A 57671-nucleotide genomic window follows, 5' to 3' on the forward strand; every position below is an offset into this window, starting at 1 on the left:
CCTTGTAACTATACCCCTGTGGCATATCATATTCTGCTAGCTTTGCATTTGCATCCTTTACGATACTGCCAACATCTCTACCATATATTTCTCCTGTAATTGATATTTGATTCATTTGATCTTCTCTTTTTAAACTTACAGGTCCCTTTTGCATATTAATCTTAGCCACATTACTTAGTGGAATACGAGTCCCATTATTCACTGGAATCATTACTTGTTTTAGATTGGCTATGCTTTGTTTGTAAGTCTCATCGCCTTTTATCACAACATCCACTTTTTTTCCATTTATTTTATATGTGGTAGCTATGGTACCGTCAATATTATTTCTAACACCGTTTGCTATTGTTGATAAGCTCAAACCATATCTAGAAGCTCTATCTCTATCTATGTCAAGTCGCACCTGTGGAACTCCTTCACTCAAGTCTCCTCTTACATCCTTTGTTCCTTCTACAGATCCTATGATCTCCACGAAGTCATTATTGATTTTTTTAAGTACTTCTAAATCTTTTCCTCTAATTTTAAAATCTAAAGGCTTCCCTCCTCCAGAAAAACTAGTGGTAGAGGTTACCTTGACTGTTATTTCTGCTCCTGCAATATTCTTAACTTCTTCTCTTACATCGTTGGCGATTTCATTAACACTACGTTTCCTTTCACCAAGCTTTTTAGAAGTAACTGATATGGTAGCCTTATTACCTTCTCCACCTTCTTCAAATTCGCCACCACCCATTGTAGATTGTATGGTTTTTATTTCGTCCATCTTCCCAATCTTTGATTCTATTCTACTAACTACTTCTCCTGTATCTTCAATGGTAGATCCAACTGGTAGAGTTACATTTACATTGAAGGTTCCATCATCGGTTTTTGGAAAAAATTCGTATCCCACTGTAGTTAAGGATGCTATACTAACTAAAAATATTAATATACCCATTAATATCGTTGTTTTTCTATGACCTAAACTCCATTTTAACAAGGATCTATAATTTTTCTCCAATTTATCAAATAGATAATCAAACTTTTCATATATCTTTGATAATATTTTAGACCTGCTGTAATTTCCTTTTTGCTTAACTTGTTCTATCTTCAGAAATTTTGAACACAGCATAGGCACAAGAGTTAATGAAACTGCTAAAGAAGATAATAGTGAGAAAGTTACAGTTAATGCTAAAGAGTGAAACAGCTGCATAATCATACCTTTTAGGAATGCTAAAGGTAAAAATACGGCTACTGTTGTCAATGTTGATGCTATAACTGATAAACCAATCTCCTTTGTTCCTTCAATTGCTGCCTCTTTTCGTGAATACCCATTTTGCATATACCTAAAAATGTTTTCAAGCACAACGATAGAGTTATCCACAAGCATTCCTATACCTAGCGCTAATCCACCTAAGGTCATCATATTCAAGCTTATTCCTTTAAAATAAATTAAGGAAAGTGTCGCTATAATTGATACTGGAATAGCTATCCCTATGATCATTGTTGTTCGTATGTTTCTTAAAAAAACATATAATACCATTACAGCAAATACAGCCCCTAAAGCAGCGGATTTTATAACATTTGAAATTGTCGATTGTATAAGTGTCGATTGATCCAAAACCTTTACAAATTTTATATTTGGATATTCCTTCTTTATCTTTTCTAATTCACTATTAATTAACCTTCCTACATTTACAACGTTTGATCCCGATTGCTTTTTAATACTTATCTTAATAGCTTCATTTCCATTCAGTTTAACAATGGAAGATACATCTTTATGGCTTAATTCAACTTTAGCAATATCACTTAAGTAGGCCATTCCTCCACCTGTAAGAGGGATAGGTATCTTTTCCATTTCTTCTATTGACTTTAGCTCTCCATTTGTTCTAATATTAAGTTTTCTATTCCCCTTTTGTATCTTTCCACCGGGAATATTTTGATTATTGGCTTGAATAATCTGTGCAATGTAATCTATAGTTAACCCATATCCCTCAGCTTTTTTCCTATTTAAGGTAATTTCTACTTCCCTATCACGTCCACCTGTGACACTTACCGATGCCGCACCCTTAATTCTTTCTAGTCTCGGCTTTAATTTATCCTTAGCAAATATTTTCACAGCATCTAAGTCCTCATCAGAACTCAGCGATATTTCAACTATTGGCTGATCACTCAAATCAAATTTATATACCAATGGTGATTTGGACCCTTTTGGCAGCGCTGCTTTAACCAAGTCTATTTTTTCTCTAAGTTCTAAAGCAGCAAAGTTTATGTCTGTTCCATAGTTAAACTCTATTTCAATTGTTGATTGACCCTCCGATGAGGTAGATGATATCTTTTTTAGATTATTCATTGAAGATATTGTCTCTTCTAAGGGCTTTGTAACTAACTCCTCTACTTCTTCTGGTCCCACTCCCTCATAGGTTGTCATCACTAACAAAAATGGAATCTCAACCTTTGGAAATAAAGCCAATGGTAGCTTAAACGTAGAAACTAATCCTAACAACACCACTATTAATGTCATCATAATTGTTGTTATTGGCCGTTTAATGCAGATCTTCGTAAAGTTCATTATTCATCACCTCTTACCACTTTGACTTTAGATCCATTTTTCAAATAGCTTTGGCCTTTTACAACAATGTCTTCATTTATTTTTAGCCCCTTAACAATTTCTGTATATGCACCTGTATCAAGTCCCGTAACTACCTCTCTTTCTGTTACTGTCTCTCCATCTAAGACATATACAACCAATTTTTCTTTCTTGTTAACAATCGTTTCACTTCTGATAGCAACTACATCTTCCTTAACATCAGTATTTAACTTAATAATTGCAAACATATCAGGTTTAATTTTTAGATCATTATTATCTATATGTATTTTAACTGGATACATTTTCGTCATATCATTTACTACAGGGCTTACTTCATCAATTTTACTAGACACATCTTTTAAAGATGCAGCTTCTATATCCACCATAACTTCTTTGCCCTTATGTATCTCATTAACAATATCTTCTGTTACTTCAATCTTTGCCAGTACAACATCCATATCTACTATAGTCATTGCTTCCTGGCCTGCTGATACATATGCACCTACATCTATACCTATGTTTGCAACGATTCCACCTATCGATGCCTTCACCTCGGTTTTGCTCAATTCATCTACCGCCTGATTGTACTGAATCTGAGCTTGATTTAAAGAAGCTTTAGCAAGCTCAAGTTGATTGTCCGATGCAGCTTTTTCGGATTGTTCATAATCGACCTTAGAAATACTTCCTTGCTCATATAATAGTTTATTTCTCTCAAAATTGCTTTTTGCTAAGGCTATTTGCTCCATAGTTATATCGTAATTTGCCTTAGCACTGTCTAGGGCTGTTTTGGTCTGATCAATTCTCTTCTTGATTTCCTCTTTATCAATCACATAAAGAACATCACCTTTTTTAACCCTGTTTCCTACTTTTGTATTTATAGCTTGCACCTTTCCGGAAGCCCTTGATATAACAGAGACTTTTCTGTTGGCTTCAATATTTCCATTAAAGACCACCTCCTGGTACATTGTTTTACTAGATACCTTTTCAACCTCAACTGGTATGGTCTTCTCTTCCTGTGTAACTTCCTCTGCATTTGATTTATTTGCTTCTTTCGAAGAACACCCTGAAGCAAAGACTGTCATAATAATTGCCAACACTAATACACTTAACACTTTTCTCATATAATTTCCTCCTCAAATTTTGCTGTCAACCTTAATACATATTTTCAGGCTAAATGCATTGGCTCCAATGCACTTATTAAGTGAATGGGATTTAAACTGCCCTTTTGCTATTTTCTATGATAAAGTCCAATAATGAAAATAAAATTATGTAAATATAAAAAAAATATTAAATTATTCTCTATCTATTGACTGGGAATACATTTTTATTTAACCTTAACTTATAAAATTGTAGGCTATTTCTAATAGCTCTGCTCTGTAGAAAGCGAAGTGATAGTTTTGTCAAATGAGAGGATTTTAGTAATAGATGATGAGAAGGATATAGCCGAACTTATAAAGGATTATCTAGAAGATGAAGCTTTTCAAGTAAAGATTGCACTGGATGGGGAAAAGGCCTTCACAAAGTTCGAAGAGTTCGATCCACAACTACTTTTGCTTGATATTATGCTTCCAAAGGTCGATGGCATGGAGGTTTGCAGAATTATTCGCTCTAAATCTGATGTTCCAATACTTATGTTAAGTGCAAAAAAAAGTGACATGAATAAGGTTTTAGGACTGGGGCTTGGAGCAGATGATTATATTACTAAACCCTTTAGCCCTAGTGAATTAGTAGCACGGGTAAAGGCTCACCTTAGGCGTTATACGAAGCTTCAATCACCTTCTATTGAAAAAGAATTTCTCGTCTTTGACAATCTTAAGATTGACCTTAAAAACTATGTACTTTTTATGGATGATCAAGAAATTTCACTTTCAAAAAAAGAGTTTGATGTTCTTAAGTTTCTTGCTTTAAATGCAAATCAAACAGTAACCCGCGAACAGATCTTTAATCATGTTTGGGGATATGATTATTATGGTGACATGAATACGGTAACTGTTCATATTCGAAATCTAAGAAAGAAAATTGAAAAGGATACAGCTAACCCCAAATTTATCAAAACTATCTGGAGTATCGGATATAGGTTTCTAGGAGATAATTATGAAGCACGTATTTAGAAAAAAAATTATTTTATCTATCCTACTGACTACAGTAATAACAATACTCTCTATTATAGGAACTGGCTACTTACTTTTTGACTCAAGAAGTCCATTGTCCTATCGTATTTATTCTGGTTTAGATGAAGATACTCTCTTAAAATTGGAACATGACTTTACAAATTTATACCATTCTATTAACATTAACTACAGATACGTTGACGACTATGATGCTTTCTATAGAAGCACTACACCATTTTTAAATAAGCATATTAAACGTCTACAAGTTGTGAATAATTCCGATATAATTATATTTGACTCTATGGACAGAGAATCATCTCTGCAAAAAAAATCCTTAGATACAAGTACAATTCAAGATGAAGATCATTATTTTATGGGATTTACCGGCGATAAGTATACATTTAGTATTCCTATTCAAGTTGATGCTGAAAGAGTTGCTACAGGAATCATTACTACCACTGGTTCTGTCAAAACTTCTTTTGAGCAATTTCGAATAGCTCTTCTGGGTTTGTTTATATTTGGATTAATAGTGTTTATTTTATTAATCTTGTTCTTTTCATGGTGGGTGTCACGGGATATGATAGAGCCCCTTAAAAGACTTAATGTATCAGCCGCAAATATCTCTCAAGGAAACCTGGATTTTGAAGTTAATTATAAAAAAGACAACGAACTTGGTCATTTCTGTAGAATTTTTGATACCATGAGAATAGAGTTAAAATCTTTATTAGAACGACAGTCAGCCTATGAGAGATCCCGTAAGGAATTAATTGCCAGTATGTCCCATGACCTAAGAACACCTCTAACTTCTATTAAAGGATATGTAGAAGGATTAGAAGATGGTAAGGGAAAGAATGAAGAAAGGTTTAAGAGATATTTAAATGTTATTCGTAACAATGTAAACAGACTAGATACACTAATTGAAGACCTATTTCAATTCTCTCAACTAGAATTAGGCGATTTACCAATGGATTTTAAAACTCAGAATTGCAGCGTAATGCTAGAGAGTATTTTTAGAAATTTTGAAGCAGAATTTAAGGATACTGATATCACTTTTACAGTACAGAGGCCCCTGCCATCTGCTATTATTCATGCTGATGAGAAAAGAATTACCCAGGTACTAGAAAATTTAATCAGCAACGCTAAAAGATATATACCAAGCAGTGGTCATATAACTGTTGGAGCTATGCTGAAAGATCAATTCATTAAAATATATGTTGAGGATAACGGAGTAGGAATCTCTTCCGATGCACTCCCCTATATATTTGATCTATGCTATCGTGAAGAAGAATCTCGATCAACGGATTATGGAGGCGTTGGTCTTGGACTTACTATCTGCAAAAAAATCATAGAGATGCATGATGGAGAAATATATGCTGAAAGTGTTCAGAATGCAGGAACTACCTTTTACTTTACAATTCCACTTAATGTATTGTAATCTTTTTAAGACTATCGTGTAAATGTAAAATAAGGTATCAGAAATGACAAAGTGAGAATCCTATTACTAGTTTATCATTTTGTCATTCCTGATACCTTTATGTTTCATAGTCAACTTCATCATCAAACGCTTCAATCTTTTCTTCAATTTCAGATAGTGTTATCATTAATTCTATCATAGTTTCCATGGCCCTTCTGCTCAATTGATTTCCCCCTAAATAGGTAAGTCGCCTTTATATATAATTATCTCTACAATTAAAAAAATCCTATAATTAACCAAAACCTTAGGTCTGACCTAACGTCAATGATTAAAATAGGATTTAATATTATAATGCTATAAGCCTCTTAATTATTTTATCTTCATTTGAATTCTAATATAAAGTGTCTTTGCATTAAAAATTGATAGATTATCATCCTCAATAGTAATAAGTTTTCCAACAAGCTTAATTTTGTTTTTAGCTGCGTAATCAAAAAATTCTGTTACCTTGTCCTCCCCATCTTCAACGTTATCAAGAATAACATCGTAACAAAGGTACCTTCCCTTTTCTAATACATGATTAACTTGGTTTTCTGTTTCTTTGCAGGTATAACAATAGTAATCATCATAGATCTCATAAAGCCTATCATTATATATATCTACTTTTCCTATAAAATTATAATACTCTAGAGCAGTAGGTACATGATCAATAGGATATTTCGCTATTTCCAGTAAATTTCTTGTTTCTATTTCTACAATGCTAAATTTTAAATTTTCAATCTCTGAGGTTTCTGATAATTTTATAATCGAATTAGTTTTCTTTTTTAAAGCTTCCAAAGTCTTAATTTTTGATTCAATATCCTCAACTGATTTTTTCATTGCGGCTACATAGTCCTCTTTATTTCCTTCATCGAATAGCTCCTTTATTTTACCAACTGGAATGTCTAACTCTCTGAGTAATAGGATATGACATAATCTATAAATTTGCTTGAATCCATACATTCTATAACCATTTTCATCTATTAATTCAGGAAACAACACTCCTTTTTCTTCAAAATATCTAACTTGATGGGTAGATATACTCAATAACTTAGCCAATTGTCCTATTGTTATTTTATCTTTCATGGCAGTACCTCCTATTTGACGGCAATAACATACGGGGCTCTTTGTTTATATACTACTGGATGTTTAAGCATATCTGACTTTATTCTTTCTATTCCTGCCTCTATTGCACCTTCAGATATCATGCCGAACATAGAGTAGCCCTTCTTAGAAGCTATTTCAATTAATCTAGAGCCATAATCTAAGTCCTCTCCTATTTCAAGTATACCATTATCTATTTCATTATAATAATTTCTAAGAAGTGCATCTTTTATCTCCGGAGTATCTTGATACCTTCTCAACTCCCCCTCTAAGGTTTCTGGAAAATACTTCGTTGTAAGTCTATTTCTTATATGTTCATGATCATCAGAGAAAACTACCAATTTCCCATTTTCTTTGAGTACTCTTTTTATATTTTTAAACATTTTCTCTATGTCCTTGATATGATGAATAACATCCACCATATAAACTAAATCAAATGCAGAGTCCGGTATTTCTAAAAGCTCTATAGCATCGCCTTCAACTAATACAGCATCTTTGCACTTCTCTCTAGCCCTACTAAGCATACCCTTAGAACGATCTAGTCCCCAAACCTCTGGCTTTGTTATGTCATAAATAATCTTAAGATAATTTGCTGTTCCGCAGCCTATTTCAAGAACACGGCTTTCCTTGCTAAGCTGTGCCTTTTCTATCATGAATTTTACGGCCTTTAAGTCAGCTTCCCTAACAGCATCATATATCTTAGATATTTCATTATAATTATAGTTCACAACGATATCCCCCTTAGAAATTTAATTTATCTAGCTTTTAAACTCTTTATTCTATACCAATAACTATATTGTTTTTTGTATCCTAACTTCTCATAAAGAATTTTTGCCCCCTCATTTGCGTCTACAACCTGAAGATATGAGTATTTACAACCATTCTTCACAGCCTTATATATGAGATTTTTCATTATCCTTGTACCAAGACCCTTTCTTCTTTCATCCTCATGTACACATATATCATACATCCCTATATAGCCTCTCTCGGCCACTCCTAGCCCCACGGCTACAATTTTCCCGTTATCCCTTATAGATGCATAGTATGTATCTGGAACTATGCTTTCAAGCATTTTTCTCAAGGTTAAAGTATTTTTGCTACTAACCTTATTCATAGATACAAATGCATCAAACCATTCACTTCTAAGTTCTCTATGTATTGTGACTGTTTTCTCTTCATCTTCCTTTATCTGGGCTTTAGATATATCCTTAAGCATTATATTAGTCTTTGCTTCATAGGAATATCCCTTCTGATTTAATATCTCATCAACCCTATAACCCGTTTCCATTTCTGTAAGCTTAAAAACAGTATCCAAATTATTTTTCTGAAATATTCCATCGCATATTCCTATGTTCTTATTTATGTCTACACTACAAGCATATATGGGATTTACAGAGTTTGCTCTTTTTGAATAACCATTTGAAAATCTAACTACCCATCCGTTTACAAGGTTTGTATATAGTGCAGGAATTGCATTCATTGATAATTCCTCTATTTTTTGTATCATTCCTCATCCCCCTTAAATATATAGTTGTATATATTTTTCATAGCCTTCTTTATTTCGTTTTCATTTATACCGTAATATATTGAATTCCCCTCCTGGCTTTGAATATCAACAAAGCCTACATCCTTAAACACCTTAAAATGCCTAGAAACAGTTGAGGCATTTACATTCATCTTTTCAGCCATTTCATTTACGCTAAAGGCCGATAGGGTAAGGTTTTTTAACATCTTGAGCCTGGTCTTATCATTAAAGGCCAAGGTCCTTAAAAGTAACATATCCGATGGTTCTTCAAATTCCATTGATTTGCTCTCTAAAGCAATGTAAAACAAGAAAGTATTTTCACTGTACCAGAAGACTACATTTCTACTTGAAAACACGGAAGGCATTACAATAATATTCTCTATATCATCCATATGAACACTTAGCTCTGGCTTTATATTGAATTTTATTGTATTATTTTCTTCCCTTTCAATTCTATCTGATAATCCAAGAATATAATTAATTAACTCCTCTTTAGATGATGCACTAGAGATTTCCATAGCCTTTTCACTTATCTGCTTAGAATATTTCGACATCTCTAAAAAGCAATAGTTATACCATATATCAGATAACAGTTTTACCATATGGGGTTCAGCTTTAGGACCAAATAAACTTTCTGGGTTCTTTAACGCATTTACGAACATCTCCTCGGGCGAAGTTGTACCTTCCATCGTCATGTCTATTATATTTTTTATTACATTAAGCCAATCTCCAGTTAGCGGAGCAATTAAATCAATGGCTTCTTTTTCTTCCTTTGAAAGCTTTGAATCTACAGCTTCCAAGGAAGTACAAAATGGCTTAAATCTCTCCCTACTAAAAACCTGCCTTATTAAAAGGGCTGTATCGAGTATTGGATAATATCCTATTTTTATTTGCATTTTATCACCTCTTCTTTCTTTTAATTTTCGTATTTGTGCATATATGCAAATTATAATTTATAACTTATATGTTGTCAATATTTTCCTCATATTTCTTCCACAATTAAATTATTTTGTATTACATATTGTAGGTTGAATGACCAAAAAAATAAAACCATGAACAGATTATCATCCTATTGTAAGTATTAATAATCCTTCTGGTTTTATTTCAAGTTTTCATCTTTCTATTTCTCCTAATATTTCTCTCTCCACCCTATTAATATCCGGGACATAACTTTTCAAAACCTTAAGCTTTCCTTTAAAAATATAATGTCCTAGAGATGCAGGTATCAAAATACTTTCTCCTCTTTGTATAACATCTTTTCCATCCTTATAGATAAGTTCACCTTGTCCATCAACACAAGTAAATATATAAAATCTTTCAATATCACTGTTTTCCTCAAACTTATCTTCAATATCATAGAGCTCCAACGAAAAATCTTTTCCCAAGCAAAGGTAGGTTTTCGTATACCCATCTCCATATATTCTAATCCCCTTACTTTTTTCGCCCTTTAGATTTAAATCTACTACATCTAATGCTTTATTTATATGAATATCTCGTCCTCTATTATAGTCATAAACCCTATATGTTGTATCACTATTTTGCTGGATTTCGGCAATTAGTACCCCTTCACCAATTGCATGGATAAGTCCACTTTTAATAAAAATAACATCGCCTTTTTTAACTGGCACTTTATTAAGATACTGGTCTAATCCACCATTTTCTATTGCATCTTGAAACTCTTCCTTTTGTGATATATTTTTAGTGCCTACAATCAGATTAGCACCTTCCTTAGCTTCCATCACATACCATACTTCAGTCTTACCCATTTCCCCTTCTGTTTTTTTTCCGTATTCATCATTTGGATGTACTTGTACCGATAACTTATCCTTAGCATTTATTAATTTGATGAGAAGTGGAAAACTATCTTTTTGAATATGAGTACCTATTAGCTCTTCGCCCTTAAGTTTTATAAGCTGGTCTAGCCCCATTCCTCTAAATTCTCCATTTGAAATAATACTTGTTCCCTTTGGATGGCAAGCAACCTCCCAGCTTTCTCCAATCCTTCCTTCCGGTAGGTTTTCTTTAATTAACCCTAAATCCCTTCCGCCCCATATTTTCTTATGATATATTTCCTTAAACTTAAGTGGGTACATAGTATCCTCCTTCAAATTTCCTCTTCTACTATTGTATTTACTTCTTTTATAAAATATGTCCTATATATCATTGCAGGAAAGCTATCTTTGGTCATCTTTCTAATGCTCTATTAGGAAAAGGACTGAAAGTAAGTTATATAATCTATCCCTAAAAAAGTCCTACAACTCTGCTTTACAGCCTAAGTTATAGGACAATTTTAGTCGAGGACTATATACTATTAATTAAAGCCTAATAAAGCTAGGGTTTTCTCTATACCTAGCGTCTTTATAAGTAAGGACAACCTTGGGCCACTGTTGCTATTTAGTATAAGTCTATAGACAATAGCGAACAAAACCTTTTGATTGTTTCTCTTTACCTTCTTATCATCATCATAACAAACATCATATATCCTCTTCATTAGCTCATCATTACCTAAATTTTGACTATTTTCAATAACGATACAAAGGTCTGCTAACCACTTTCTCTGAAGATCATCTAGGGTTTCGTAATACTCTGTATCCTTACTGGTGTTTAGACTAATCATCTTTTCAGTATACCAATTTTTAGTCCAGTATTCTACTCTATCACTTATTTTTTTGATATTACTTAGCTCATATTCTTCACCAATCTTATTCAATATATCCTTTAATATCTGAGTATCAAAGTTTATCAGTGGCAAAACTCCTGCTACCTGATTAAATTTAGGTACCGTACTAATTTCATCATCAATTTCCGATAACTCCATCGAATATGACAAGTCTTCATCACCTAGAGCTCCCTTTAGATACTTAGTCTTAAATCGTTCATATTCAGAGTAGTTCCTAATTACATCTTCATCTAATCCAATATTGAAGGCTGATCCTGGCTTATACTTTGAAAAAATGAAAAGTATAATTTCAGGTAGATATATTTTAAGTAACTCATCTGGAGTTATAATATTTCCCAATGAACTCGACATCTTTGTGTTACTGCCCTTAATCCCTATAAACTCATAGGCCACATAATCGGGTTCACTATAATTAAATATTCTTCTTGCTATTTCCTTCGAAACGTTATAGCTTCCCGTTGCCGATGAATGGTCCCTGCCACCGGGTTCAAAAATCACATCCTCAACCATCCACCTCATGGGCCAGTCAATTTTCCAGTTTAATTTAATATTCTTTGCATCCATTACATTCACAATGCTATCATTTCCACACTTACAAGTATATTGAATGCTTTCTTTTTCTTCTTCAAAGCTTATGGTATTTATATTATCTTTGCCACAGTCATCACAGTATAAGGTAATAGGATAAAAGGCATTTCTATCTTCCTCAGAGGACTCCTGGGTTTTGAATTCCATTAATATATCATATATTTCTTTCCTTTTCTTTAGAGCATGGAGTATATGTCTATTGTATCTGCCGCTTCTATACTCTTTACTCTGATAAATAAACTCCGCTTCGATGCCAAATACATCTAAGGATTTTTCGAACTCTTTTTCAAAATGCTCTGCATAGGATCCATGACATCCGTAGGGGTCTGGAATCTCTGAGTAGGGCTTCCCTATATATTGTTCAAAGGACTGATCTATATTTTTAGGTACCTTCCTAAATCTATCGTAGTCATCCCATGAAAAAATAAACCTCGCTCTCTTTCCTAGTTTTCTTAATGCCTTAACTACAAAATACGTCGTTATTACTTCTCTAAAATTGCCTATATGAATAGATCCAGATGGACTAATTCCCGATGCACATACAAAGTTCTCCTTGTCTGGATACTTATTAATAAGTTCCTCAGCTATTTTATATGCCCAATGCATATTATCACTCCTTAAAATTTCTTTTTACTACTTTATTTCACTCTGTTTCCACTTAATATTCGCTTCTGATTTGGCTTTAAAAACAATAAAAAACTCCCACCCCCAAGATTATTCATCTTGAGGACGAGAGTTATTAACTCCGTGGTACCACCTCAGTTTATTGATATGTCACCATATCAACCTCTTCAAGTACGGCAAAACGCTTATACCCTATCTCTATAACGGGAGAACCCGTCGTACCATCCCTAAGTATCTTAGTTCAATACGAAGCTCAGAGGCTTTTTTCATTAAGACAATCATTCCTCCTTCTCAGCTACCGGAGTTCTCTGTAGAATTATCCTTCTTAACTACTCTTCTCATCATCGCTTTTAATTATAATAATTTATTAGATCTAATTGTATTAAAATTATTTTATGTTGTCAATTATTTTTTTATTCTATACTTTAAATAAAGTGCCAAATTCTTTTAAGTACTTTGGATTCCCTTTAATCCTTATTTTTCTAGTCAGAATTCCCTTTAATAGAATCTTTTCATTTTCTAGAAACTTCAGCCACAATTCACTATCAGCCTTTACTAAAACATCTCTATCCTGTGCAATTCCATCATATACAGATAATTTTCCTTCCTCAACCTTCACTGTAAAGGCTTCATTTTCACTTCCTGTAAAAATGAACTGATAGGTTCTTTTTATATCTTTAGCTTTTTCTTTATTGAAAACCATAGTGAGCCCACGTTTAAAAAAATTGATAGTATCTATTGACATGAGTTTTCCGACATATTTTTTTGTTTTAGCAGGATTTTTATCTACAAACGCTTCACTTTTACTACCTTTTTGCACAAATATGGTTTCTTCTTTATCTATAAAGGGTTTTACATATGTGTTGTAAAAGGCTTTTCTATCGGCTTTAAAAGGATCTACCTCTCTTTCAGCAGCTGGACATACTGCTACGCAACGATTACATCTAAATCCATAACCTTCTTGTATACTCGCCCACAGGGTATTTTTCTCATCATCGGTGATTTTCTCGAGACCACCATTTCCTTTTTCTAGTCTATTCAAAATATCCTTAAAACTATTTCCTCTATCACGATAATTGTGATTATAGCAGCCGAAAAAATCGAAATCATCTTTCTCTATAGCTCCAGTTGGACAAACTGCCTTACATAGATTGCAATTAATACAAGGATCATATGTAGATTCCCTATCGTATTCATCTAGTTTCATATCTATTAGTATAGATCCCAGAACAATACTTGCTCCATACTTTTTGTGAAGTACAATCCTATTCAATCCTTTAGCTCCAATTCCCGCCTTCACAGCAATATCTTTATGGGATATTAACCATGGAGTATTCATTGTTAGATCTATCGGAAAGGTCTCAGTTATTGCAACGGTTCCAATATCTTTCTCCATCAGTTTTCTTTCTATATCTCTACAAATGTTATCACGGCTTTTATAAGCACTTCTAAATTCCATATTTCCTACCGGTTGAAATTGACTTCTTATAGCGTTTTGATTATAGTTTACAGCTATTGATATTATTGATTCAGCAGTTGGAAATATTTTTTTTACATTATCTTGTTGATCCTCCGGTAACTCTGCAATACTAATAATTCCTGCATCTGCTGCTCCACAAGCCTTAGCAATTTCCTTTATTTCCTTATTTGTTAGTTGATTCATATTCATTCCATATCTCCCCTTTTGAATCATGATGACCGATCGTCATATTTTATTTTAAAAATTAAAGACTACGTTGATAGTAAGTCTTTTAAATGCTCCATAAAATTATCAAAATGTTTCATATCATCTGAAGTAATATACCTCATTAAAGCCCCCTGCCAAGTATACATTATAATGTTCGATATATACTCAGTTTTATCAAGGTCTCTATTGGTATTTTCTAATAAACAGTGATGTACTTTCTCTCTCATCCTTTCGTGTAAAGTATCCATTACAGGAACTATAGATTCTTCTGTTCTACTAAGCTCTAGAGATAATTTGCCAATAAAACATCCGTACTCTAACTTTTTATCAGCAATATCCTTTATTTTACGTTCAAATACTTTAACAACCCTTTCTTCTGGAGCCAAATCCGTCTCTCTTAAGATCACATAATAGTTCATTTCCATATACTCGTAAAATAACTCTAAAGCTTTTATGGTATAATCCACTTTGTTTTCATAGTAGTTATAGAAAGAGCCTTTAGGTATACCTAGTACATCAGTTATATCTTTAATACTAGTACCATGAAATCCTTTCTTATGCATGACCTTTATTGATTTAATTAAGTATTCTCTGGCTTTTACATCTCTCTTATTCATAGGTCAATTATATGACCGATCGTCATATCTGTCAAGTAGTCAGATATTAAAGTTAAGGCTTAATATTTTCAACCCTATATCCAATTTCTTTATTACTCTCCCTATAGCATCTCTTTATCAAATCTTCCTTTGATGGTCCTTTTCCCATATAATTATCAATAGTTATCTGATTTCTACTATCAAAATATTTTTCCAAAAGTTTTTCTTCCAACTCTTCTTGTGATACCAGTGTATAGTCATGTAATATATGTTTTAAAATAAATCCTGCATTTATCAGTGCCCTTCCTAAAAGAATACACCTATGACATCTAATTGGGTCTTGCATGGCTCCCATTAGTACAATCCTATATCCCATTTTATACCCTACTTTTAAACGTTCTATCCCATTTAAGAAGTCTTTATCGTATATTACTTTTTCGAAGTCTGCATATCCTTCTTCTGTGTACATGCTTTTATTTGACCTTTGAACTGCAAATTCTTTACCCATATAAATATATACATAACCTTTATTGATTAGTGTCTTTGCAATGGTTTCTTTATTGAATTGGACATTATATTTAGAATATGGTGTTCCTCTAATATCTACTATACAGTTTATGCTATAGTGTTCTAGCATATCTATTAACCTATCTATAGAATAATTTGAATGTCCTATAGTAAATATATCCATATCTTACTTTCACCTTCTTTTATCCTTGCAAATAGTAGGGAAACAGGAATAATTAATAGCGTTGCTATCATAAGAATCATTCCCATTGCCTGTAGAGAATATCCAAGTTTTTTTAGTTAAGTACACGGTAAAAAATAGAATAACAAAATCAGCAAATCTATTTAAATAAAACAGACTCAGTGCCATAGAAGCTGGAGTCAAATAGTAGATGAGCTATCAATTATTTATTCATGATAGCTCGAAATGTACAAATAATATAATTTTATATTGTTAAATATGAAGAGTAGCAAGGTTCTTTTCATGTTTCAATAGCCATCGTTTTCTTTCAATTCCTCCGCCGTAACCGCCAAGGGTTCCGTCACTCTTTATGACTCTATGGCAGGGAATTATTATTGCAAGTTGGTTTGCACCATTTGCGTTTCCAACTGCTCTTACAGCATTTTTACGACCTAAATTCATTGCTATATCACTGTAAGTACAAGTTTTGCCCATGGGAATTTTGCATAGTTCAGACCAAACATTTTTTTGAAAGTCTGAACCAATTAGTTTTAGAGGTGTTCTAAATACCTTAGCTTCTTTATTGAAGTAATTCGTCAACTCTGTCTCTATTTGCATTAAAATATCAGTTTTTCCCGGTAGTATAGATGCATTTAGTCTATACCTAAGCCTTTCAATTTCTAATTCAAGTCCGCGTCTATCAACAAATTCTAAAAGATATAAGTGCTTTTCATCTGCAATGCTAATCATTGTTCCTAACATTGTATCAATTAATTTAGTATATAAAATTATTCTTTTTTTTGATTTTTTAGGCGCGTCTCCTATTATTTTTGAAAACGCGTCATTAAAGCCACTTGCAGATTCATATCCGGTATCAACTTGTGCGGTAATCACTTTTTCACCCATTCGTATTTCTTTAAAGGCAATACCCATCCTTCTCGCTCTAGCATATTGTACAAAAGTCATTCCAAACTTTTTCTTAAACTGTCTCCTGGCAGTAACTGAATTAAGGCCTAATGATTCAAAGTCTTTGTCTTTCCATCTCTTTTCAGGATTTTCCTCGACGAGCTGTATAAGCTGTCTGATAGCGCTTGGAAATTCCTGTGGGTAGGACAAGGGATGGCACCGTTTACAAGGTCGATACCCTGCAAGCAACGCAGCTTCTGCTGTTTCATAAAACTCACAGTTTTCAAATTTAGGTTTTCTCGCCGGGCAAGTTGCGTGACAAAACACGCCCGTTGTTGTGATTGCAGCGAAAAAAATTCCATCAAATTGTGAATCTCTTTCAAGTAAAGCTCTATAATAAATTTCTTTAGTCTTTTTATCTTTAATCATCGCTTTCTCCTTAGCCGAATAATTGAATTCTGTCACCATAATTCTTTAACTTTTTTAAGATACGATTTACTAATAAATCAACATTTTTCTTTTGGCTTTTACAGTGTAATCTGTAGATAGATGGTCCGAAGCTTATTCTTGAAACACCTATATCAAGATAATCCCCAATATTGTCATCTTCTATATCAAGCATTATGTTTATCGGCATACCTTCTTCTGAAAGTGATTCTATGTGTTTTTTATTTTTTAGCCCAGGAATAAAAATTCCATTTGCTCCAGAATTTTTATAAGCCATGATTCTGTTTCTAGTCTCCTCTAAACATAAATCGCTCATATTGTTTTTCTCAATATTACTATTGAAATAGACATCTGTCCTAACATTAACAAATATATCTTTATTCATAAGCGAACATATTTTTTTTATTGCAGCTATTCTGCGACTTTGCTCTTCAATAGTGTATAAATTATCTAATTTGGATATCTTATCTTCAATGTTTATGCCAACTACGTCGAGCCTTAATAATTTTTTCATATTTTCTTCTAAACCATTGACATCGTCTGCATATCCTGATTCTATGTCAATGGTTAGCAGCCCATCTTTTAACGGTAAGTTGTTGCAATGACGCAAAAGTTCTGAAAATGGCATATTTTCACCATCATCGTATGAATAGTTATTTGACATAGCATATGAGCTTGTTGCCAGAAGTTTTATTCCATTTTTCAGTAAGGATTCTGCACTGTTTCTGTCCCAAATATTCAGTAAAATAATCGGCTTGCTTTTTTTATGCATTCCTTCAAATGTGTCTAATTTATTCACTTTATACCTCCTCGTAAATGTTATAAATTTATTATAGAAGATTAAAACATTCACTACATACGAAAAATGAACATCAATTTTTATTGGCAAATATTTGACAAGATAATTTGGTGTACAATTTACTCCTAAATTCCGCGTCAAATTAATTTTGTAAGTAGCTTTTTGAATACTTTAAATATAATTTCCTATGTATTATAAAAAAGAAAAAAGAGTTGTCTAAAGCTAGTAATTACTTTCTAGTTTAAGACAACCCGATTTAGCCTATTAATATATATTTTTCAGCTAATAGTTAGTATGTTCAATTTTCTAATATTTGTAGTCCGGCAGCTTCGATTCTAACCTTCTAAAATTTCTACACAGGCTGAATGCAATTGTCGTAGCTATAATAATCACCCCAGCACAAGATAGCGCTAGACCCATACCTGCACCAGCTATCTCTCCAAAAATATTAGTCAGCCATGGCCACATCCCACTTTGCATTTTAGGTTCTAGTATATTATCTACAAGTGGCCCTACAAGTAGAAATGATAACGGAGCCGAACCATAGGCTATCTGATAAGAGATCGAAAATACACGGCCCTGTAAATCTGCTGGGACCTTTATTTGTAAAATGGATTTAAATAGCGCACTAACAATAGGCAATGGCATCATTAGAAAAAATAATGAAATTCCTAATGTTATTGGTGTCCTCACTATCCCAAAGACAATCAACATAAGTCCATTTATTATCATAGCTCCTAAAATTATATGCATTCGCAGGCCAATTCTGCCCAGCACAGCTATAGTCATAGCCCCGCAAAATGTTCCGATGCTCATAACTGATAGCATCATTGACACAGCGACTTCACTTTCCGTAAGCTGCATCACGTATGGAATCACCAATTCAAGTGGTCCATTTAATAGAAAATTGGTAAAACTAAAATAAAGAATCAAACCAAACAACAGTTTATGGTCTTTTAAAAACCTATATCCGGTCTTAAGGTCTGACTTCAATGAGTCATTAGAACCTTCTACAGAAATATTCCCCTTTGGATTTGGTATATCTAGCTTTGTCAAGATAATAATAGCTATTAAAAATGTAATTAAATCCATTGTAATAATACCTTTAATACCTACTAAAGGATAAGCTAATGCCGTTAACATTGGTGCAATAACTCCTGCTGCAGGAAACAGCATCTCTTTTATTCCATTAATTCGCTCACGATTCGCCTCTGTTATTAGAAGGGTCATAGTTGTGTCTGCCGCTGCACCCTGTAGCATAGAGAAGATGCCTTGTAATAATACTGCACTATAGAGCATCCACGGCTTAAAAATATTGAGAGCAATACTTATTAATAGTAGTAATGACCCTACTGCTTGCCCTACATCTCCTATAACTAAGGATGTTTTTCTTTTCCATCGATCAATATATACACCACATATATTTCCTATAAGTAATGTAGGTATCTCATTAAAAAAAGGTACAAGTAGCAAGTAAGTTGTTTTGCCAGTTGTTTGAAAAAGCCATATACCAATGGCTATTCCTGTCATACGACTACCTATTAGGGATAATCCTTGTGTAAGTAACAGGGTATACGCTGTCATTCTATTTTGCATCATCATAAATCCTCCTGATCATCTTAAGAGTTCAGGCAACAAAAAAGCTGTAAACAATATGAATTGTCTACAGCTTTATATGAACATAGATATATTGCCGCACTCTTCATCTGTTTTTAGTCTTTTCAAAAGGCTCACGAAATAAAGCTACCTATCAATCAAGGATAGCAGAACAGGCCTTTATCATGTTTAGTTTCCTAACTAAAGACTAAAAATGATGATGCTCAACATAGTTAACGGATTCCCCTTTAAATGCTTTATTTATTTTTATCATAAAGGATATATACTTCTTTGTCAATTATACCTCTAAGGAAAATAAAGGAAATAAGTCTAAAATATTTCCCTTCATTTTAGCTAAATTAATCATAATCTATTCTTCTAATTAAGCTATTTCCTTTTCTTCGCTTTTTTTTTCTGCTTTTTCTTTTGTGGGCCCAAAGGGTTTCTTTCTTATACATATGATTCCCACAATAATTGTAGCAATCTCAGCAAATATTACTGCCATCCAAATACCTTGGTCGCCAAATATGAGTGGCAGCATTATTAGACCTATCATAAGTGCTACAAGGCTTCGTGACACCGTAAGCAATCCAGATAATACCGGCGAGTTTACAGCAGTATAGTAAGTAGCTAATGTTATATTTACTCCACTCAATATGAAAGCAAATGCATAAAAACTTAATATATATACTGCCATCTCAATAGTACCTTGATCTTTAATGAAAATGGTAGCAATACCTTCTCCAAACATTAACGAGACTGCACATAAAATGATTCCCGCAGCTACGTTTGCATATATGGACATATTCCTAAACTTCTTAACTCTACTAAGTTTATCAGCACCTAAATTAAAGCTCACAGCCGATTGAATTGCCTCAGCAAACCCATAAAATATAGAAGTTGAGAATGTTGTTATCTGCAATGCTACCGTATATGCACCTACACCATGTACTCCAATTTTATTTATTATTATCATATTGTATATGAACCCAGCAATAGATGCTGCTGCCATACTCAGCAACTCTGATGATCCATTGAATAACATTCCCAATATTTCTTTTTTCTCAAAAACAGGTGGCTTGAATTTCCATGATGATTTAAATTTGATGCCATATAGCATCAATACACAAGGAATCAATTGTGAAACTCCTGTTGCAAGGGCGGCTCCCTTCATCTCCCATCCTAAAACACCAACTAACAAATAATCCAATAATATATTGATCACTGTACCGCTTAGCATAGTTCCAACTACCATAATCGGTTTTCCATCCAATTTTAAGAAGAATGAGAATGCAAAGGTTAACAAAAATGGTAGAAAGAACATAGATAATGTTTTAGCATAGTCAACCATATATTCTGCTACTTTTCCTTCAGCACCCAATAGGCTTGAAAATTTACCACTCAGTAACATCAAGAAGATTGTTGCGGTAACTGCCGCGATACCAAGCAACACTATTGTAACATTAAAATAGTTATTACTCTTTTCTAACTCTTCCTTGCCCTTGTAGATACCTGCCAGTGTTGTTCCTCCAATAGCAATCATTGTTCCTACTCCTCCAAGGAACATTATAACTGGCATTATCAGAGTAATCGCAGATAATCCATCTGGTCCAACATATCGTCCGATAAATATTGAATCCACAAACCCTGCTGTACTCTGTACTATCATTGCTAGTATAGATGGAAGAGCATAGCTCCAAAAAATCCTTGAAATTTTGTCATTTCCTAAGTCGATAGGCCTTTTTTTTAATTGATCCATTTATATAACTCTCCTCTAAATAAGCTATTGTATAATTTGTAATGTTCTTTACAATTCTATATAATAAACCTTAAAGTAGGTTTAATGTCAAGAGGGAGGATTTAAATATTGCGTAAATATTTAACTATTGGTGAACTTGCAGATATAATGCAAGTCGCAACATCGAGTATCCGATACTATGAGAAAGAAGGTTTATTGGCACCATGTAAGATTGATGATAATGGATATAGACTCTATGATTTCAATGAACTGGATAAATTGGAAACAATTTTATTACTTAGAAAGTTAGACGTCCCATTAAAACAACTAAAAACTTTAATAAACAACTACTCTATTGACGACTATATAGAAATCTTAGACACCTCTCTATCTTCTATAGATTCAAAGATAGAGCAGTTAAAAAATAAAAGAAGAGACGTCTCTAAAAAATTAGATTATGTTCAAAGTTTTAAAAGAACAGAAAAACATTATCATATGGTAGATATACCAGAGAGAGTACTCTATTGCCTTCATACTGGAAAAATATTTGAATATACAATTAAAGAGACCTATGATATTATGAAGTCTAAAAACATCGATAATTTAGACATCTATCAAGATATCTATATAATCCCTTACGATAATAACACCTACAGTTTTTGTATACTTAAAACCTTTGGAATGGAATCTTTTGAACGTTTCGATAAGATAATACTTAATGAGGGCCCCTATTTATGTCATGATATTTTTGTTAAAAACGAAGATGAAATTTATATTGAAATAGCTAATTTCTATGATTATATTAAAAATAATGCCCTTTATTCCATAGGCAAGTTAATCGTAATTGAAAATATGAAGTCTTCGCAGTTCCAACTAAATGGCAGATATTACAGCCTACAGATTCTGATAAAATCTTAAGAGGTGTTATAATATCTTTAATAGTAAAGAATATAATAGAAATGGGTGATTCTGATGAGAAGACTTTTTATTCCCTATAAATTATTAATAATTCTATTAAGTTTTTGGTTACTTCTTACCTTTAATTTTTCACTTTTCAACATCTTCATTGGTTTAGTTATTTGTTCTCTAGTTTTAATTGCTTCTAAAGGTGTTTTATATAGTGATAATGGGTATATATTTAAAAGAATGCGCATATTAGCTATGGTTAAATATCTTTTTAATCTCTTACTTGAAATATATAAATCATCTTTTTCATACATAGTTAGAATCATAAAAAAAGATTGCGAGCCGTTCATTGTTGAAGTTGAACTAGACGTAACTGATCCATTGATTATTTCTATCATATCTAATTCAATAACTCTTACACCGGGTACCTTAACTATAGATGTTCAGAATAATAAACTTACAGTTCTAACTCTAAAGGATTGTGAAGACTGCATTTCATTAGTGGATAAAGAAATCAAAGAAAAATTTCAGAGCTTTTTTGTTGAGAAAGGATGATAAAGTGTTTTTATTTATCACTATGATTTTTTTGATAGTGGCCATTCTTTTTAGCTTAGTCAGAATGGTTATTGGCCCTTCTATATGGGAAAGACTTTTGGCCTTAAATTTAATTTCTGCTAAAACTATATTATTATTGTCTGTATATGGGGTATATAAAAATAACATACTTATGTTAGATATAGCTTTTTCATATGGTATTATCGGTTTTTTAGCTTTAACTTTTATTTCAAGACTAGTACTTAGAGGTGGTAGACAAAAATGATATATAAAATACTCTTGATACTCTCATGGATATACATAGCCTTTGGAATAATAGGAATTTTTAGATTTTCTAATATGTATTCACGCCTTCTAACAAGCAGTAAGATTGATACTGTGGCTTCCATAACTATTCTCTTAGCTCTAATTCTCAAATCTGGTTTTACCCCAATTTCAATAAGATTATTTTTAATCCTAATTTTTATTTTAATTACAAATCCTATAAGTAATCATGTAATAGCTAGATCGGCCTATTTAAATGGCATTCCTGTAAGAAAAGAGGTGGAAAAGTAAGTATGTCTACAATAGGTATTTTACTCCAGATACTAATGATTATAATCGCCTTGATAATTATTAGTAATAAGGATAATCTTAAGATTATCATATTCTTTGCAGTTTTTTCCCTAATAACAGCCAGTTTATACTTTTTCAACAATGCTCCAGATGTTGCTTTAGCCGAAGTAGCCATCGGAAGCGCTATAACGCCCCTAATATTCATCATCTCTATATCAAAGCAAAAGGATTTTATAGTTATTAATCATACCAAGGATGATTTCTTCAGCCATAACTTAAGAAAAACAGGTGAAGGCTATAAATTTCTTCATGATTTTACTAAGCACTATGACTTGAAACTAAAAGTCTACGATAATAATCTTGGAAGTGTAGTAGGAATCTTTAGAAGCAGAAATGTGGATTTAATTGTTGATAACTCCCCTGATATAGGTAAATACATATTAAAGGGAAAGGTAAGTAGTATTCTTATGAATAAGCTTGAACAACTAGCAATAAATGAGCCATTAATAGAAATAGTAAAAATAAATGAAGGTGAAACTTATGATTAAGAAAGTGATTTTAATTGGAATGCTAATATCCATATTGCTATCCTTTAATTTTTCTGTAAATGATTCTAAAAAACACTTAAATACTTCAAGTAGGGATTATTACGTCTCAAACACTCTAAAGGAAACAGGTTCAAAGAATATCGTTACGGGTATCTATTTAGATTATAGGCTTTTCGACTCATTGTTTGAAGCCGGCATTCTTCTTATAGCAGTATCTGGTATTATATTCATGTCAAAGAAGGACGACGAAGTACTATAAATTTATACTTTGGAGCTGATATATATGAAGAATTCCCCTATTCTTATATGCGCATGTAGAGTATTATACCCCTTCATGCTCTTATTTGGATTTTATATTATTATAAATGGTCATAACTCCCCAGGCGGTGGTTTTCAGGGTGGAGCTATTCTAGCTACCGCAATATTAATTACTTTCTTCATAGATCCTGGAAAAATCACAAATCTCAATTATCTAATCAAATTGGAAAAGCTCTCTTTTATCGGGATATTAATAGTTTCATCCATAAGCCTTTTTACCAAGGGAGTTCTTTACACAAACTTTATAGTTTCTAATAACATAAATTTAAAATCAATTTTTTTAGTGTTGTTAAATTTATTTATTGGCATCAAAGTGGCCTTAGGCCTTGTGAGTATATTCTCTACTTTTATTGATGAAGGAAGGTCGTAATTATGAATCCAATATTATCATTTATTGTGGTGTTGATTGGTATCTATGGTTTATGTACAAGTAAAAACTTAATAAAGTCCATAATATGCCTTAATATAGTTCAAACAGCTGTTATACTCTTGTTTCTAAATTTCGCTAATTTTTCCGGTACCAGTATACCTATAATTACTAAAAGCACTGAAAATATAACGGACCCACTACCACAGGCCCTTATGATAACTGCTATAGTGATTGGAGCAGCTATTACTGCCCTTTCTTTAATGCTTTGTATAAAAATATTCCATCACTATGGTACTTTAAACTGGAAAGAACTAATCGAAAGGGAAGGTTAATATGGATCTTATACCTATATATCTAATTTTTATACCTATCATAACCTCTATAACAATCTACATATTTCATAATAAATATATCAGTTACTTGGTATTTCTATCTCAAAGCATAGTAACCTTTTTATCTATACGATACTATAGCTTCTTCGACGAGAAAACAACGAAAACCCTAGTTTTTGGAGATTGGCCTAAGGAAATAGGTATAGCTCTTAAAAACGACTACTTATCCCTCTTATTTATTTTTTTAACCCTATTTATATGGTGGATTGTCATTATTTATTGCTGGGATAAAAGAAAACAAGATTATAAGTTTCTATTTTTTCTTATGTTTTTAGAAGGCGCTTTTCTAGGCATTATACAAACTAATGATCTCTTCAATTTATTTGTTTTTATTGAAATAACTACTATATTATCCTCAATACTTATTCTCTATAAAAAGGATGGATATTCTGTTAGGGCTGGTCTGTACTATCTTCTATTTAACAGTGTAGGTATGATTTTTTATCTGATAGGTTTAATATTCTTATACAATATTAGCGGAACCTTAAACATAGATATTATTACCCAAAGAATAGCTTTATTAAGAGATACTGACTCAATCAGATTATCCTATATTTTTATAATGGCCGCAATAGGAGTAAAATCAGCCTTTTTTCCTGTATATAACTGGCTTCCAAAGGCCCATAGTGCAGCACCTTCTTCAATATCAGCCCTACTTTCAGGATTGCTTGTGAAAAGTGGTCTCTATGCCTTCATTAGGCTAAATGCCATGTATGGAATCGAAGAATTTAAGGAATTTTTCTTTTTACTGGGCTTTTTCACCGCTCTATCTGGAGTAGTCTTCGCTGTTAGTCAGAAGGATATCAAACAGATATTAGCATTTCACACTATATCCCAGATAGGAATTATATTAATGGGACTGAGCAGCTTCTACGGTAAGACCTTTTATGGAGGCGTTTTTCATATATTAAATCATGCCCTCTTCAAGTCTCTACTTTTTATGGGTGCAGGTATTATCATAAATACCTACGGCAAGAGAAGAATAACGGAAATCAGGGGAGTTTTTAAAGTCCTCCCCTTTACATCTATCCTCATGATTATTGGAATGCTCTCTATAACCGGCGCACCATTTTTTAACGGTTTTATAAGCAAAACAATAATTAAATATGGGTTAAAGGAATCAGCCTATAAAAGCTATATGTTCTATATTTTAAACCTTGGTACCTCTGTTTCATTTGTGAAGCTTTCTCAAATATTCTTTGGAAAATCCGATGTAAAGAAATACAATTCCATTGGTGAAAATATGGCTATGTTTTTATTAGGATTAGGATGTATTTCATTGGGAATCTTTTTCGTTCCGATAGGTAAGACATTACTCTACATAGACCTTAAATTCATTAAGCTCTCTAGTCTTTCTATATGGATAAATTACTTTATTACTTTAGTTATAGCATACTTTATATATTTATTCTTTATTTCTAAGGAGTTATCTATAATAAAGAAAATCAGGCATATAAATATCTCCTTTGGAACTGCAAACTTTTTACTTGTCCTTTTCATTTTTATAATGATTATGTGGAAATTTATTTAAATTATAAATCCCATGATGTCTATCTCATGGGATTTATAGTTTTTATTTATTTTTACCTACATTGCAGAGCTATAAATACTACATATCTCCTCAAGTGTTGCTTGTTTAGGATTTGTAAGACCACAAGCGTCATTTAATGCATTTTCAGATAATGTTTTGATATCTTCCTCTTTAGCTCCTAGCTCCTTTAAACCAGCTGGAATTCCAATGTCCTTAGAAAGCTCTCTAATCATTTCAAGTGCCTTTTCTGCTCCTTTAACATCGTCTAAACCTTCTACATCAGCTCCCATGGCCTTTGCTATATCTCTTAATCTATTAGGAACAACCTTAGCATTATATTCTTGTACATGAGGAAGCAGTACCGCATTACAAACTCCATGAGGTAGGTCGTAGAACCCTCCTAACTGATGAGCCATAGCATGAACATATCCTAAGCTAGCATTATTGAATGCCATACCAGCCAAGTACTCCGCATACGCCATCTTGTCTCTTGCTATTTCATCTGAACCATTTTCAACAGCAGCTCTAAGGTATTTAGAAACCAATTCAATTGCCATCAAAGCACAAGCATCAGTTACTGGAGTAGCAATAGTAGATACATAGGCTTCAACAGCATGGGTAAGTGCATCCATACCCGTAGCTGCCGTTAATGATTTTGGCATTGCCATCATCATATCTGGATCATTAACAGCCATGATTGGAGTAGTATTTTTATCTACTATAGCCATTTTAATGTGTCTCTCCTCATCAGTGATAATACAGAATCTTGTCATTTCACTAGCTGTACCGGCAGTAGTATTAATAGCTACTAAAGGTAACTGAGGCTTTTCAGATTTGTCAACACCTTCATAGTCTTTAATTGAACCACCATTAGTTGCAACTAAAGCAATTCCCTTTGCACAGTCATGTGGAGATCCTCCTCCAAATGAAATTACGAAGTCACACCCATGTTCTTTGATTAACTCTAGACCATCATTTACATTCCCTACTGTTGGATTTGGCCTAGTCCCATCATAGATAACATATTCAATTCCCTCTTTTTCAAGTACCTCAGTTAACTTATCTACTAATTTAATTTCTACTAATACTTTATCCGTAACTATTAATGCCCTTTTCAATCCTAGCTGACTGATATCGCTACCACAATCCTTTAGTGATCCGGATCCCATCATACTAACAGGTGGCATAAAAAATTTAAATGTACTCATTTTCATTCTCCTTATCTTCAATTTGATATTTTTTTATCAATTTTGATTTGTCTGATTTTTTTATACAATTCCCAAAGTTAAAATCAATAAACCTTCGATATAATCATTTGTTTAATAATATATTACACTATATTCTTTTTCAAATTCTAATCCAAAATTTTTAATTTTAGTCCATTTTTTATTAAATAACTATTGATTTGTTTGTAAAAATTGATAAAATTTTATTAAAGTATTCTATCTGGAGGTTTAAATGATAAGTGAATTTAGTAGAAAACTTGAAATTCTTGATGGACTAGAAACGAACTTCATTAGAGTTCTTTATTATGATTTTTCAAATTACTATAAAGATAATTACTGCTCCTATGAGTATAACCGTTTGTGTACAATAATCGAAGGTGAGAAAAAGGTGAAAATTAACAATGAAGACTCATTTATATATAACAAAGATAAGTTTGTCTTACTACCATCCTATTCCAAGGTAGAAATGGAGATAGACTCACCTACAAAGGCATTGGTACTAGAACTTAGTAATGATTTAATAAAAAACATTAATGATCAAGTTACCTTTGATTATAAGATAAACAATAACATAATTGATAACGATGTTTATTTAGGATTAAATTCCAAAGCTTTAATGAGTTCAATATCCAAAATCTCTAGCATTTATAATAGTGATGAACAGAACAAAGAATTTCTATTAGATCTATGTGCTCAAGAGATAGTATATAATCTTTTAAAAGACAAGTGTGTCCATCATATTTTGAGTAATAACAATAATCCTATTTCAATGGCTATAGATTATATGATGAAAAACTACAATAGATCTATAAAGATTCAAGATCTAGCACATAGTCTAAACATGTCTAGTTGTAATTTCACAAAGCATTTTAAGCAAGCTACTGGAATAACTCCTAAGGACTATCTAAAAAGGATTAGAATGAAAAAGGCAAGAACGCTGCTATTAACAGAAAATGTTACTGAAGTAGCCTATGACTTGGGATACGACAATATCTCATATTTTATTAGACTTTTTAAGAATGAATACGGTATGACTCCTAAGCACTATAAATCTTTAAAATCTTCTTTGATGTAGTGTAGGGCTTATAACAAATCATAAGACATATAAAACCCAAGAACATCCAGTCCACTAGTTTTGGTCAGATTTTCCTTCGAAAAATGACCTCAATAAAAATCGAGCTTGGTTTACGCCAATCTCGTTTTTTATTTGTGCCTTTTTATCGTTATTAACAAATTTAAGCTACTTACACATAATGAATTACAAGCATATACTGTAATGAGAGTTGAGAGTCAAAGTCAAAAAACTATAATCAGAAAGGAGGCTTTATTATATTTCAAAATCTATTAAAAAATGGTAACTTTCAAAATGGTACACTAAGTCCTTGGAGAGGAAGTAATGTTTATATTGAGCCTAAGTCATCTCCCAATATGCCAAAGGCCTTCAATTTAATCCTGAAAGGCAAAAAAGCTAATGCAAGTATTGAACAGAGTATAGATGTTGTACCTGGTGAAATCTATGATATAACCATATCCGCAGCAGCCAAAGGCTGGGGAATTTCACCGCCAATAAAAATCCTATTAGAGTATTTTGATTCATCAGGTAAGCGCATTAAAGATGGTATTAACTTTAGTATATCTAAAGGACGCTTAGCTAATTGGAATAGTCATGATATAGAATCCTTTAAGACCATTCATCAAAATAGCCTTAAGGTCCCTGCAAACGCATCTTGGGGCAAATTGACCATTATAAAAATTGCTTCGCCTCACACTACTAATGTGATAATTGATACTATTGTTTTAACAAGATCAGAAGACAAGATCAGTTTGAATACTAAATATGTTGAAAGTATAGAAGATGATATCTTGTCAATTGTTGAGGCTGATCCTATCGAAGTTGCTGAGGAATCATCAACACTTATACAAGTAGACCAAGATACTGATCAGTATATCTATGTTGTAAATGAAGATGGAGTACTCTCTATTATTCAAGCCTCTGATAATTCAATTGTAGAAAACGTTGATTTAACTGGCAAATTTTCATACCAAGAAAATCAAAATATTCTAGTTGGTTCAAATGGGTCGACCGTCTCTACATCCAATCAAAGTTCATCTACAACACAAGATTACATTACTATGGTTGATCCTTCAACCAATAGCTTAATTACAACTATCGAGTTAGACGATAGATCAGTTACTCTGGTACTTACAAATGATAGCCAACCAAATTATGGCTTGTTATATATCATAAATCATGACAATAGTTCTGTTTCTGTCATTGATACTTCTACCAATGAGATTATTGACAATTTTGAACTAGATATAGATAACCAACTTTAAAAGTTTAATAACATCCAACTAAAGAAATGTAGAAGCGTCTATTTATTTCTGATTGCTATTTATGTTTATTATCATTTTACAACAAAATATGTCTTAGATAAGTTATAATAATAAATATACTTACTGAAGCAATTGGAGGTAATATTAATGTCTATTAGATTAGCTAAATATGATGACTTAGAGATACTAGTTGAAATTTATAATCAGGCTATTGTAAAGGGAAAATGCACTGCTGATATGGACACCTTCTCTGTGGAGCAAAGAATCCCATGGTTTGAAGAGCATCAGTCATTAGAGTATCCTTTATACGTGTACGAAGCTGATGATAAAGTTGTAGGATATATGTATTTGTCCGGTTATCGTCCGGGCCGAAGGGCTATGAGATTTACGGCAGAAGTCAGTTATTATATTCATAATGACTATCACAAGCAAGGAATAGGAACAAAATTTTTAGAGTATGCGATTGAAAAAAGTAAGGAATTAAATTACAAAACCTTGATTGCAATATTATTGGACTGGAATATTCCAAGTATAAAATTACTCAAGAAATTTGGTTTTGAAGAGTGGGGACGACTACCCGACATTGCTGATTTTGATGGAGAGACCTGTTCACATCTTTATTATGGATTGAAATTATAGGATAAATAGTAATCGAGCTAGGCATGATACCTAGCTCGATTTTTATTTTATGCCTTTTTAACAAATTGAGACTTTAATTTCATAGCTCCAAATCCATCAATTTTACAATCAATATCATGGTCTCCATCGATTAAACGTATATTTTTTACCTTTGTACCTATTTTTATAACAGATGAACTTCCTTTTACCTTAAGATCTTTGATTACTGTTACAGTATCACCATCATTTAATACATTTCCATTTGCATCTCTTATAACCTTTTCATCTTCACTGTTTTCGTTTTCCGATTCTAAAGTCCATTCATGGGCACATTCTGGACATACAAGAAGATTTCCATCTTCATATGTGTATTCTGAATTGCATTTTGGGCAATTTGGTAAATCGTGCATAATTTTATTTCCTCCATTCGCTATTGTTACCTCTAATATATAATGTTTCCAGTTTAATTTTTGCACAAAAAAACATATAGGGAGTTCCCTACAAATTTATATAATATCATAGTCTTCTCATATTATCAAACCTTCATCCAGACTCTACTTGAAGTTCCTTGTCCAATTAATAAGGGGCTGTCTCATAAAGGTTTCTTATGAGTTCAGCCCCAAAGTTTAAAACACCTATCTATTGTCCGACTCAAAGTTTATCAATTTCTCCTTAATGGTAAGTCCGTGGGCAAAGCCTGTGAGCTTACCATTTGACCCTACCACCCTATGACAAGGTATAATAAGTGGTATTGGATTTTTACTATTAGCCATGCCAACAGCCCTCGATGCCTTTTTATTACCGATACTAGTTGCTATTTGCTTATAGGTATAAATCTCACCATAAGGAATTTTAGATAGTTCATTCCAGACTTTCTTTTGATAGTCTGTGCCCTTAGGATTGAGTTTAATAGTAAATGTTTTTCTTTTTCCTTCAAAGAATTCTTCTATTTCATTAATAGCATCTATAAAAAAGTCATCTTTACGAATCCATTTATCGGATATTTCAAAGATTCTCTTTCCTTCACCGGTATTTAGATGTAGATTGGTTAATCCATCTTCATCTCCTACTAGGATAATTTCACAAAATTTTGTATTGAATCTTGTATAGTACATTATATCCCCTCCTTTTTACTTTCGTAATTCCATAGGCACAGGGTTGCATAGGCCCTATAGGGTCTCCATCTTTCAGCCATTTCTATTATCTCTCTTTGTGATGGTTTCTTTTCACCTACCGTTAGGGCTTTGATGACACCTAGATCCTTTGCAGGAAAGCTATCAACCATTCCCATTCCCCTCATTGCTACATAATTGACTGTCCAATCTCCTATTCCCTTTAGAGATGAAAAATCATTATAGAACTTCTCAAAGGGTTGATTAGTATCCAGGCTTACTAATCCATCAACAACACCATTCACAACGGTTTTTATAGTAGTTTGCCTAGTTTTAGTTATACCGAGTCCATCTAGATCTATCGTTAAAAGCTCCGATGGTTTTGGAAAGAAATAGTCTAGTCCTTCTGGAAAATGAACTGCACTCTTTATTCCTGCTTTTTCAGCAATTCTACCGGCTAAGGTGGTAGCCGCTTTAACAGTTATCTGTTGACCAAGTATGGCCCTTATAACAAACTCAAAGGTGTCAAAAGCAATGGGCAATCGTGGTACTCTTCCATTTTCCATGCCTTTTGATAATATCTCATCCTTAGCAAATCTTTCATTTATAACTGAAAAATCTGTATCAAGGTCAAACATTCTACGGACTTTATTATGGATTGTCATATAACATTTTATATCATCACAGTTTATCTTTAGCTCTAGAGACGATTTCTTTGGGTTGTCAGATACAGTGAAATAGCCCCTTGCATTATCTGTTCTAAAAGTCCTACTATAACTATTTTCCGTTACTATTTCTATCCCTTTTATCGCCCTAGATTTCATGAAGGATAAGATTTGTTTAAAATCAAAGGGCTTTTTATATTTTAACAATAGTGTGGTATTGTCTTGATGCTCTTCTAAATTCTTTGATCCTTTTCTGACCATAGTAGGTGTTACTCCAAAAATCTCTTTGAAAACATGATTGAACTGTCTAGTTGAACCGAAGCCTGAAGCAAATGCTATATCAGTTACAGATAAATCAGAAAAGAATAGTAATTTCCTTGCAAAAAGTGATTTATGATACTTGGCAATCTTAACGGGAGGTATTCCTAAGTTTTCAACAAATAGCTTTCTTAAATGCCTGTCCGATATAAAAAATTCCTTTGCCAGATCACTGATGGAATTGTAGTTTAGATATCCTTCATAAATCATTTTGACTGCAGAGTTTACAATTTTGGTACCGTCAACATTGCCGTTATAATATTCTACGTTCACATCTGGTCTGCATCTTAAGCAAGGCCTAAACCCATGTTCAAGGGCATCAAACATCGTATCGAAATATAGTACATTCTTCTCTTTTGCAATAGGAGATGGGCAAGAAGGTCTGCAGAAAATGCCTGTCGTTTTTACACCAAAGAAAAACTTCCCATCGTAATTTCTGTCTTTAGTTATTCTTGCCGTATGAAATGTTGTATTTTCCATCTTAAACTCCTTTTATCATTTTCAGTGTTTATCTTCTAATTATTCTTATTCATTCTCTTATATATAATAATATAGTTTTTCAAGATTTATTAAAAGCGGTTTTCGGACATTACATTCTTGTATATTTTTTTATAACTATTAGAAGCGGTTTTCGGCTATTACATTCCGAATCTATTGATATAGGCTTAATCTATAGTATACACTCTATAAAGCAACGACATTAGATTTAACATACTAGGAGGCGTTAACAATGAGCTTTAAAAATAAACTTCTTCAAAAAGCTATTAACTGTTTAAAAAATCACCCTGAAAACCGTATAGATGAATTAATTATTTTTGATGATCTACTTATCGGCTACAGCAGTTCCCATGATCCTTTATTTGAGGTATTAAAAGATCCAAGCGTAGTTTCTCCCCATTATTTATCACCTCGAGCTTGGCTTTCTAATGCTGAAACGATAATTTCTTTTTTCTTCTCTTTTTCAGAAAAAATACGAAAAAGCAATAGATCCGGTAGGTTACCTTCTAGCAAATGGGTAAATGCCCATTTAGAAGGAGAAAAATTTATTGATACTTTTACTAGACTCATGATAAAAGAATTTGAAACTATGGGTGAAAATGTTATAGCACCTTCTCAACATCCAAATTTCAAAATAGAAAATCTTAAGAGTAACTGGTCAGAAAGGCATACAGCTTATATATGTGGCTTAGGTACCTTTGGTCTTAGCGAATCCATTATAACTAATCTTGGTTCTGCAGGTAGATTGTCTAGTATCATTACATCTTTAAAGGAATCTCCTACCCCTAGAACTTATACTGGAATCTACGACCATTGCCTTTGGCACAGCCAAAAAAAATGTGGGGCTTGCATGAAAAAATGTCCTCCACAGGCTATACTTGAAGATGGAACTAAGAACAAATCTATTTGTTATAATCATTTATCTAAGGCTCATGGAAGTTTTCATCCCCGCTACACTTGTGGAAAATGTCAAGCGGGCATGGTTTGCGAAAATAGAAAACCGGTAAAAAAAAGACAAGATGTAAGGGAGCATTTCTTATCTGAAAGACTTAACGACATTGGAGATTCAGCACTTTTATGTTCCTGAGGATAATGAATTGTTAGAGCTTTAAGATAAAGAAAAAGTAATCTCATTTCCTAGAGATTACTTTCAAATTGTAGACAAAGTCTACAAGATGACAGACTGTTGAGAAATCTGAAGTTCGAGGCGTGCTGAAAGCATGAGACCGCAGCGTATACAGACATACGTAAGGGTTCTTGCTTGAGGCAACAACGAAGAAATTCGGGTTTGTCAACAGTCTAAAAGTAATCTCATTTCCTAGAGATTACTTTTTCTTTATTGTAATAATTCTTTTTTAATACTTATAAGTCTTTCAATATGATATTGTTGTATATCTACATTTACCCCTTCCTTCATAGAGTTTAGTATGAAAATATGGCTGTAAACATTTCTGAATAAAGTTAAATGTCTCATATAGTATTTTATATCTAATTCATGCCTCTTACTGTTTATTTCCTTGTGATAAAATTTAATTACACTTCTGAACTCATGCATCTTTAATCTGTATTTTTCTAGATTTTTTATCCTTTTAAAATTTCCTTCATCATCAATGTTTCTCTCTATAAACTCAATCATTTCATCATCTAGTGACCGTAGCTTTTCAAAGGGATTTGGTGGCTTTATATAATAGTTTACTATAATAGCTACTATAATTCCTATAAAGGTTTCCAGCATCCTATTTACAACATGGTTCACTGCGTTAAAATCTTGAATGGTGTTATCTCTAAAGCTTATAACGAGAAATACTACACATGCTATAGCTATTAGATCACTCTTGTCTAATAAATTACATAGATATATTATCCCTAATATTCCAAAGGGGATTACATATATATGTTGTGGCATTAATAATAAGTACACCAAGGAGAATATAGCACCTATTACAGTCCCCATGCTCCTTTTTACTGCCATCTCAGATGACCCTACTATCGAGCTTTGAACACACAAAAAGGCTGTCCATGCAGCATAAAAGGGATAATCAAATCCCAATATATTACTTACCATAATAGCTAACAGAGTGGCTATAAAGGTTTTTATGCTTCTCATACCTATTTTAGGCATTCTATCTTTTATCTTATTATTAAATATATTCATATTGCTACCTATCCTTTTTCTGCTTATTGTAATCCTACAGTAAAAATATCATTCGCTTCAGAGTCTATCTTATTATACATAACTTCATATTATAAATACCAATTTATTATATATTTAAACACTATTTTTTCATGAATGTAGTAGTAATTAAGCTACATAATAAATTCAAGGGCATTATGATTATGGATTTAAAAAGCTTTTGTTATTTCTATAAATAAACTCCTCCCACTATACAAAAAAGCCATGCAACTTTAGGTGATATCTACCCTAAAGTGCATGGTTTTTAATATAACTTGATTCCCTTTGTAATTAAGAATTAATCTTCAATGGTAAACTCTAATCTTATTGGATCCTTTAATGAAACTCCTTTTTCATTTTTTAGTTCCCTTCCCATTATTAGATAGTATTTCTTTCCCGGTTCATAATCAGCTATAGGTTTCATCTTTAAGGATTTACTTTCTTGTTCATATTCCAATTCTATTTCTATTCTATATCCGTCTTCATCTACTACAGTTACATAGTCATCCCCTACTACAACTGTTTCTTCATCTAATGAAAAATTGAATTTTACGTCCCATATCTTGTCTTTAGGCTGCTCTGTATCTTTGTGCTCATCCCAATCGCTGTATTCTTCACTGTATATCATTTCTTTTCCATCAAGCCTAGTTTGATATTCTTCTCTTGCGTATTCATCTTCCCTATCATCTATTACTGACTGTATGAAATCTACTTCCGATGAATCCTCCATCATTTCAAAGGCCTTTTCTGTGATCTGCTTTAGTAGTGATTCTTTTTCTTCTTCATCTAAATCACTAATATCTTCGTATATTCCCTTTAAGGCTTCTATGTCCTCTGCCTCTTCTATATCTTGCTCTACTTCACTTAATTCTCTATTTACGGTTATTATATAGGTCTTTTTGTAATAACTATTTTCTGCTGTAACTTTTACTTTTAAAATATTTTTTCCTGGATTTAGGGTAATTGTCTTTGATGAGCTGTCGGATACCATCTCACCATTTATTTCCATTTTTGATCTATAGTCATATACTACTGCCGATAATTTAATAGTATCTATTTCACTTGTTACATTTGCTTCATAATTATACGTTGATAAACTAAATGTAGGGCTTAGGTTTATTCCTTCTAGTCTTAAACTCCTTAAGTATGCATTTGTTGATGGTGTATATGGTGTATAGCTTTTTCTTGTTACTGTTACTATGGTCTGAGCTGTATTCCCACCCTCAGCTGTTACAGTTATGATAGCATTACCAGATGAAACTCCTGTTACTAATCCTGATGAATCCACTGTTGCTACCGCTTCATTTGAACTTGTCCATATAACACCTTGGTTATCTGCATCACTAGGCTCCACTGTCTCCGTCAGTTGAACTGTATCATTACTTGTATCTCCATCACCTAAAATTAACGCTGTATTTGTTATATCTAGTGATACGCCTGTTACTCTTTGCTCTACTGTGATTTCACTGGTATCTATATATCCTCCATCATCGGTTATTACTGTAATGGTAGCTGTTCCTGCCCTTAATGCTGTAACGAGTCCAGTCGTATCAACCGTTGCAATTGTCTCATCGGATGAGCTCCAAGTAATGTTTGGGTTAGCGGCATCACTTGGTTCTACCGTCGCTGTGAGCTGTACTGTGTCATTACTTGTATCTCCATCATCAAGGATTAAAGTTCCACTTGCTATGTCTAATGATACACTCGTTACACCTTGCGCTACTGTGATTTCACAGGTATCTGTATATCCTCCATCATCGGTTGTTACTGTAATGGTAGCTGTTCCTATCTTAACTGCTGTCACCAGACCTGTCGAATTCACCGTTGCTATTGCTGTATCCGATGAACTCCATGTCATACCTTGCTCATCTGCATCACTTGGTTCTATCATCGCTATCAATTGTAAAGTGTCCTTTGCACCTAGACCCAAGGTTGCATTTCTTATATCTAGTGATACGCCTGTTACTTTTTGCTCTACTGTGATTTCACAAGTATCTGTATACCCTCCATCATCGGTTGTTACTGTGATGGTAGCTGTTCCTGCCCTTAATGCTGTAACAAGTCCAGTCGTATCAACCGTTGCAATTGTCTCATCGGATGAGCTCCAATTAATGTTTGGGTTAGCGGCATCACTTGGTTCTACCGTCGCTGTGAGCTGTACTGTGTCATTACTTGTATCTCCATCATCAAGGATTAAAGTTCCACTTGCTATGTCTAATGATACACCCGTTACAGCAATCACATTATATTGGGTTATCAAATATGCATATGCTGTATCACTACTGCCTGACCAAGTACTTGGCAAGGTATAGCCATAGCTTTCTGCCCCTGATAAATCTTCATAGCTCAGTACGACATGAGTTGATGTTGTTGGGGACGGACTAATATTATTATGCCTTAGGAACACAACTGCATCGCCGCTGAATTCTATGCTTCCATCTTCGCCATTCGGTCCTGCCCCAATATCATTACTACTCTCATAACCTGCTTCTGCATATACTTCTCCTCCAGAAATTCGAATAGTCCCACCGGCTCTATCTAGACCACCACCAATTCCTGCTCCATTTATTATACTAGGATCCCCCAAGGCATATCCACCACCCCAGGATTCAACTCTTCCTCCTGTAATCTCTACGATACCGCCATTTCCTTTGAAACCGCCACCGATGCCGGCTGCACCGCTTCCTCCCATGGCAGTGATTGTTCCACCCGAGATATAGATTTCTCCGCCATCGCCGTCCTCTCCACCACCAAGACCAGCTCCGCTACCATTTCCATTTGCTGTAACGATTCCTCCTGTGATGTTGATAATGCCATTATTTCCATTCAGTCCTCCACCAATACAGGCTCCTGCGGACTCTGATAAAACTGTAATTTCTCCACTTGTAATATTGATAGTACCAGAGTCTTCTGATCTATTTCCTCCTATTCCGGCTCCATACCACGTTACTGTTACATCTAATGTTCCTGTACCCGATATGGTAAGCTCTGTATCTGCACCTACATTGATACCTGCATGATCTTCATCTGATATGATTGTGTTATCTCCTGCCAAAGTCAGGTTATTTCCTGTTCCTGTAAATGTTAGTACAGCATATGAATTCTCCATTGCCGACAAGTCAATATTAATCCCTTCTATTGTCAGATTTACACCTGCTACCGTACTGAGGATTTCCATATAGTTCAATGCTTCCCCATCGGTTTGGGTTATGGTAAAATCTTGTGTCGTTGCCAGCTCTACTGTATATGCAAAAGGTAGTGTGCTTAAATCAAAACTGTTTCCATAGCTTGATATATATTCATCGTCTATGGTTTTTGTTGGGGGCGGACTAATATTATTATGCCTTAGGACCACAACTGCATCGCCGCTGAATTCTATGCTTCCATCTTCGCCATTCGGTCCTGCTCCAATATCATTACTACTCTCATAACCTGCTTCTGCATATACTTCTCCTCCAGAAATTCGAATAGTCCCACCGGCTCCATTTAGACCACCACCAATTCCTGCTCCATTTATTATACTAGGATCCCCCATGGCATATCCACCACCACAGGATTCAACTCTTCCTCCTGTAATCTCTACGATACCTCCATTTCCTCTGAAACCGCCACCGATGCCGGCTGCACCGCTTCCTCCCATGGCAGTGATTGTTCCACCCGAGATATAGATTTCTCCGCCATCACCGTCCTCTCCACCACCAAGACCAGCTCCGCTACCATTTCCATTTGCTGTAACGATTCCTCCTGTGATGTTGATAATGCCATTATCTCCATTCTTTCCTCCACCAATACAGGCTCCTGCGGACTCTGATAAAACTGTAATTTCTCCACTTGTAATATTGATAGTACCAGAGTCTTCTGATCTATTTCCTCCTATTCCGGCTCCATACCACGTTACTGTTACATCTAATGTTCCTGTACCCGATATGGTAAGCTCTGTATCTGCACCTACATTGATACCTGCATGATCTTCATCTGATATGATTGTGTTATCTCCTGCCAAAGTCAGGTTATTTCCTGTTCCTGTAAATGCTAGTACAGCATATGCATTCTCCATTGCCGACAAGTCAATATTAATCCCATCTATTGTTAGGTTTACACCTGCTACCGTACTGAGGATTTCCATATAGTTCAATGCTTCCCCATCGGTTTGGGTTATGGTAAAATCTTGTGTCGTTGCCAGCTCTACTGTATATGCAAAAGGTAGTGTGCTTAAATCAAAACTGTTTCCATAGCTTGATATATATTCATCGTCTATGGTTTTTGTTGGGGGCGGACTAATATTATTATGCCTTAGGACCACAACTGCATCGCCGCTGAATTCTATGCTTCCATCTTCGCCATTCGGTCCTGCTCCAATATCATTACTACTCTCATAACCTGCTTCTGCATATACTTCTCCTCCAGAAATTCGAATAGTCCCACCGGCTCCATTTAGACCACCACCAATTCCTGCTCCATTTATTATACTAGGGTCCCCCAAGGCATATCCACCACCCCAGGATTCAACTCTTCCTCCTGTAATCTCTACGATACCGCCATTTCCTTTGAAACCGCCACCGATGCCGGCTGCACCGCTTCCTCCCATGGCAGTGATTGTTCCACCCGAGATATAGATTTCTCCGCCATCGCCGTCCTCTCCACCACCAAGACCAGCTCCGCTACCATTTCCATTTGCTGTAACGATTCCTCCTGTGATGTTGATAATGCCATTATTTCCATTCAGTCCTCCACCAATACAGGCTCCTGCGGACTCTGATAAAACTGTAATTTCTCCACTTGTAATATTGATAGTACCAGAGTCTTCTGATCTATTTCCTCCTATTCCGGCTCCATACCACGTTACTGTTACATCTAATGTTCCTGTACCCGATATGGTAAGCTCTGTATCTGCACCTACATTGATACCTGCATGATCTTCATCTGATATGATTGTGTTATCTCCTGCCAAAGTCAGGTTATTTCCTGTTCCTGTAAATGTTAGTACAGCATATGAATTCTCCATTGCCGACAAGTCAATATTAATCCCTTCTATTGTCAGATTTACACCTGCTACTGAGCAATCAATTTGAAAGTTTGACAATGCAGTTGAATTAGACTGAGTTAAGGTTACAGCATCTGTTGTTGAAATAGTTATAATTGAGTCATCTCCATAATCAGATAGATTATAAGTTCCACCAGATGAAATATCTATATTCTCAGCTAAAGCTACACCTGTGACTGCAAATATCATAATACATGTAATGACTATTATTTTTAAAAATCTTCTCACCACAATCTCACCTCTTTTTATTTAGTATCTTTCTATACTATCTATGTTTTGTGATAGTTTTGTGAAGGAAAAAACTGTAGAGAAAATATTTTCTCTACAGTCCTTCGATTTTAATCTAACTCATACTTTTTCTGTTCTTCAAAATTAATTATCAGTTTCAATGACAAACTCTAACCTTATTGGTTCCTTTAATAAAACTCCTTCTTCATTTCTTAATTCCGTTCCCAATATTAGATAGTATTTTTTTCCCGGCTCATAATCAGCTATAGGCTTTATCTTTAATGTTTTACTTTCTTTTTCATACTCCAATTCTATTTCTATTCTATATCCGTCTTCATCTACTACCGTTATATAGTCGTCTCCAGCTACTATTGTTTCTTCATCTAATGTAAAATTGAATTTAACATTCCACACCTTATTTATAGGCTGCTCTGTCTCTTTATGTTCATCCCAATCGTTGTATTCTTCGCCGTATATCATTTCTTTTCCACCGAGCCTAATCTCATATTCTTCTTTTATTTCTCCTTCTTTCATATCATCTATTACTGATTGTATGAAGTCTATTTCAGATAAGTCCTCCATCATTTCAAAGGCTTTTTCTGTGATCTGTTTCAGTAGAGATTGCTTTTCTTCTTCACCTAAATCATTAATATCTTCGTATATTTCCTTTAAGGCTTCTATGTCCTCTGCTTCTTCTATAGCTTGCTCTACTTCACTTAATTCTTTATTTACGGTTATTGTATAGGTCTTTTTGTAATAACTTTTTTCTGCTGTGACTTTTACTTTTATGATATTTTTTCCTGGATTCAGGTCAATTGTCTTTGATGCGCTGTCGGATACCGCCTCACCATTTATTTCCATTTTAGATTTATAGTCATATACTACTGCCGATATTTTAATAGTATCTATTTCACTTGTTACATTTGCTTCATAATTATACGTTGATAAACTAAATGTAGGGCTTAGGTTTATTCCTTCCAGTCTTAAACTCCTTAAGTATGCATTTGTTGATGGTGTATATGGTACATAACTAGCTCTTGTTACTTTTACTATGGTCTGAGTCGTACTACCATCTTCAGCAGTAACTACAATATTTATTTCATTGTCTCCTACGTTTAGTGATATATTTTCCGACTTACCACTTGTCACGTCCTTTCCTTCCACCGTTACCGTTGCTTTACTGTCATTGACTGTCGGGGTTATATCTACGCTGGTTGTGCTATAAGTTACACTTGCAGAGTATTCTGTTGTAGCACTGTCAAATACAGGACTTAGTGAACCTGAACTTATGCTTAAATCACTGAGTGTAGCATCATTACCTGCATCTCTATTTACGGTTATTGTATATGTTTCGATACTTGCATCCTCTGCCGTTACTTCTACTGTTATTGTATTCTCTCCTACACTTAGCGGTACATTTACTGTATCTCCACTCGCCACTGTATCTCCTTCCACTGTTATTGTTGCATTACTGTGGTTGGCTGTCAGGCTTATATCTATGCTACTTATATCATTGCTTACTTCTACCGTATAATCCCTCGTATTACTATCAAATACAGGGCTTAGGGATCCTGAACTAATGGTTAAGTTACTTAATGTTGTATCATTACTACTTGCTCTCGTCACTCTTATTATAGTTTCATCTGTCGTACTGCCATCCTCCGCTGTAACCACAACATTGATTTCATTCGTCCCTACACTTAGCGGTACATTTACTGTATCTCCACTCGCCACTGTATCTCCTTCCACTGTTATTGTTGCACTACTGTGGTTGGCTGTCGGTCTTATATCCATGCTGCTTATATCATTGTTTACTTCTACCGTATAATCCCTCGTATTACTATCAAATACAGGGCTTAGGGATCCTGAACTAATGGTTAAGTTACTTAATGTTGTATCATTACTACTTGCTCTCGTCACTCTTATTATAGTTTCATCTGTCGTACTGCCATCCTCCGCTGTAACCACAACATTGATTTCATTCGTCCCTACACTTAGCGGTACATTTACTGTATCTCCACTCGCCACTGTATCTCCTTCCACTGTTATTGTTGCACTACTGTGGTTGGCTGTCGGTCTTATATCCATGCTGCTTATATCATTGTTTACTTCTACCGTATAATCCCTCGTATTACTATCAAATACAGGGCTTAGGGATCCTGAACTAATGGTTAAGTTACTTAATGTTGTATCATTACTACTTGCTCTCGTCACCCTTATTATGGTTTCATCTGTCGTACTGCCATCCTCCGCTGTAACCACAACATTGATTTCATTCGACCCTACACTTAGGGCTACATTTACTGTATCTCCACTTGCCACGGTATCTCCTTCCACTGTTATTATTGCATTACTGTGGTTGGCTGTCGGGCTTATGTCTATGCTGCTTATATCATTGCTTACTTCTACAGTATAATCCCTCGTATCACTATCAAATACAGGGCTTAGGGATCCTGAACTAATGGTTAAGTTACTTAATGTTGTATCATTACTACTTGCTCTCGTCACCCTTATTATGGTTTCATCTGTCGTACTGCCATCCTCCGCTGTAACCACAACATTGATTTCATTCGACCCTACACTTAGGGCTACATTTACTGTATCTCCACTTGCCACGGTATCTCCTTCCACTGTTATTATTGCATTACTGTGGTTGGCTGTCGGGCTTATGTCTATGCTGCTTATATCATTGCTTACTTCTACCGTATAATCCCTCGTATCACTATCAAATACAGGGCTTAGGGATCCTGAACTAATGGTTAAATTACTTAATGTTGCATCATCGCTTACTTCATATAATGTCCATCCATACCAGAGATCAGTATCTACATCATAACCGGCAGAGTCATTTCTGTAGTTATCTACTACCGGCACTTTTATTGTCCGTGTATCAGGGCAATTAAAAAAAGCATTTGTTCCTACCGATGGTGGCGTTTCTCCCAAAGTAAGATTTGCAAGTGCAGTACATCCATAAAATGTGTATGACTCAATTGTCTCAATCATAGGTAAGTCTATGCTTTCAAGGCTTACACAATCTATAAATGCTCCATTACTATGAGATCCTCCTTCAATCGTTACAACTTTAGGTAAATCTACACTTGTAAGACTACTACAGCCTTCAAATGTACCTTGTTCAATTACAGAAACATTAGGAGCACTTATACTGATGAGTGATTCACAATCTTTGAAGGCGCCACTTCCAATTGTCTCAGCATTAGGTAAATCTACATTTGTAAGTCCAGTTTTCTTAAACGCATCGTAACCAATACTAGTGACTAATGGTATGTTTATAGTTTCGAGATTCTCACAATCATCAAAGGCATACGCTGCTATGCTATCTACCATTGGCAAATCTAATTCTACAAGTGCTTGACAATAGTAAAATGCTTCTTCTCCAATACTTTCAACCACGGGTATGCTTATGCTACTAAGGTTCAGGCAGTCATAAAACCCTCCATATTCAATGGTTTTAACCTGAGGTAGATTTACATTAATTAGTGATGTACACCCATAAAATGCTTCTTCTCCTATATTATTTGCTGAAGAAATTATTACTTCTTGAAGTTTACTCATACTCTCTAAGGCTCCATCAGGTACAGTATTATCATCCATCAAGGAGTCCGTTCCACTATCTACTTTTGCATTACCACTTATCTCTAAAGTTTCTAGGTTAGTAAGCTCACTTTTTATCCACTCAAAATCCGTAGCATTTACTATACCATCTGTAATAGTTAACGCTGTAATGTCTTCAGGCGTACCGTAGGCAGCTGTTACTGCACTACCTAGATCGCCTGATGTAAAACTATCAATCGTTACAGTTTGCCCCTCCGTTCTTGTTACATTTACTATTGTTTCGCTATTATTACTATTATCACTAGACGTAACAACTATATTAATTTCGTTTATACCTATACTAAGGTCTATCTCTACTGGATCTCCACTTGTTACTGTATTTCCTTCCACTGTTACTGTGGCGTTATCGTGATTAGTTGTTGGCGTAATTGTTATTTTCTCTGTGGGATAGGATACAGTTACAGAGTATTCTGTTGTAGTACTAATAAAATCAGGCGATAAGTCTCCATCACTTACGCTTAAACTACTTAATGTTGCATCATCGCTTACTTCATATAATATCCATCCATACCAGAGATCAGTATCTACATCATAACCGGCAGAGTCATTTCTGTAGTTATCTACTACCGGCACTTTTATTGTCCGTGTATCAGGGCAATTAAAAAAAGCATTTGTTCCTACCGATGGTGGCGTTTCTCCCAAAGTAAGATTTGCAAGTGCAGTACATCCATAAAATGTGTATGACTCAATTGTCTCAATCATAGGTAAGTCTATGCTTTCAAGGCTTACACAATCTATAAATGCTCCATTACTATGAGATCCTCCTTCAATCGTTACAACTTTAGGTAAATCTACACTTGTAAGACTACTACAGCCTTCAAATGTACCTTGTTCAATTACAGAAACATTAGGAGCACTTATACTGATGAGTGATTCACAATCTTTGAAGGCGCCACTTCCAATTGTCTCAGCATTAGGTAAATCTACATTTGTAAGTCCAGTTTTCTTAAACGCATCGTAACCAATACTAGTGACTAATGGTATGTTTATAGTTTCGAGATTCTCACAATCATCAAAGGCATACGCTGCTATGCTATCTACCATTGGCAAATCTAATTCTACAAGTGCTTGACAATAGTAAAATGCTTCTTCTCCAATACTTTCAACCACGGGTATGCTTATGCTACTAAGGTTCAGGCAGTCATAAAACCCTCCATATTCAATGGTTTTAACCTGAGGTAGATTTACATTAATTAGTGATGTACACCCATAAAATGCTTCTTCTCCTATATTATTTGCTGAAGAAATTATTACTTCTTGAAGTTTACTCATACTCTCTAAGGCTCCATCAGGTACAGTATTATCATCCATCAAGGAGTCCGTTCCACTATCTACTTTTGCATTACCACTTATCTCTAAAGTTTCTAGGTTAGTAAGCTCACTTTTTATCCACTCAAAATCCGTAGCATTTACTATACCATCTGTAATAGTTAACGCTGTAATGTCTTCAGGCGTACCGTAGGCAGCTGTTACTGCACTACCTAGATCGCCTGATGTAAAACTATCAATCGTTACAGTTTGCCCCTCCGTTCTTGTTACATTTACTATTGTTTCGCTATTATTACTATTATCACTAGACGTAACAACTATATTAATTTCGTTTATACCTATACTAAGGTCTATCTCTACTGGATCTCCACTTGTTACTGTATTTCCTTCCACTGTTACTGTGGCGTTATCGTGATTAGTTGTTGGCGTAATTGTTATTTTCTCTGTGGGATAGGATACAGTTACAGAGTATTCTGTTGTAGTACTAATAAAATCAGGCGATAAGTCTCCATCACTTACGCTTAAACTACTTAATGTTGCATCATCGCTTACTTCATATAATATCCATCCATACCAGAGATCAGTATCTACATCATAACCGGCAGAGTCATTTCTGTAGTTATCTACTACCGGCACTTTTATTGTCCGTGTATCAGGGCAATTAAAAAAAGCATTTGTTCCTACCGATGGTGGCGTTTCTCCCAAAGTAAGATTTGCAAGTGCAGTACATCCATAAAATGTGTATGACTCAATTGTCTCAATCATAGGTAAGTCTATGCTTTCAAGGCTTACACAATCTATAAATGCTCCATTACTATGAGATCCTCCTTCAATCGTTACAACTTTAGGTAAATCTACACTTGTAAGACTACTACAGCCTTCAAATGTACCTTGTTCAATTACAGAAACATTAGGAGCACTTATACTGATGAGTGATTCACAATCTTTGAAGGCGCCACTTCCAATTGTCTCAGCATTAGGTAAATCTACATTTGTAAGTCCAGTTTTCTTAAACGCATCGTAACCAATACTAGTGACTAATGGTATGTTTATAGTTTCGAGATTCTCACAATCATCAAAGGCATACGCTGCTATGCTATCTACCATTGGCAAATCTAATTCTACAAGTGCTTGACAATAGTAAAATGCTTCTTCTCCAATACTTTCAACCACGGGTATGCTTATGCTACTAAGGTTCAGGCAGTCATAAAACCCTCCATATTCAATGGTTTTAACCTGAGGTAGATTTACATTAATTAGTGATGTACACCCATAAAATGCTTCTTCTCCTATATTATTTGCTGAAGAAATTATTACTTCTTGAAGTTTACTCATACTCTCTAAGGCTCCATCAGGTACAGTATTATCATCCATCAAGGAGTCCGTTCCACTATCTACTTTTGCATTACCACTTATCTCTAAAGTTTCTAGGTTAGTAAGCTCACTTTTTATCCACTCAAAATCCGTAGCATTAACTATACCATCTGTAATAGTTAATGATGTAATGTCTTCAGGCGTACCGTAGGCAGCTGTTACTGCACTACCTAGATCGCCTGATGTAAAACTATCAATCGTTACATCATAAATTGTATCACCGTCAGCAAGCACAGTATGGTAAAAAAACACAGACACAAGAACCAATACTATCAATGGCCCTAAAAGTCGTTTTATTTTCATTTAAAGTCCCCCCATTCTCTTTTATATAAAGCAGCTATATAAAACTACTATTTTATCTCTAATTTAAATTTTAATTATCTTATGTGACAGTTTTGTGATTAAATAGAAAATGAATGTATTAATCCATAAAATAACCCCCCTTTAGAAATTCTAAGTGGGGGGTATCTTACTTTATCTTATTTGTAGTTCATAATTAGTCATTAGTACTAAACTCTAGCCTTATTGGATCCTTTAATGAAACTCCTTCTTCATTTCTTATTTCTGTCCCCAATATTAAGTAATATTTCTTTCCCGGTTCATAATCAGCTACAGGCTTTATCTTTAATTCTTTTGATTCTTTTTCATATTCCAATTCTATTTCTATTCTATACCCATCTTTATCTACTACCGCTATATAGTTGTCTCCAGCTACTATTGTTTCTTCATCTATTGTAAAATTGAATTTAACATTCCATACCTTGTTTATAGGCTGCTCTGTCTCTTTATGTTCGTCCCAATCGCTGTATTCTTCGCCGTATATCATTTCTTTTCCACCGAGCCTAGTCTCATATTCTTCTTTTATTTCTCCTTCTTTCATATCATCTATTACTGATTGTATGAAGTCTATTTCAGATAAGTCCTCCATCATTTCAAAGGCTTTTTCTGTGATCTGTTTCAGTAGAGATTGCTTTTCTTCTTCTTCAAAAGCACTAATGTTTTCGTATATTTCCTTTAGGCTATCTATATCCTCTGCTTCTCCTATGTTTTCCTCTATCTCACTTGCCTCTCTATTAACTGTTATTGTATAGGTCTTTTTGTAATAGCTATTTTCTGCTGTAACTGTTACTGTTATGACATTTTTTCCTGGATTTAGAGAAATTGTCTTCGATGCACTGTCAGATACTGACTGACCATTTATTTGCATTTTTGCCCTATAGTCATATACCGATGCCGATAATTTAGTACTCTTTATTTCACTTGTTACATTCGCTTCATAATTATATGTGGATAAGCTAAATGTAGGGCTTAGGTTTATTCCATCCAGTCTCAAACTCCTTAAGTATGCATTTGTTGATGGTGTATATGGTACATAACTAGCTCTTGTTACTTTTACTATGGTCTGAGCCATACTACCATCTTCAGCAGTAACTACAATATTTATTTCATTGGTTCCCGTGTTTAGTGATATATTTACTGCTTCTCCACTTCTTGTTTCGCTCCCTTCAACCGTTACCGTTGCCTTGCCATGATTAGTTGTAGGAGTTATATTTATACTGTTTATTCCATAGCTTACATTTGCAGAGTAGTCTGTGGTAGCACTATTGAATGCAGGGTTTAATGAGCCAGAGTTAATGGTTAAGTTGCTGAGTATAGCATCATTACTTATTTCATATATGGTCAATCCATGCCACTTATCATCTGTTTCGTCTCCGTCACTTGTATCGGCTTTATAGTCAGACCCACTTCCCATTGGTACCTTTACTGTAGGTGAGTCAGAACTGATATAAGAAAAGGTATTATTTCCTACCGTAGGAACTGTTTCTCCTAAAGTAATACTATTTAGTGAGGTGCAATCGGCAAATACAGAGTCACCTAAAGAGGTTACTACAGGAAGATTCACACTCGTAAGTTTGGTAGATTCCAAAAATGCCCTGTTACCAATCGTTTCAGCCTTAGGTAGCTCTATATTTACAAGTGAATTATTATCTTGAAATGCTTGTTCACCGAGTACTTTAACCATAGGTAAATCCACACTAATTAGATTTCTACAAAATTGAAAAACATCATCTCCAATAGTTTCAACTTTTGGAGCACTTATGCTTGTGAATGATTCACAATCACTAAATGCTCCACTTTGAATAATTATGGCTTCAGGTAAATCTATACTTATTAGTCCAGATTCAGAAAATACACGCTCCCCTATAGTGATCACCTCCGGTAAGTCTATACTCTCAAGGCTATCACAGTTTGAAAATGCTGACTCTCCTATAGTTGTTACTTCTGGTAAATCTACACTCTCAAGATCCTCACAGGACTCAAAGGCATTACTCCCAATAGTGGTAGCAGAAGAAATCGTTACCTCTTTAAGTCCAATCATTCCAGAAAAAACATCTTCTGGTACAGTATTATCAGGTGTGTCTACAGGTGAGTCTGATGTACTGTGTACCTTAGCATTTCCGCTTATCTCTAAGACTTCAATACCAGAAAGCCCATCCACAATCCATTCAAAATCTTCAGAGTTAACCACCCCTTCTGTGATGATTAATGAGTTAATATTATCAAGTGTACTATAGGCAGCAGTCACTGCACTCTCTAAGTCACCAGAATCAAAGCTCTCTATAGTTACAGATTGTGCCTCTGATCTCGTTACTGTTATTATATATTCTTCAGTGGTGCTTCCGTCTTCAGCAGTTACTATGATATTAATTACGTTTTCACCAGTACTGAGACCTACATATACTGAACTTCCACTACTTACTTCATTACCTTCTACAGTTATTGTTGTATTACTATCGCTAGCTTCAGGTCTAATTCCTATGGTTTCTGTGGGATAGGTCACAGCAGCTGTGTAGTTTTTTACAGTGCTTTCAAAGAGTTGATCTATATTCACTGGGTTAGTTTCTAGATTCGCTAGCGTTGCATCATTACTAATTTCATATACATTCCATCCATACCATAGTTCATCACCTGTATTTCCATCACTTGCGCTTTTATAATCAGGTCCCTTACCAGCTGGCACTTTTATTGTCCGTGGATCAGCACAATTTACAAATGAATTTGTTGCTGCCGTTGGTGGATTTTCTCCTAAAGTAAGAATTTCAAGTTGGTCACAATCATAAAATGCGTTGGGCTCGATTGTCGTAACCATAGGCAAGTCTATACTTTCAAGTGCCTCACAATTCGTAAATGCTCCATCTCTCGCCAATCCTCCACCAATTGTTACAGCGTTAGGCAAGTCTAGACTTGTGAGACTTGTACAGTCTTTGAATGTACTCTCTTCAACAATCGTAACTTTAGGAGCACTTATGCTGATAAGTGAGTCACACCTTGCAAAAGCTCCTTCTCCAATAGTCATGGCGTTAGGTAAATCCACATTTAAAAGCCCAGTATAACTAAAAGCATAATCGCCTATATTAGTAGCTAATGGTAATTTTATTGTTTCGAGATTTCTACAACCATCAAAAGCTACATCCCCTATACTATCTATCACTGGTAAGTCCAATTCTACAAGTGCATCACAACTATAAAATGCTTCCTCTCCAATAGTTTCAACCAAGGGTATACTTATGCTATTGAGCTCTTCACACTCAGAAAAACCTGCATATTCAATGTTTGTAACCTTAGGCAGATTTACACTGATCAGTGATGTACATTGGTAAAATGCTTCCTCTCCAATAGTAGTTGCAGAAGAAATTGTTACTTCCTTAAGCGTATTCATACTCTCTAAAGCTCCACCAGGTACAGTATTATCATCCATAAATGAATCCGTTCCACTATCTACTTTAGCATTACCACTTAGCTCTAAAGTCTCAAGGTTAGAAAGATTATTTTTAATCCATTCAAAATCATTAGCATTAACTATCCCTCCTGTGATAGTTAATGATGTAATATCTTCAGGAGTACCGTGAATAGTAGTTACTGCACTACCTAAATCACTAGAAGTAAAGCTATCTATGGTTACGGACTGTGCTTCTGTCCTTGTTACAGCTATTATTGTTTCACTAATAGTAGCATCGTCACTAGCTGTAACAACAATGCTAATTTCATTTATACCTATACTAAGATCTACTTCTACTGACTCCCCACTGGTCACTGTATTTCCTTCCACTGTTAATGTTGCATAACTGTGATTAGTTGTAGGTGTAATTGTTATTTTCTCTGTAGGATAGGATACAGTTACATAGTATTCCGTTGTGGTGCTGGTAAAGTCAGGTTCTAAGACTTCATCACTTACAGTTATGCTACTTAGTGTTGCATCATCACTTATTTCATATATACTCCATCCATACCATTCTTCATCGCCTGTATTACCATCATCTGCGCTTTTATAATCAGTTTCGCTATTTTGTGGTATTATTATAGTTCGAGGATTAGGACAACCCGAAAATGCATCGCTCCCTACAGTGGGAGCACCGCTTCCTAAATAAAGGGTAGATATATTACTGCTAGTAAAAGCATCTTCACCGATGCTTTCAAGCTTCGGTAAGTTTATACTTTCAAGAGTATAACTGCTAAAAAAAGCACCTTTACCAATACTTGTAACCTCTGATAATTCAACGTCAGTAAGTACGCTACACTCACTGAATGCATAGTTACCAATTGTAGTAGCATTTGGCAAAGATATAGTTTCTAGACTATCGCAACTATTAAAAGCATTATTACTAATAGAAGTAGCAGAAGAAATTGTTACTTCCTTAAGTGTACTCATATTAAATAAAGCTGATCCTGGTACAGTATTATCTGGTGTCTCTACAGGTGTATCTGATGTACTATGTACTTTAGCATTACCACTTATCTCTAGAGTTTCTAGGTCGGTAAGATTATCTTTAATCCATTCAAAATCCGTAGCATTAACTGTACCCTCAGTAATAGTTAATGTTTCAATCCCTGCTGGTACCAAAATTGCGTTTATATCAGTTACTGCTGTCTCTAACTCGCCTGATGTAAAACTATCAATCGTTATATCTCTAAGTGAATTATCAGCGCTGTTAGCTAGTGTAATGTGGTGAAAAGCTACAATCACAAGAACAAATACTATCAATGATCGTAAAAATCCTTTTGTTTTCATATAACCCCTCCTATTCCTTTGTTAGATATTTTAATTTTGCCTTCCTTATGTGATGGTTTTGTGAAGAAATAGAAAAATATATTAATCCATAAAATACCCCCCTTTAGAAATTCTAAAGGGGGGTAAAGTTGTTATTTTATCAATAAACATTCTTCACTAATCCTATTCAGTTCAAACCAAAACTCTACACAAGATTCCTTGTTTCTTACACCATATATTCCCTGATGCTGATCCATAATTGATTTTACTATTGAAAGCCCGAGACCCGTACCACCATATTCTCTAGATCGAGCCTTATCAACTTTATAGAAGCTATCCCAAATATTTTTCAAGTCTTCCTCTGGAATATTTTTTCCTGAATTTATGACAGAAACCCTGACCTTTTCATCTACTAATGCTGTTCTTATCTCGATATATTTCCGTTCATCTACATGATTTATTGCATTACTCAAGTAATTACTTATAACCTGCTCTATTTTTAGGGAGTCCGCACTGATGAAATACTCTTCACCAATACTAATCTTCACTTCGATCCCCTTCTCCTTAAGGATATGATCAAATTTTTCAACAACAATATTTATTAAAACTGATATATTAAAAATTGATTCATCTAATTCAAAGGTCTCAGACTCTAAATCAGATAGATTTAATAGCTGACCTACCATTTTGTCCATCTTTTCGGCCTCATCTATCAAAATATCATAATATCGATTTCTCTTTGCCTCATTATTTGCAACGTTATATTTAAGTCCTTCTACATAGCCCCTTGTTATACCTATAGGACTTTTCAGTTCATGTGAAACACTCGATATAAACCTTTTTCTCATTTCATCTATTTCTTTTTTTCTCTCTATGTCTTCCTTTAACTTATAATTTGCTTCCCTCAAGTCATCCATAGCCCCATGTAACTCTTCAGATATTAAATTGATACTATCTCCAAGTATGCCTATTTCATCCTTCGTCTTCACCTTATACTTCTTAGAAAAGTCAAGCTTTGAAATACTCCTTGCAATCTGGCTTAACTCTATTATAGGTTTTGTCAATTGCTTTGAGAAGAAGAATACAAATATACTTCCAAGTAAAATGCTTATTGTTCCAACACTCAATAGAAATTCGTTTGCAATTTTTATATTATCGTCATTTATATGGATAGGTTTTCTTAAAACCAAAAAATCCCCCCTATCCAATTCCTTAATAAATATAATCTCTGTTATACGATATTTGTGAGGATCCTTGGCATAAATATTTATCCCCTGACTAGGATCGAGGATAACATCATTAATAGTGTTATTATAGTTCTTTCTTGATGGATACACGTTAATAACTTCATAAAGGTAATTCTTTTTGATCTCATTTATATTTTTGCGCATAAAAAGCCTAATCAATTCCATTATAGGTCCTGTACGTTCTCCAGTAAGTCCTGTACTTTCTCCAATAGGTCCTGTACGTTCTCGTGATTTTGAATCATATTTAATTGTCAATGTTTCTTTATCTATAATCATACTTCTTATAAATTTAGGTCCTAATATGTCCCCAAAAGTACTTCTTAATGATTCAGATTCACCTAAGTACACTTCATTAATACGCTCATAGGCATCATAAAAAATACTTTCACTTCTATAAACAAAGTATTTATCATAAAATTTTATATTTATAAAGGTGGAGAAATAAACAAAAAAGACAAGAAATAATGTAAAATAGAGAAATACTTTTACCCTTACAGATTTAATCACTTTTCCATCTCCATCCTATATCCCAAACCTCTTACAGTTTTGATTAGTTTGCCATACTCATCTAACTTCGATCTTAAATTCTTTATGTGGGTATCGATAGTACGTGTATCACCGAAATAATCATAGCCCCATACAGCATTTAGTATCTGTTCTCTACTCAAAACACTTTTAATATTTTTTACAAGATACAGTAGTAGCTTGTACTCCTTGTGAGTTAGGTCAATAGTATTTTCATTTACTGAAACTGTTTTACACGATTGATCTATAATAATACCCTCTATTTGGATAGTTTTCTTATTTTCTCTTATCACTCTTCTAAGTAAGACCTTTACTCTAGCCATAAAGACTTTGTAAACAAATGGCTTTGAAATATATTCATCGGCTCCCAATCCCAGTCCATGAATTTCATTATTTTCATCACCGAGTGCCGTCAACATAAGAATAGGAACATCAGAGTTCTTTCTAATCTCCTTACACACTTCCCATCCATCAAGTTTAGGCATCATAACATCTAATATAACTAAATCGATACCAGTTGTAGAAAAGAACAACTCAATTGCTTCACTTCCGTCTTTGCCAACTATTACTTCATATCCTTCATTTTCTAGGAAGTCTGATAATAACTCTCTATACTTTAATTCATCATCGGCTATAAGTACTTTTATATTCATAATTCTTTATTCCTTCCTTAATTTAGGGGTTCTTATAGAAACTTGTCTATATAAAATTATATATGAAATATTATAATTTTACAAAACTAATGTATGCACCTGTAGCCTTTTCCACTGGTTACAAATTTCCAAACTTTTCGAATCAAAAAAAATCATGTAAGCTTAGTAGTATCTACCCAAAATACATGACTTTTAATATGGCTTTATTTTCTTTGTTAACTCTAGCTTTATTTAGCCCTTTAGCAAAATTTCTTTATTGCTTGTAACTGACTATTTCACATTAATTATATTAAATTCAAACCAAAATTCTACACCAGTTTCCCTATTTATTACACCATATTTGGCTAGATGCTGTTCCATAATTGACTTTACTATCGAAAGTCCGAGTCCTGTACCTTTATACACCCCATAGCGGACTTCATCATTTTTATAGAAGCTATCCCAAATGCCTTCTAATTCTCTCTCTGGAATATTTCTTCCTGAATTAATAACGGAAACCCTGACTTTTTCACCTACTAGTTGTGTTCTTATTTCAATATCATTGAGCTCATCCACATGATTTATTGCATCGATCAAGAAATTGCTTATAGCCTGTTCTATCTTTAGGTAATCAGCTTTAATTAAATAATTTCCATCAATAATAGTTTTTACTTTAATATCTTTCTCTTTAAAAGAAAAAGCGAATTTCTCAACAACCCTTCTTATCAAAACCGATATATTTAAAATTGATTTTTCTAATCCAAAGACTTCCGACTCTAAGTTAGATATACTTAATAATTGTCTCACCATTTTATCCATTTTATCGGCTTCATCAATCAATATTTCATAATATAGATTTCTTTTCTCCTCATTCTTTGCAATATTGTATTTAAGTCCCTCTGCATAACCCTTTGTTATACCAATAGAACTTTTTAACTCAATAAAAATATTTGTTATAAAATTTTTTCTAGTTTCATCTCTTTGTTTTTTTCCTTCAATCTCTTCATTTGGCTTAACATTTTCTTCTAATAAGTCATCCTTGGTTCTGCGGAGCTCTTCAGTATAACTCGACTCTAGTTTACTCTCAGCTATCATTTTTCGAGAGAAAAAGATAGAAATACTTCTATATATAATAGATCTTACTCTAGTACAGAGAAACTTTATTTTATGAGATTTCATCCTTTTTCACCTCTTTAACTTCCTTCATAGTGCAACGATCAACATCTAACCCGAATTATTCATGAAAAGTTTGAAAGGGTGCAAGTAATTTTGGATTCTAAGACTTTCATCAAGTTCGAAGGCATACCCAAACGGTATGTTGAGAATTTGATGGAGGTCTTAGAATCAAAAGGACGTAGCAGAATTTTGAATTTTTCATGAATAATTCGGGTCTAATTCTTCTCTAAAGCTTTCACTACTTAATATTTTATATCTTAAGTAATTGAAGTAGATTTTCGTGCTCCTATATTAATTCAATTATGCACTAACTTTGTGATATGTTTGTGAAGTTCCAAAATAATTTGCTAAACTATAAAATAACTTCCTTTTCTAAATACAGACTCGAAAGTATAGTAATTAAGAAGGTACATTAACTATTTTATTTTTTTCATAAAGATATTAAAAATATATTTTTCTTCACAAAACCATCACAATTGAAAATTATTATAAAGATGTATTTACGTAGATGCAAAATAAAATTTCAATATCAAGGAGTGATTTTTATGAAAAATGGCATGAAATTAAAAAAAATATTGGTAGTTTCTCTTATTCTAGCTATTTGTGTATCTATTTTTCCAACTAGTGCTTTTGCAGCAAGTTCAACAGATTCTTCATTTGATGAGTCATATAAAATTGAGAAGAAAGTGAGAATTAAGATTTTTGGCAAAAAGACGAGAGTGAAGCTTAAGTTTGGAACAATTAGAGTAAAGGGAACTTACAATACTGAAGATGCTGATAACACTGTAGCCGATATAAAAATCTATTTCAAAGGTAAACTTATAACAGAAGGTGAAGTAGACCAGAGCGGCGCGTCAATAGGACGTGGTTTTTATGTTACAGTTAAAGGATTCAGGTTCCGAGTTACACCTTGTGTAAAATACTACCCTTCTCACGGTTCCTTTGGATTTACCGCAAATGTTGAAGGTAATGGCGTAGACTTCGACATTCCTCTTATCACTTTTGGTCAAGTCTAGACAAGCTGCATACAATCCCCTTAAAGGGCTAATAAAATGATAGAAATACATATGGAAAATCCGGCTACAGGTTATATACCTGTAGCCTTTTCTATTATGAAGTATCTCTTATTCCATCCACTAGCATCTCCTATTTGCTTATATTTTTCTGAGTCTATCACAACTCCATCACATTCCCATGCTAAAATATATCCCATAACAAATCACGTCACTCTAGATACTATAATGATGAAATAATGAAAATATTAATTGAAGTCAAAATAAATTAAAACGGAGGTTAAAAGCATGTACGAAATTCAAATCGATTCAGAAAAAATGGAGTTAAGAATGATTGTCTCTGGCTCCCTTGATAATAAGGAGGTAGCTGAGCTTTTTGATCAGGTAGAAAAAGAAATTCAAAATATTGATATTAGTAAATTTGCTTTGATTCTCGATGCAAAAAAACATAAGCCTTCATCAACGAATTCAATGTCTTTACAGGAAAAGGCTATTAAGCTTCTTAGTTTGTATAGAATTTTAGTGTAATATATTGCACCAATGTTTTACATAATATGAACACTCTATAATTGTATAAAAAGACCCATCAAAAAGTATGATGAACTAATTTTCCCACTATTTGATGGACTTTTTTATAGGGATAAATGTACCGTATATAAACTTCTGATTAAGATTTGGAGCCTACTTCCTTTATTACTTTTTCCGAATAATTTAGATTTTAGGAATCAATCGGCTTATAGGTGTGTATTTTAATAGCATGTGAGTTAATAAAAGAACAATAAGTCCTATCAGAACCGCTACAAAATCATTTTGCTCGTTAGCTCCTATTAGTAACATGCTCCATCCATATATAACCCATTGAATAATATATACATTTGTAACATTTTCACTCCAATAAAACAATGCCTTTGAAATCATATTTTCCTTCATTATGGCTATCTTATTTACAAGGAATTCACTAACTAATAACCATAAAAAAACGAAACTTATAATAATAAAACTTGCTCCAAATCCGTATCTGGAATAGTCAGATGCAGGAAAAAGATCTAGTGTAAGTAAACCAGCGACACCTAATGCTATTCCCCATACTAATAAAAACCTTTTTGCTTTACTAGCTAATGATGGATGCAATAGATGTGGGCTTAAGTACATTCCTAGCATTGGATATATACACCATGGAAAGAATGGAAAGGCTACATCTCCGCCTGTACCCCATAGAGGTGCAAAGATAAAGTTTCCACCAAATTTTCCCCATAGAT

General features: G+C 34.0%; 45 protein-coding genes and 1 other annotated feature (2 of these 46 only partly in view). Of the genes, 17 read left to right on the forward strand and 28 right to left on the reverse strand.

What is annotated here, in order from left to right:
• Positions 1–2542: the 5' portion of an efflux RND transporter permease subunit gene (locus R9X47_RS08880; RefSeq protein WP_432666445.1), read on the reverse strand. 551 nt of this gene lie to the left of the window's left edge; 2542 of the gene's 3093 nt are visible here — the first part of the coding sequence; its start codon is at positions 2540–2542; the stop codon falls past the left edge of the window.
• Complete coding sequence (locus tag R9X47_RS08885) at positions 2542–3681, reverse strand: efflux RND transporter periplasmic adaptor subunit (protein WP_432666446.1); 1140 nt, start codon at positions 3679–3681, stop codon at positions 2542–2544. Before R9X47_RS08885 ends, R9X47_RS08880 begins: the two co-directional genes overlap by 1 nt.
• Positions 3682–3957: 276 nt before the next feature.
• On the opposite strand from R9X47_RS08885, the gene R9X47_RS08890 reads away from it, so the two are divergent.
• Together R9X47_RS08890 and R9X47_RS08895 are read left to right on the forward strand one after the other, a co-directional pair.
• Entirely contained in the window at positions 3958–4671 is a 714-nt protein-coding gene (locus R9X47_RS08890) for a response regulator transcription factor (RefSeq protein WP_432666447.1), read from the forward strand.
• A complete protein-coding gene (locus R9X47_RS08895) occupies positions 4655–6106 on the forward strand; it encodes an ATP-binding protein (protein WP_432666448.1) in 1452 nt (483 codons plus the stop codon). The genes R9X47_RS08890 and R9X47_RS08895 overlap by 17 nt, the downstream gene beginning before the upstream one ends.
• Positions 6107–6454: 348 nt before the next feature.
• Here the strand turns inward: R9X47_RS08895 and R9X47_RS08900 are convergent, their stop codons facing one another.
• The 13 genes from R9X47_RS08900 to R9X47_RS08960 all read right to left on the reverse strand — a co-directional run bounded on the left by R9X47_RS08900 (position 6455) and on the right by R9X47_RS08960 (position 21120).
• Complete coding sequence (locus tag R9X47_RS08900) at positions 6455–7207, reverse strand: MerR family transcriptional regulator (RefSeq protein WP_432666449.1); 753 nt, start codon at positions 7205–7207, stop codon at positions 6455–6457.
• Positions 7208–7218: 11 nt separating this feature from the next.
• Positions 7219–7953, reverse strand: coding sequence for a class I SAM-dependent methyltransferase (locus tag R9X47_RS08905; protein ID WP_432666450.1), 735 nt, complete (start codon positions 7951–7953; stop codon positions 7219–7221).
• Positions 7954–7979: 26 nt separating this feature from the next.
• Entirely contained in the window at positions 7980–8732 is a 753-nt protein-coding gene (locus R9X47_RS08910) for a GNAT family N-acetyltransferase (RefSeq protein ID WP_432666451.1), read from the reverse strand.
• Entirely contained in the window at positions 8729–9646 is a 918-nt protein-coding gene (locus R9X47_RS08915; RefSeq protein WP_432666452.1) for an ArsR/SmtB family transcription factor, read from the reverse strand. Before R9X47_RS08915 ends, R9X47_RS08910 begins: the two co-directional genes overlap by 4 nt.
• A gap of 216 nt (positions 9647–9862) precedes the next feature.
• The gene (gene manA, locus R9X47_RS08920; protein WP_432666453.1) at positions 9863–10843 is read right to left on the reverse strand and encodes a mannose-6-phosphate isomerase, class I; all 981 of its coding nucleotides are present in this window, start codon (positions 10841–10843) and stop codon (positions 9863–9865) included.
• Positions 10844–11061: 218 nt separating this feature from the next.
• Positions 11062–12624, reverse strand: coding sequence for a lysine--tRNA ligase (lysS, locus tag R9X47_RS08925; RefSeq protein WP_432666454.1), 1563 nt, complete (start codon positions 12622–12624; stop codon positions 11062–11064).
• Positions 12625–12740: 116 nt separating this feature from the next.
• Positions 12741–12996: a binding site (T-box leader), on the reverse strand.
• A 64-nt stretch (positions 12997–13060) separates the two neighbouring features.
• Positions 13061–14311 (reverse strand): SCP2 sterol-binding domain-containing protein, encoded by a 1251-nt coding sequence (locus R9X47_RS08930; protein WP_432666455.1) that lies wholly within the window; start codon positions 14309–14311, stop codon positions 13061–13063.
• Between the two features lie 62 nt (positions 14312–14373).
• Entirely contained in the window at positions 14374–14946 is a 573-nt protein-coding gene (locus R9X47_RS08935; RefSeq protein ID WP_432666456.1) for a TetR/AcrR family transcriptional regulator, read from the reverse strand.
• Positions 14947–14998: 52 nt separating this feature from the next.
• Entirely contained in the window at positions 14999–15616 is a 618-nt protein-coding gene (locus R9X47_RS08940; RefSeq protein WP_432666457.1) for a DUF488 domain-containing protein, read from the reverse strand.
• A 270-nt stretch (positions 15617–15886) separates the two neighbouring features.
• A complete protein-coding gene (locus tag R9X47_RS08945; protein WP_432666458.1) occupies positions 15887–16948 on the reverse strand; it encodes a bifunctional transcriptional activator/DNA repair enzyme AdaA in 1062 nt (353 codons plus the stop codon).
• A gap of 10 nt (positions 16949–16958) precedes the next feature.
• Positions 16959–17765, reverse strand: a complete 807-nt coding sequence (locus R9X47_RS08950) for an isocitrate lyase/PEP mutase family protein (protein WP_432666459.1) — start codon at positions 17763–17765, stop codon at positions 16959–16961.
• A gap of 306 nt (positions 17766–18071) precedes the next feature.
• Entirely contained in the window at positions 18072–19367 is a 1296-nt protein-coding gene (locus R9X47_RS08955; protein ID WP_432666460.1) for an MFS transporter, read from the reverse strand.
• Between the two features lie 376 nt (positions 19368–19743).
• The gene (locus tag R9X47_RS08960; protein ID WP_432666461.1) at positions 19744–21120 is read right to left on the reverse strand and encodes an MATE family efflux transporter; all 1377 of its coding nucleotides are present in this window, start codon (positions 21118–21120) and stop codon (positions 19744–19746) included.
• 108 nt (positions 21121–21228) lie between these two features.
• Here R9X47_RS08960 and R9X47_RS08965 point away from each other — a divergent pair, with 108 nt between their 5' ends.
• The 9 genes from R9X47_RS08965 to R9X47_RS09005 all read left to right on the forward strand — a co-directional run bounded on the left by R9X47_RS08965 (position 21229) and on the right by R9X47_RS09005 (position 26274).
• Positions 21229–22017 carry a MerR family transcriptional regulator gene (locus R9X47_RS08965; RefSeq protein WP_432666462.1) on the forward strand — a complete coding sequence of 263 codons (789 nt, stop codon included), beginning with the start codon at positions 21229–21231 and terminating at the stop codon, positions 22015–22017.
• A 54-nt stretch (positions 22018–22071) separates the two neighbouring features.
• A complete protein-coding gene (locus tag R9X47_RS08970) occupies positions 22072–22560 on the forward strand; it encodes a Na+/H+ antiporter subunit E (protein ID WP_432666463.1) in 489 nt (162 codons plus the stop codon).
• A gap of 64 nt (positions 22561–22624) precedes the next feature.
• Positions 22625–22825 carry a monovalent cation/H+ antiporter complex subunit F gene (locus R9X47_RS08975; protein ID WP_432667610.1) on the forward strand — a complete coding sequence of 67 codons (201 nt, stop codon included), beginning with the start codon at positions 22625–22627 and terminating at the stop codon, positions 22823–22825.
• Positions 22822–23115, forward strand: coding sequence for a monovalent cation/H(+) antiporter subunit G (mnhG, locus tag R9X47_RS08980; RefSeq protein ID WP_432666464.1), 294 nt, complete (start codon positions 22822–22824; stop codon positions 23113–23115). Before R9X47_RS08975 ends, mnhG begins: the two co-directional genes overlap by 4 nt.
• Before the next feature lie 2 nt (positions 23116–23117).
• Positions 23118–23663, forward strand: coding sequence for a Na(+)/H(+) antiporter subunit B (locus R9X47_RS08985; RefSeq protein WP_432666465.1), 546 nt, complete (start codon positions 23118–23120; stop codon positions 23661–23663).
• Positions 23656–23922 carry a hypothetical protein gene (locus tag R9X47_RS08990; protein WP_432666466.1) on the forward strand — a complete coding sequence of 89 codons (267 nt, stop codon included), beginning with the start codon at positions 23656–23658 and terminating at the stop codon, positions 23920–23922. The genes R9X47_RS08985 and R9X47_RS08990 overlap by 8 nt, the downstream gene beginning before the upstream one ends.
• A 24-nt stretch (positions 23923–23946) precedes the next feature.
• Positions 23947–24351 (forward strand): MnhB domain-containing protein, encoded by a 405-nt coding sequence (locus tag R9X47_RS08995; RefSeq protein ID WP_432666467.1) that lies wholly within the window; start codon positions 23947–23949, stop codon positions 24349–24351.
• A gap of 2 nt (positions 24352–24353) precedes the next feature.
• Positions 24354–24683, forward strand: a complete 330-nt coding sequence (locus R9X47_RS09000) for a sodium:proton antiporter (protein WP_432666468.1) — start codon at positions 24354–24356, stop codon at positions 24681–24683.
• A gap of 1 nt (position 24684) precedes the next feature.
• Entirely contained in the window at positions 24685–26274 is a 1590-nt protein-coding gene (locus R9X47_RS09005; protein ID WP_432666469.1) for a complex I subunit 5 family protein, read from the forward strand.
• A 56-nt stretch (positions 26275–26330) separates the two neighbouring features.
• Here R9X47_RS09005 and yiaY read toward each other — a convergent pair whose 3' ends face one another.
• On the reverse strand, positions 26331–27482 hold the full coding sequence (yiaY, locus tag R9X47_RS09010; RefSeq protein WP_432666470.1) for an L-threonine dehydrogenase: 1152 nt from the start codon (positions 27480–27482) through the stop codon (positions 26331–26333).
• Between the two features lie 250 nt (positions 27483–27732).
• Between yiaY and R9X47_RS09015 the strand changes: the two genes are divergently transcribed.
• The 3 genes from R9X47_RS09015 (at position 27733) to R9X47_RS09025 (ending at position 30476) form a co-directional block, all read left to right on the forward strand.
• Positions 27733–28575 (forward strand): helix-turn-helix domain-containing protein, encoded by an 843-nt coding sequence (locus R9X47_RS09015; RefSeq protein ID WP_432666471.1) that lies wholly within the window; start codon positions 27733–27735, stop codon positions 28573–28575.
• Between the two features lie 254 nt (positions 28576–28829).
• Complete coding sequence (locus R9X47_RS09020) at positions 28830–29837, forward strand: NTTRR-F1 domain (RefSeq protein WP_432667611.1); 1008 nt, start codon at positions 28830–28832, stop codon at positions 29835–29837.
• A gap of 147 nt (positions 29838–29984) precedes the next feature.
• On the forward strand, positions 29985–30476 hold the full coding sequence (locus R9X47_RS09025) for a GNAT family N-acetyltransferase (RefSeq protein ID WP_432666472.1): 492 nt from the start codon (positions 29985–29987) through the stop codon (positions 30474–30476).
• 47 nt (positions 30477–30523) lie between these two features.
• On the opposite strand, the gene R9X47_RS09030 is transcribed toward R9X47_RS09025, so the two are convergent.
• From R9X47_RS09030 to R9X47_RS09040, 3 genes are all read right to left on the reverse strand, one after another.
• Positions 30524–30865, reverse strand: coding sequence for a zinc ribbon domain-containing protein YjdM (locus tag R9X47_RS09030; protein WP_432666473.1), 342 nt, complete (start codon positions 30863–30865; stop codon positions 30524–30526).
• 225 nt (positions 30866–31090) lie between these two features.
• Positions 31091–31570, reverse strand: a complete 480-nt coding sequence (locus R9X47_RS09035) for a methylated-DNA--[protein]-cysteine S-methyltransferase (protein ID WP_432666474.1) — start codon at positions 31568–31570, stop codon at positions 31091–31093.
• Complete coding sequence (locus R9X47_RS09040; protein WP_432666475.1) at positions 31570–33030, reverse strand: DNA-3-methyladenine glycosylase 2 family protein; 1461 nt, start codon at positions 33028–33030, stop codon at positions 31570–31572. Before R9X47_RS09040 ends, R9X47_RS09035 begins: the two co-directional genes overlap by 1 nt.
• Positions 33031–33280: 250 nt before the next feature.
• Between R9X47_RS09040 and R9X47_RS09045 the strand changes: the two genes are divergently transcribed.
• Positions 33281–34135 carry an epoxyqueuosine reductase gene (locus R9X47_RS09045; RefSeq protein WP_432666476.1) on the forward strand — a complete coding sequence of 285 codons (855 nt, stop codon included), beginning with the start codon at positions 33281–33283 and terminating at the stop codon, positions 34133–34135.
• A gap of 249 nt (positions 34136–34384) precedes the next feature.
• On the opposite strand, the gene R9X47_RS09050 is transcribed toward R9X47_RS09045, so the two are convergent.
• The 7 genes from R9X47_RS09050 to R9X47_RS09080 form a co-directional block, all read right to left on the reverse strand.
• Positions 34385–35203, reverse strand: coding sequence for an FUSC family protein (locus R9X47_RS09050; protein ID WP_432666477.1), 819 nt, complete (start codon positions 35201–35203; stop codon positions 34385–34387).
• A 316-nt stretch (positions 35204–35519) separates the two neighbouring features.
• Positions 35520–40496, reverse strand: coding sequence for an Ig-like domain-containing protein (locus R9X47_RS09055; protein ID WP_432666478.1), 4977 nt, complete (start codon positions 40494–40496; stop codon positions 35520–35522).
• 141 nt (positions 40497–40637) lie between these two features.
• Positions 40638–47072, reverse strand: coding sequence for a cadherin-like beta sandwich domain-containing protein (locus R9X47_RS09060; protein WP_432666479.1), 6435 nt, complete (start codon positions 47070–47072; stop codon positions 40638–40640).
• A 193-nt stretch (positions 47073–47265) separates the two neighbouring features.
• Positions 47266–51840, reverse strand: coding sequence for a leucine-rich repeat protein (locus R9X47_RS09065; protein WP_432666480.1), 4575 nt, complete (start codon positions 51838–51840; stop codon positions 47266–47268).
• A 131-nt stretch (positions 51841–51971) separates the two neighbouring features.
• Complete coding sequence (locus tag R9X47_RS09070) at positions 51972–53573, reverse strand: sensor histidine kinase (RefSeq protein WP_432666481.1); 1602 nt, start codon at positions 53571–53573, stop codon at positions 51972–51974.
• Positions 53570–54244 carry a response regulator transcription factor gene (locus R9X47_RS09075; protein WP_432666482.1) on the reverse strand — a complete coding sequence of 225 codons (675 nt, stop codon included), beginning with the start codon at positions 54242–54244 and terminating at the stop codon, positions 53570–53572. The genes R9X47_RS09070 and R9X47_RS09075 overlap by 4 nt, the downstream gene beginning before the upstream one ends.
• 270 nt (positions 54245–54514) lie before the next feature.
• Positions 54515–55402, reverse strand: a complete 888-nt coding sequence (locus R9X47_RS09080; RefSeq protein ID WP_432666483.1) for a sensor histidine kinase — start codon at positions 55400–55402, stop codon at positions 54515–54517.
• 542 nt (positions 55403–55944) lie between these two features.
• Here R9X47_RS09080 and R9X47_RS09085 point away from each other — a divergent pair.
• The gene (locus tag R9X47_RS09085; protein ID WP_432666484.1) at positions 55945–56415 is read left to right on the forward strand and encodes a hypothetical protein; all 471 of its coding nucleotides are present in this window, start codon (positions 55945–55947) and stop codon (positions 56413–56415) included.
• 71 nt (positions 56416–56486) lie between these two features.
• On the opposite strand, the gene R9X47_RS09090 is transcribed toward R9X47_RS09085, so the two are convergent.
• Positions 56487–56612, reverse strand: a complete 126-nt coding sequence (locus R9X47_RS09090; protein ID WP_432666485.1) for a hypothetical protein — start codon at positions 56610–56612, stop codon at positions 56487–56489.
• A gap of 88 nt (positions 56613–56700) precedes the next feature.
• On the opposite strand from R9X47_RS09090, the gene R9X47_RS09095 reads away from it, so the two are divergent.
• The gene (locus tag R9X47_RS09095) at positions 56701–56940 is read left to right on the forward strand and encodes a hypothetical protein (RefSeq protein WP_432666486.1); all 240 of its coding nucleotides are present in this window, start codon (positions 56701–56703) and stop codon (positions 56938–56940) included.
• A 183-nt stretch (positions 56941–57123) separates the two neighbouring features.
• Here the strand turns inward: R9X47_RS09095 and R9X47_RS09100 are convergent, their stop codons facing one another.
• On the reverse strand, positions 57124–57671 hold the 3' portion of the coding sequence (locus R9X47_RS09100) for an acyltransferase family protein (protein WP_432666487.1). The gene runs 466 nt beyond the window's last position; 548 of the gene's 1014 nt are visible here — the last part of the coding sequence; its start codon lies beyond the right edge, outside the window — the gene reads right to left on this strand; the stop codon is at positions 57124–57126.

The organism is Wukongibacter baidiensis, from assembly GCF_050888315.1.
In the GTDB taxonomy this organism is placed as follows: domain Bacteria; phylum Bacillota; class Clostridia; order Peptostreptococcales; family Caminicellaceae; genus Wukongibacter; species Wukongibacter baidiensis.

Coding starts and splice junctions, on each gene's coding strand:
- R9X47_RS08885 (WP_432666446.1), bottom strand. CDS start 3,681: ATGAGAAAAGTGTTAAGTGTATTAGTGTTGGCAATTATTATGACAGTC.
- R9X47_RS08895 (WP_432666448.1), top strand. CDS start 4,655: ATGAAGCACGTATTTAGAAAAAAAATTATTTTATCTATCCTACTGACT.
- R9X47_RS08900 (WP_432666449.1), bottom strand. CDS start 7,207: ATGAAAGATAAAATAACAATAGGACAATTGGCTAAGTTATTGAGTATA.
- R9X47_RS08910 (WP_432666451.1), bottom strand. CDS start 8,732: ATGATACAAAAAATAGAGGAATTATCAATGAATGCAATTCCTGCACTA.
- R9X47_RS08915 (WP_432666452.1), bottom strand. CDS start 9,646: ATGCAAATAAAAATAGGATATTATCCAATACTCGATACAGCCCTTTTA.
- manA (WP_432666453.1), bottom strand. CDS start 10,843: ATGTACCCACTTAAGTTTAAGGAAATATATCATAAGAAAATATGGGGC.
- lysS (WP_432666454.1), bottom strand. CDS start 12,624: ATGCATTGGGCATATAAAATAGCTGAGGAACTTATTAATAAGTATCCA.
- R9X47_RS08930 (WP_432666455.1), bottom strand. CDS start 14,311: ATGAATATGAATCAACTAACAAATAAGGAAATAAAGGAAATTGCTAAG.
- R9X47_RS08935 (WP_432666456.1), bottom strand. CDS start 14,946: ATGAATAAGAGAGATGTAAAAGCCAGAGAATACTTAATTAAATCAATA.
- R9X47_RS08940 (WP_432666457.1), bottom strand. CDS start 15,616: ATGGATATATTTACTATAGGACATTCAAATTATTCTATAGATAGGTTA.
- R9X47_RS08945 (WP_432666458.1), bottom strand. CDS start 16,948: ATGATTAAAGATAAAAAGACTAAAGAAATTTATTATAGAGCTTTACTT.
- R9X47_RS08955 (WP_432666460.1), bottom strand. CDS start 19,367: ATGATGATGCAAAATAGAATGACAGCGTATACCCTGTTACTTACACAA.
- R9X47_RS08960 (WP_432666461.1), bottom strand. CDS start 21,120: ATGGATCAATTAAAAAAAAGGCCTATCGACTTAGGAAATGACAAAATT.
- R9X47_RS08970 (WP_432666463.1), top strand. CDS start 22,072: ATGAGAAGACTTTTTATTCCCTATAAATTATTAATAATTCTATTAAGT.
- R9X47_RS08975 (WP_432667610.1), top strand. CDS start 22,625: ATGGTTATTGGCCCTTCTATATGGGAAAGACTTTTGGCCTTAAATTTA.
- mnhG (WP_432666464.1), top strand. CDS start 22,822: ATGATATATAAAATACTCTTGATACTCTCATGGATATACATAGCCTTT.
- R9X47_RS08985 (WP_432666465.1), top strand. CDS start 23,118: ATGTCTACAATAGGTATTTTACTCCAGATACTAATGATTATAATCGCC.
- R9X47_RS08990 (WP_432666466.1), top strand. CDS start 23,656: ATGATTAAGAAAGTGATTTTAATTGGAATGCTAATATCCATATTGCTA.
- R9X47_RS08995 (WP_432666467.1), top strand. CDS start 23,947: ATGAAGAATTCCCCTATTCTTATATGCGCATGTAGAGTATTATACCCC.
- R9X47_RS09000 (WP_432666468.1), top strand. CDS start 24,354: ATGAATCCAATATTATCATTTATTGTGGTGTTGATTGGTATCTATGGT.
- R9X47_RS09005 (WP_432666469.1), top strand. CDS start 24,685: ATGGATCTTATACCTATATATCTAATTTTTATACCTATCATAACCTCT.
- yiaY (WP_432666470.1), bottom strand. CDS start 27,482: ATGAGTACATTTAAATTTTTTATGCCACCTGTTAGTATGATGGGATCC.
- R9X47_RS09015 (WP_432666471.1), top strand. CDS start 27,733: ATGATAAGTGAATTTAGTAGAAAACTTGAAATTCTTGATGGACTAGAA.
- R9X47_RS09025 (WP_432666472.1), top strand. CDS start 29,985: ATGTCTATTAGATTAGCTAAATATGATGACTTAGAGATACTAGTTGAA.
- R9X47_RS09030 (WP_432666473.1), bottom strand. CDS start 30,865: ATGCACGATTTACCAAATTGCCCAAAATGCAATTCAGAATACACATAT.
- R9X47_RS09035 (WP_432666474.1), bottom strand. CDS start 31,570: ATGTACTATACAAGATTCAATACAAAATTTTGTGAAATTATCCTAGTA.
- R9X47_RS09040 (WP_432666475.1), bottom strand. CDS start 33,030: ATGGAAAATACAACATTTCATACGGCAAGAATAACTAAAGACAGAAAT.
- R9X47_RS09045 (WP_432666476.1), top strand. CDS start 33,281: ATGAGCTTTAAAAATAAACTTCTTCAAAAAGCTATTAACTGTTTAAAA.
- R9X47_RS09050 (WP_432666477.1), bottom strand. CDS start 35,203: ATGAATATATTTAATAATAAGATAAAAGATAGAATGCCTAAAATAGGT.
- R9X47_RS09060 (WP_432666479.1), bottom strand. CDS start 47,072: ATGAAAATAAAACGACTTTTAGGGCCATTGATAGTATTGGTTCTTGTG.
- R9X47_RS09065 (WP_432666480.1), bottom strand. CDS start 51,840: ATGAAAACAAAAGGATTTTTACGATCATTGATAGTATTTGTTCTTGTG.
- R9X47_RS09075 (WP_432666482.1), bottom strand. CDS start 54,244: ATGAATATAAAAGTACTTATAGCCGATGATGAATTAAAGTATAGAGAG.
- R9X47_RS09080 (WP_432666483.1), bottom strand. CDS start 55,402: ATGAAATCTCATAAAATAAAGTTTCTCTGTACTAGAGTAAGATCTATT.
- R9X47_RS09085 (WP_432666484.1), top strand. CDS start 55,945: ATGAAAAATGGCATGAAATTAAAAAAAATATTGGTAGTTTCTCTTATT.
- R9X47_RS09090 (WP_432666485.1), bottom strand. CDS start 56,612: ATGGGATATATTTTAGCATGGGAATGTGATGGAGTTGTGATAGACTCA.
- R9X47_RS09095 (WP_432666486.1), top strand. CDS start 56,701: ATGTACGAAATTCAAATCGATTCAGAAAAAATGGAGTTAAGAATGATT.